General features: G+C 47.4%; 49 protein-coding genes (1 of these 49 running past the window's edge). 18 read left to right on the top strand and 31 right to left on the bottom strand.

Annotated elements, in window-relative coordinates; genetic code table 11:
- Nucleotides 1–373 precede the first annotated feature (373 nt).
- From ACEW9I_RS21940 to ACEW9I_RS21990, 11 genes are all read right to left on the bottom strand, one after another.
- Nucleotides 374–1,321 carry an aldo/keto reductase gene (locus ACEW9I_RS21940; RefSeq protein WP_373542450.1) on the bottom strand — a complete coding sequence of 316 codons (948 nt, stop codon included), beginning with the start codon at nucleotides 1,319–1,321 and terminating at the stop codon, nucleotides 374–376.
- A gap of 174 nt (nucleotides 1,322–1,495) precedes the next feature.
- The gene (locus ACEW9I_RS21945; protein ID WP_373542451.1) at nucleotides 1,496–2,215 is read right to left on the bottom strand and encodes a histidine phosphatase family protein; all 720 of its coding nucleotides are present in this window, start codon (nucleotides 2,213–2,215) and stop codon (nucleotides 1,496–1,498) included.
- Entirely contained in the window at nucleotides 2,199–4,046 is a 1,848-nt protein-coding gene (locus tag ACEW9I_RS21950) for an ABC transporter ATP-binding protein (RefSeq protein WP_373542452.1), read from the bottom strand. Before ACEW9I_RS21950 ends, ACEW9I_RS21945 begins: the two co-directional genes overlap by 17 nt.
- Before the next feature lie 267 nt (nucleotides 4,047–4,313).
- Complete coding sequence (locus ACEW9I_RS21955) at nucleotides 4,314–5,450, bottom strand: glycosyltransferase family 2 protein (RefSeq protein WP_373542453.1); 1,137 nt, start codon at nucleotides 5,448–5,450, stop codon at nucleotides 4,314–4,316.
- A 92-nt stretch (nucleotides 5,451–5,542) separates the two neighbouring features.
- Complete coding sequence (locus tag ACEW9I_RS21960) at nucleotides 5,543–6,778, bottom strand: glycosyltransferase family protein (protein ID WP_373542454.1); 1,236 nt, start codon at nucleotides 6,776–6,778, stop codon at nucleotides 5,543–5,545.
- A 144-nt stretch (nucleotides 6,779–6,922) separates the two neighbouring features.
- A complete protein-coding gene (locus tag ACEW9I_RS21965) occupies nucleotides 6,923–8,188 on the bottom strand; it encodes a glycosyltransferase family protein (protein WP_373542455.1) in 1,266 nt (421 codons plus the stop codon).
- A gap of 25 nt (nucleotides 8,189–8,213) precedes the next feature.
- A complete protein-coding gene (locus tag ACEW9I_RS21970; RefSeq protein WP_373542456.1) occupies nucleotides 8,214–9,455 on the bottom strand; it encodes a glycosyltransferase family protein in 1,242 nt (413 codons plus the stop codon).
- Nucleotides 9,456–9,662: 207 nt separating this feature from the next.
- Complete coding sequence (locus ACEW9I_RS21975) at nucleotides 9,663–11,099, bottom strand: UDP-glucose/GDP-mannose dehydrogenase family protein (RefSeq protein WP_373542457.1); 1,437 nt, start codon at nucleotides 11,097–11,099, stop codon at nucleotides 9,663–9,665.
- Between the two features lie 144 nt (nucleotides 11,100–11,243).
- Nucleotides 11,244–11,612 carry a response regulator transcription factor gene (locus ACEW9I_RS21980; protein WP_373542458.1) on the bottom strand — a complete coding sequence of 123 codons (369 nt, stop codon included), beginning with the start codon at nucleotides 11,610–11,612 and terminating at the stop codon, nucleotides 11,244–11,246.
- 217 nt (nucleotides 11,613–11,829) lie between these two features.
- Nucleotides 11,830–12,498 carry a response regulator transcription factor gene (locus tag ACEW9I_RS21985; protein ID WP_373542459.1) on the bottom strand — a complete coding sequence of 223 codons (669 nt, stop codon included), beginning with the start codon at nucleotides 12,496–12,498 and terminating at the stop codon, nucleotides 11,830–11,832.
- A 37-nt stretch (nucleotides 12,499–12,535) separates the two neighbouring features.
- The gene (locus ACEW9I_RS21990) at nucleotides 12,536–14,125 is read right to left on the bottom strand and encodes an ATP-binding protein (RefSeq protein WP_373542460.1); all 1,590 of its coding nucleotides are present in this window, start codon (nucleotides 14,123–14,125) and stop codon (nucleotides 12,536–12,538) included.
- 499 nt (nucleotides 14,126–14,624) lie between these two features.
- On the opposite strand from ACEW9I_RS21990, the gene ACEW9I_RS21995 reads away from it, so the two are divergent.
- From ACEW9I_RS21995 to ACEW9I_RS22005, 3 genes are read left to right on the top strand one after another with little or no spacing between them, the layout of a single operon-like run.
- The gene (locus ACEW9I_RS21995; RefSeq protein ID WP_373542461.1) at nucleotides 14,625–15,458 is read left to right on the top strand and encodes a DNA adenine methylase; all 834 of its coding nucleotides are present in this window, start codon (nucleotides 14,625–14,627) and stop codon (nucleotides 15,456–15,458) included.
- Complete coding sequence (locus ACEW9I_RS22000) at nucleotides 15,451–16,140, top strand: hypothetical protein (protein WP_373542462.1); 690 nt, start codon at nucleotides 15,451–15,453, stop codon at nucleotides 16,138–16,140. The genes ACEW9I_RS21995 and ACEW9I_RS22000 overlap by 8 nt, the downstream gene beginning before the upstream one ends.
- A 14-nt stretch (nucleotides 16,141–16,154) precedes the next feature.
- Nucleotides 16,155–16,544: a hypothetical protein gene (locus ACEW9I_RS22005; protein ID WP_373542463.1), complete on the top strand. Its 390-nt coding sequence runs from the start codon at nucleotides 16,155–16,157 to the stop codon at nucleotides 16,542–16,544.
- A gap of 301 nt (nucleotides 16,545–16,845) precedes the next feature.
- Here the strand turns inward: ACEW9I_RS22005 and ACEW9I_RS22010 are convergent, their stop codons facing one another.
- The 3 genes from ACEW9I_RS22010 to ACEW9I_RS22020 are packed head-to-tail and all read right to left on the bottom strand — an operon-like array spanning nucleotide 16,846 to nucleotide 19,544.
- Nucleotides 16,846–18,042: a saccharopine dehydrogenase family protein gene (locus tag ACEW9I_RS22010; protein ID WP_373542464.1), complete on the bottom strand. Its 1,197-nt coding sequence runs from the start codon at nucleotides 18,040–18,042 to the stop codon at nucleotides 16,846–16,848.
- Between the two features lie 43 nt (nucleotides 18,043–18,085).
- On the bottom strand, nucleotides 18,086–18,493 hold the full coding sequence (locus ACEW9I_RS22015) for a DUF1823 family protein (RefSeq protein ID WP_373542465.1): 408 nt from the start codon (nucleotides 18,491–18,493) through the stop codon (nucleotides 18,086–18,088).
- Between the two features lie 55 nt (nucleotides 18,494–18,548).
- Entirely contained in the window at nucleotides 18,549–19,544 is a 996-nt protein-coding gene (locus ACEW9I_RS22020; RefSeq protein WP_373542466.1) for a CHAD domain-containing protein, read from the bottom strand.
- 314 nt (nucleotides 19,545–19,858) lie between these two features.
- Between ACEW9I_RS22020 and ACEW9I_RS22025 the strand changes: the two genes are divergently transcribed.
- Together ACEW9I_RS22025 and ACEW9I_RS22030 are read left to right on the top strand one after the other, a co-directional pair.
- The gene (locus tag ACEW9I_RS22025; protein WP_373542467.1) at nucleotides 19,859–20,074 is read left to right on the top strand and encodes a hypothetical protein; all 216 of its coding nucleotides are present in this window, start codon (nucleotides 19,859–19,861) and stop codon (nucleotides 20,072–20,074) included.
- Nucleotides 20,075–20,164: 90 nt separating this feature from the next.
- Nucleotides 20,165–20,731: an HNH endonuclease gene (locus ACEW9I_RS22030; protein WP_373542468.1), complete on the top strand. Its 567-nt coding sequence runs from the start codon at nucleotides 20,165–20,167 to the stop codon at nucleotides 20,729–20,731.
- Between the two features lie 157 nt (nucleotides 20,732–20,888).
- Here ACEW9I_RS22030 and ACEW9I_RS22035 read toward each other — a convergent pair whose 3' ends face one another.
- Entirely contained in the window at nucleotides 20,889–21,743 is an 855-nt protein-coding gene (locus ACEW9I_RS22035) for an ADP-ribosylglycohydrolase family protein (protein ID WP_373542469.1), read from the bottom strand.
- Nucleotides 21,744–22,001: 258 nt separating this feature from the next.
- Here ACEW9I_RS22035 and priA point away from each other — a divergent pair, with 258 nt between their 5' ends.
- Nucleotides 22,002–24,494 carry a primosomal protein N' gene (priA, locus tag ACEW9I_RS22040; protein WP_373542470.1) on the top strand — a complete coding sequence of 831 codons (2,493 nt, stop codon included), beginning with the start codon at nucleotides 22,002–22,004 and terminating at the stop codon, nucleotides 24,492–24,494.
- Nucleotides 24,495–24,538: 44 nt separating this feature from the next.
- On the opposite strand, the gene ACEW9I_RS22045 is transcribed toward priA, so the two are convergent.
- The 4 genes from ACEW9I_RS22045 to ACEW9I_RS22060 are packed head-to-tail and all read right to left on the bottom strand — an operon-like array spanning nucleotide 24,539 to nucleotide 28,540.
- Complete coding sequence (locus ACEW9I_RS22045; RefSeq protein WP_373542471.1) at nucleotides 24,539–24,901, bottom strand: DUF565 domain-containing protein; 363 nt, start codon at nucleotides 24,899–24,901, stop codon at nucleotides 24,539–24,541.
- Nucleotides 24,902–24,903: 2 nt separating this feature from the next.
- Nucleotides 24,904–26,604 (bottom strand): DUF3685 domain-containing protein, encoded by a 1,701-nt coding sequence (locus ACEW9I_RS22050; RefSeq protein WP_373542472.1) that lies wholly within the window; start codon nucleotides 26,602–26,604, stop codon nucleotides 24,904–24,906.
- A 31-nt stretch (nucleotides 26,605–26,635) separates the two neighbouring features.
- Nucleotides 26,636–27,844: an FAD-dependent oxidoreductase gene (locus tag ACEW9I_RS22055; protein ID WP_373542473.1), complete on the bottom strand. Its 1,209-nt coding sequence runs from the start codon at nucleotides 27,842–27,844 to the stop codon at nucleotides 26,636–26,638.
- A 3-nt stretch (nucleotides 27,845–27,847) separates the two neighbouring features.
- A complete protein-coding gene (locus ACEW9I_RS22060; protein WP_373542474.1) occupies nucleotides 27,848–28,540 on the bottom strand; it encodes a riboflavin synthase in 693 nt (230 codons plus the stop codon).
- 178 nt (nucleotides 28,541–28,718) lie between these two features.
- On the opposite strand from ACEW9I_RS22060, the gene ACEW9I_RS22065 reads away from it, so the two are divergent.
- Nucleotides 28,719–29,213 (top strand): bifunctional nuclease family protein, encoded by a 495-nt coding sequence (locus ACEW9I_RS22065; protein ID WP_373542475.1) that lies wholly within the window; start codon nucleotides 28,719–28,721, stop codon nucleotides 29,211–29,213.
- 184 nt (nucleotides 29,214–29,397) lie between these two features.
- On the opposite strand, the gene glyA is transcribed toward ACEW9I_RS22065, so the two are convergent.
- Nucleotides 29,398–30,681: a serine hydroxymethyltransferase gene (glyA, locus tag ACEW9I_RS22070; RefSeq protein ID WP_373542476.1), complete on the bottom strand. Its 1,284-nt coding sequence runs from the start codon at nucleotides 30,679–30,681 to the stop codon at nucleotides 29,398–29,400.
- A gap of 408 nt (nucleotides 30,682–31,089) precedes the next feature.
- Between glyA and ACEW9I_RS22075 the strand changes: the two genes are divergently transcribed.
- Nucleotides 31,090–31,293, top strand: a complete 204-nt coding sequence (locus ACEW9I_RS22075; RefSeq protein WP_373542477.1) for a hypothetical protein — start codon at nucleotides 31,090–31,092, stop codon at nucleotides 31,291–31,293.
- Nucleotides 31,294–31,451: 158 nt separating this feature from the next.
- Here ACEW9I_RS22075 and ntcA read toward each other — a convergent pair whose 3' ends face one another.
- The gene (gene ntcA, locus ACEW9I_RS22080; protein WP_373542478.1) at nucleotides 31,452–32,129 is read right to left on the bottom strand and encodes a global nitrogen regulator NtcA; all 678 of its coding nucleotides are present in this window, start codon (nucleotides 32,127–32,129) and stop codon (nucleotides 31,452–31,454) included.
- Nucleotides 32,130–32,529: 400 nt separating this feature from the next.
- Here ntcA and fabI point away from each other — a divergent pair, with 400 nt between their 5' ends.
- Nucleotides 32,530–33,306, top strand: coding sequence for an enoyl-ACP reductase FabI (gene fabI / locus ACEW9I_RS22085; RefSeq protein WP_373542479.1), 777 nt, complete (start codon nucleotides 32,530–32,532; stop codon nucleotides 33,304–33,306).
- A 97-nt stretch (nucleotides 33,307–33,403) separates the two neighbouring features.
- On the opposite strand, the gene ACEW9I_RS22090 is transcribed toward fabI, so the two are convergent.
- The 3 genes from ACEW9I_RS22090 to ACEW9I_RS22100 all read right to left on the bottom strand — a co-directional run bounded on the left by ACEW9I_RS22090 (nucleotide 33,404) and on the right by ACEW9I_RS22100 (nucleotide 35,053).
- Nucleotides 33,404–33,799: a PPC domain-containing protein gene (locus tag ACEW9I_RS22090; protein WP_373542510.1), complete on the bottom strand. Its 396-nt coding sequence runs from the start codon at nucleotides 33,797–33,799 to the stop codon at nucleotides 33,404–33,406.
- 155 nt (nucleotides 33,800–33,954) lie between these two features.
- Nucleotides 33,955–34,428 (bottom strand): signal peptidase II, encoded by a 474-nt coding sequence (lspA, locus tag ACEW9I_RS22095; protein WP_373542480.1) that lies wholly within the window; start codon nucleotides 34,426–34,428, stop codon nucleotides 33,955–33,957.
- 10 nt (nucleotides 34,429–34,438) lie between these two features.
- The gene (locus tag ACEW9I_RS22100) at nucleotides 34,439–35,053 is read right to left on the bottom strand and encodes a biotin transporter BioY (RefSeq protein ID WP_373542481.1); all 615 of its coding nucleotides are present in this window, start codon (nucleotides 35,051–35,053) and stop codon (nucleotides 34,439–34,441) included.
- 236 nt (nucleotides 35,054–35,289) lie between these two features.
- On the opposite strand from ACEW9I_RS22100, the gene psb27 reads away from it, so the two are divergent.
- Together psb27 and ACEW9I_RS22110 are read left to right on the top strand one after the other, a co-directional pair.
- A complete protein-coding gene (gene psb27 / locus ACEW9I_RS22105) occupies nucleotides 35,290–35,688 on the top strand; it encodes a photosystem II protein Psb27 (protein ID WP_373542511.1) in 399 nt (132 codons plus the stop codon).
- A 279-nt stretch (nucleotides 35,689–35,967) separates the two neighbouring features.
- Nucleotides 35,968–37,518, top strand: a complete 1,551-nt coding sequence (locus tag ACEW9I_RS22110; RefSeq protein ID WP_373542482.1) for a hypothetical protein — start codon at nucleotides 35,968–35,970, stop codon at nucleotides 37,516–37,518.
- A 39-nt stretch (nucleotides 37,519–37,557) separates the two neighbouring features.
- On the opposite strand, the gene ACEW9I_RS22115 is transcribed toward ACEW9I_RS22110, so the two are convergent.
- Nucleotides 37,558–38,097: a hypothetical protein gene (locus ACEW9I_RS22115; protein ID WP_373542483.1), complete on the bottom strand. Its 540-nt coding sequence runs from the start codon at nucleotides 38,095–38,097 to the stop codon at nucleotides 37,558–37,560.
- Between the two features lie 272 nt (nucleotides 38,098–38,369).
- On the opposite strand from ACEW9I_RS22115, the gene ACEW9I_RS22120 reads away from it, so the two are divergent.
- The 3 genes from ACEW9I_RS22120 (at nucleotide 38,370) to ACEW9I_RS22130 (ending at nucleotide 41,552) form a co-directional block, all read left to right on the top strand.
- A complete protein-coding gene (locus ACEW9I_RS22120) occupies nucleotides 38,370–39,554 on the top strand; it encodes an aspartate aminotransferase (RefSeq protein ID WP_373542484.1) in 1,185 nt (394 codons plus the stop codon).
- A gap of 106 nt (nucleotides 39,555–39,660) precedes the next feature.
- Nucleotides 39,661–39,945 carry a hypothetical protein gene (locus ACEW9I_RS22125; protein WP_373542485.1) on the top strand — a complete coding sequence of 95 codons (285 nt, stop codon included), beginning with the start codon at nucleotides 39,661–39,663 and terminating at the stop codon, nucleotides 39,943–39,945.
- A gap of 62 nt (nucleotides 39,946–40,007) precedes the next feature.
- On the top strand, nucleotides 40,008–41,552 hold the full coding sequence (locus tag ACEW9I_RS22130) for an anthranilate synthase component I family protein (protein ID WP_373542486.1): 1,545 nt from the start codon (nucleotides 40,008–40,010) through the stop codon (nucleotides 41,550–41,552).
- A gap of 291 nt (nucleotides 41,553–41,843) precedes the next feature.
- Here the strand turns inward: ACEW9I_RS22130 and ACEW9I_RS22135 are convergent, their stop codons facing one another.
- The 5 genes from ACEW9I_RS22135 to rpsT form a co-directional block, all read right to left on the bottom strand.
- Nucleotides 41,844–45,872 (bottom strand): DNA-directed RNA polymerase subunit beta', encoded by a 4,029-nt coding sequence (locus ACEW9I_RS22135; protein ID WP_373542487.1) that lies wholly within the window; start codon nucleotides 45,870–45,872, stop codon nucleotides 41,844–41,846.
- Between the two features lie 141 nt (nucleotides 45,873–46,013).
- Nucleotides 46,014–47,888 carry a DNA-directed RNA polymerase subunit gamma gene (locus ACEW9I_RS22140; protein ID WP_373542488.1) on the bottom strand — a complete coding sequence of 625 codons (1,875 nt, stop codon included), beginning with the start codon at nucleotides 47,886–47,888 and terminating at the stop codon, nucleotides 46,014–46,016.
- 177 nt (nucleotides 47,889–48,065) lie between these two features.
- A complete protein-coding gene (gene rpoB, locus ACEW9I_RS22145; RefSeq protein WP_373542489.1) occupies nucleotides 48,066–51,368 on the bottom strand; it encodes a DNA-directed RNA polymerase subunit beta in 3,303 nt (1,100 codons plus the stop codon).
- A 350-nt stretch (nucleotides 51,369–51,718) separates the two neighbouring features.
- A complete protein-coding gene (locus tag ACEW9I_RS22150) occupies nucleotides 51,719–52,513 on the bottom strand; it encodes a TatD family hydrolase (RefSeq protein WP_373542490.1) in 795 nt (264 codons plus the stop codon).
- 61 nt (nucleotides 52,514–52,574) lie between these two features.
- Complete coding sequence (gene rpsT, locus ACEW9I_RS22155; RefSeq protein ID WP_373542491.1) at nucleotides 52,575–52,862, bottom strand: 30S ribosomal protein S20; 288 nt, start codon at nucleotides 52,860–52,862, stop codon at nucleotides 52,575–52,577.
- Between the two features lie 542 nt (nucleotides 52,863–53,404).
- On the opposite strand from rpsT, the gene ACEW9I_RS22160 reads away from it, so the two are divergent.
- The 4 genes from ACEW9I_RS22160 to ACEW9I_RS22175 all read left to right on the top strand — a co-directional run bounded on the left by ACEW9I_RS22160 (nucleotide 53,405) and on the right by ACEW9I_RS22175 (nucleotide 55,896).
- The gene (locus ACEW9I_RS22160) at nucleotides 53,405–54,337 is read left to right on the top strand and encodes a DUF5895 domain-containing protein (protein ID WP_373542492.1); all 933 of its coding nucleotides are present in this window, start codon (nucleotides 53,405–53,407) and stop codon (nucleotides 54,335–54,337) included.
- Nucleotides 54,338–54,605: 268 nt separating this feature from the next.
- A complete protein-coding gene (gene ruvX, locus ACEW9I_RS22165) occupies nucleotides 54,606–55,073 on the top strand; it encodes a Holliday junction resolvase RuvX (RefSeq protein ID WP_373542493.1) in 468 nt (155 codons plus the stop codon).
- 96 nt (nucleotides 55,074–55,169) lie between these two features.
- Nucleotides 55,170–55,475: a hypothetical protein gene (locus ACEW9I_RS22170; protein ID WP_373542494.1), complete on the top strand. Its 306-nt coding sequence runs from the start codon at nucleotides 55,170–55,172 to the stop codon at nucleotides 55,473–55,475.
- 25 nt (nucleotides 55,476–55,500) lie between these two features.
- Nucleotides 55,501–55,896: a hypothetical protein gene (locus ACEW9I_RS22175; RefSeq protein WP_373542495.1), complete on the top strand. Its 396-nt coding sequence runs from the start codon at nucleotides 55,501–55,503 to the stop codon at nucleotides 55,894–55,896.
- Between the two features lie 77 nt (nucleotides 55,897–55,973).
- Here ACEW9I_RS22175 and ACEW9I_RS22180 read toward each other — a convergent pair whose 3' ends face one another.
- Nucleotides 55,974–57,671: the 3' portion of a sugar phosphate nucleotidyltransferase gene (locus ACEW9I_RS22180; RefSeq protein WP_373542512.1), read on the bottom strand. 843 nt of this gene lie beyond the right edge of the window; only the last 1,698 of its 2,541 coding nucleotides appear in the window; its start codon lies off the right edge, out of view — the gene reads right to left on this strand; its stop codon occupies nucleotides 55,974–55,976.

The following is a 57,671-nucleotide window of genomic DNA, read 5'->3' on the forward strand; positions in this document are numbered from 1 at the left end:
CGATTAGAAATCTTGCTTGTATCTCCTTTGAGCTTAACTAAAAATTATCATTGGCGATCGTCGCTAGACGACGCGCTTCGAGTGAGCGTGCTTCGAGATTCGCTCACTCGATCGTATGACTTATTCAGCAAGCCCTAAATAGTGATATGGCTGGCGCGGTGAAATGGCTGGAAGTCATGTAGGATCATCTCTAAAGCAGGGCAAGATGCCGCACGATTGAACTCGTCGCTAATAGTGCGAAGTCCGCCTACGCGGACTAAGTTAGGAATCGAAACTAAATAAGTTGCCATTCCTGACTAACCCGCGTAGGCGGGTTTTGCAACATTAGCGGCGGTTTTAACCGCTGACTCACCACAAAGTGCCGAATGTGGATTTAGACAGCTTGGACGATCGATTCCTCTAGACGGTGGAGTAGTGCCGTACGATCGATAGCGGATAAAATGCGATCGCCTGCTTGGGCATTCATGGCTGCTTGTTGGGGTGACTTTGCGCCAGGAATGGCGACAGGTTGGGCGGGGTGGGAGATGACATATTGGAGGGCGGTAGTTGCCATCGTGGTGCCTGCTGGTAGGCTCGCGCTGAGTGCTTTGACTGCGGCAATATCCCGATCGAGTTTGGCTTGTTTGGCTGCATTCTTGTGCCATTTGCCGCGAATGGTGTCGGTGAAGACTGTATCGGCGGCGTACTTACCAGAGAGCAAGCCTTGGGCGAGTGGCCCCCGCACGAGGACGGCGATGTTATGCTCGATGCAGTAGGGCAATATTTTGGCTTCGGCTTTGGGATTGAGCAGGGAGTAGTCGAGTTCGACAATGCCGCAGGTGCCGTCGATATTAAATTGCTTTAATACTTCAAATTTGTTGGTGGAGATGCCATAGGCGCGGAGATAGCCCTGTTGCTTTAGTCCCTCGAAGGCTTCGAGATAGACGGTAGGATCTTCGATATCGCCTTCATGACAGAGTACTCCATCCGCCCAGTCAGTTTTCATCCGAAACAGTGAGGCTTGGAGACAGAGGCGGATGGTATCGATATTTTTGGGCAATCCTTCATCGGTGCGTCGTCCCCAACTGCCGATTTTGGTGACGATGTAGGCGCGATCGCGGATGCCCTGTAATGCTTTACCCAAGCGTTCTTCAGACAATCCTTGGGGGATGCCATAAGCCTCGGCGGTATCAAACAGATTTACGCCATGATCGAAGGCACTGCGAACAGTTTCGATCGCTACATCTTCGGTGATTTCGCCCCATTGATTGCCGATATTCCATGTGCCCATACCGATGGTAGAAACGTTCCAATCTGTCTTGCCAAATTCGCGATATAACATTGATTTTTTCCTGGTAAATATTTGAACAGTTGATAGTTGACAGTTGACAGTGCAGTCTTATCCAGTAAGGTTTAGATCTTTGGTAGGGGCAATTCATGAATTGCCCCTACCAAAGATTGAGGCGGTGGTAAATAAAATCGCATATTATTAAATTCTGATTACTGATTACTTGATTTAAACGGTTGATGTCTGTAATTGTGCTGTTAGATGTTCGGTATAGTTCAGTACTTCTAATTGAGGCTCGGTGATATTTTTCTGTGAAAATTTCAGTACGCTAATACCACAATTAGATTGCCGAAGCGAGTGATAATCACCAGGTGAGAGATTACAAGCAGTGCTAATTAAGGCTCGAATTGTTCCGGCGTGGCTGACTAACATAATTGTTTCACCGCCATGATGCGGTAATGTATGTTGCCAAAATTGGTTTGCTCGATCGTAGAGATCGCGGACAGGGTAAGATTGTTTTTTGGTGTTTGGATCGAGCATGATAAATCGATCGGGATGTTGCTTCCAACAGTGGTAATCTTCAGGAAAGCGTTTCTGTACATCTTGGTGATAAAGTCCATGCCAAGCAGGGAGATCGATCTCCCTAAGTTGTCGATCGACATGAATATTTGTTGGATCGATCGATGGATATATCTGCGCTAATATTTCGCTAGCAGTTGTTAGTGCCCGCCGCAACGAACTGACATACAGCGCATCAATACTTAATCCATTCAAAAATTCTCCCGTTTGCCTAGCCGTATTGCGACCAAATTCAGTCAATACCGACTCATCGCTACTCCCTTGATATCTACCCTCAGTATTAAAGGTACTTTGACCGTGACGGACTAAAATTACCCGCGTTTCGTGGGGTGCAAGTTTTCCCTGTTCGCATTCAAGCTTCCAAGACATGTTTTTCTCCTAGTTCATTTACATCGTTTTGTAAGTGGTATAACTGGGCATAGCGTCCAGATTGCGCCATTAATTCGGGATGGGTGCCGCTCTCCAAGATTTCACCTTTTTCGATGTAGAGGATGCGATCGCAGCCCTCGACAGCTCGGAGGTTGTGAGAAATCAAAAATGTCGTACTGCCCCGTGTAAGGCGATTGAGAGCCTCATTGACGGCATGTTCGCTGGCTCCATCTAGTCCGGTGGTGGGTTCGTCGAGAATGACGATCGGCGAGTGGCGGATGGCGGCTCTAGCGATCGCGATCCGTTGGCGTTGTCCCCCAGATAAAGTGCCGCCGCGTTCGCCGACGATCGTGTCGTAGCCTTGGGGTAAGTCCATGATAAAATCGTGGGCATTCGCCAGCCGCGCCGCATGTTCGACTTCCGCATCGGTGGCTCCCAATCGTCCGTAGGTAATGTTTTCCCTAATGCTGACGGCGAATAATACGCTATCTTGCATGACGACGCTAATTTGTTGGCGGAGTGAGTCTAATTTATACTCCCGAATATCTCTACCATCGATGAGAATGCCGCCGACAGTCGGATCGTAGAGTCGGAGTAGCAGGCTGGCGAGGGTAGATTTACCGCTCCCAGATGGCCCGACGAGAGCGATTTGTTGTCCTGGTTTGACATCAAAATCCACCTCGTGCAAAATCTGCCGACTCGGATCATAGCTGAAGGATACTTTTTGAAAGCAGACAGAACCGAAGAAAGCATGTGCCTGCCTTGCTCCTGGCAAATCTCGCACATTGGGTTCGTAGTCGAGAATATCGATCGCCCGTTCTCCAGAGGCGATCGCTTTGGCAATTTGACCGATTTGTTTGCTAATCTGACGCATGGGGTCGAAGGCGGTTTTGAGATAGTTGACAAAAATCAACACATCACCAGGTGTCAGAGCTTTTTGTAATACGAGTTGGGAACTGCGCCAAATTACCACCGCTAATACCAAAGCCATCAGCACCTTAACTAATCCTTCTAGAAAAGTCGCCAATTTGAGCGATCTCACGCCTTCTTGGAGACTTTTAGTATTCTGGAGCAAGAAATTTTGCTCTAACATATCGTGCAAGGAGAGAGCCTGCACGACTCTAATCGCGCCAATTGTTTCGCTGGTGGTATTGGCGATCGCACCTTCGGAGGTACGATGTTTGTTAGTTTCTTTGCGAATCTGACCGACGATATTGGTAGTAGTAATCGCAAATAGCGGGAAAATCGCGATCGAAATCAGCGCGAGTTCCCAATTGAGCCAAAACATCACCCCCATCATCCCCACGATTGTTACTACATTTGCCAAAAATGGCAGGGCAGTTTTAATCGTCACCAACCGCAATCGCTCGATATCATAAGTAACTCTCGCAATCAAATCGCCACTTTTGAACTTGTGATGAAACGATAGCGATAGCCGCTGAATGTGACTATAGAGATTGCTCCGTACCTCCGACAATACCTGAATCGCCGCCAGTGCCATCCCATAAGTACTCAGATAAGATGTGACACTGCGTAATGCCGCGATCGCGACGATCGATCCAGCTAGCAGCGTCAGCAACCACATCGGTGATAGACTCCGTGCAAACCCCAAGCTATCGGGATAGATGTCTGTGCGGGAGAGCAGTACGCCGTCAAAAATGAATTTGAGTGGCCAAGGTTCGAGCAATCCTAGCGCAGTTTCCAACAGCAGCGTGAATAATGAGCTACCGATTAATAGCTGCCGCTGGCGGATTTGCGGCCAGAATTTGACGAGGATGCGCCAACTGCCAGGGATGATGCCTTTAAGTTCTTTCTCTCCAGTCTGGATCATGGGGATTTTGGATTTTGGATTTTGCGAACGGGTTAGGGAGAGCAGAACAACCTGTAGGGGCAGGTTTATGCTAGGAAGCCTGGATATCTACAAATAAGTGTCAAACAAACCTGCCCAACCCCACCAGCAACATTCAGGTGGCTAGTGGGGAGGGCGGGTTTGTACGATAGTTATCGTTACAGCCGTAATTGATGGCATAAAGCGGCGTTTTTATTCTGGGGTTCCCCCAGAATAAAAAAACGACAAGACACCCGCCCCTACAGACACTTAGACAGACTCCAATTCCGACTCCGCCTTTTCCTTCGAGGGCTTCTCGAATTTCATTCCATTTTTCAATCGTTGCGATCGACGTAAACCCAAACTATGGCTAGCATACTCATGTAGACGGGCATATCGATCGCTGATAAAGTTATTAATTGGACGCTCCACAACTTGCAACCAATCGGCAAAATCACTCCGCTTATCTTTGAGCGGGAACCGACTGATAATTGGCCGCATTAAAGCGCGATAGCGACGACGACCGAGGCGATTGTAACGACGCTCGAAGTACCAATCTTCCTCTACATCCCACTTCGCCCGAAAATGGTCGAAACTCGCCAAATCCCACGCATCGCTCCAGCGCAAACTGAAGTAGGTATAGTCATACCAATCAAATTCCGCACCCGTCATATAAGTGACGATACTTTGGCGTTCGCAATAGACAGTACCGCCCACTTTTCCCACACATAAGCACAAATCGATATGCTCCCGCGTACTGAGCAAACCTTCATCGAGCAAACCATGTTCGTCAAAGAATGATTTGCGGACTAATGCGGTGTGGAACTCCACAAACTCACATTTAAAACGAGTCAGTTCGTTGGCAATTTTTGATACTCGCTTTCCTTCCAAATAGCTTTTTTGGACGGCATAGCGACCCGTTTTGCTGCCTTCGGTGCGAACTTCGATATAGGTTGTACCGCCGCCGTTATGGACGACTTCATGGATGGGGCTGTCGATACAGGTGAGGGTGCCAACTACAGTCGCGTTAGTTTCTTCAGCGCAATCTACCAACTTTTGCAACCAGCCCTTTTGCACCAAAACATCGTTATCGACAAACACGATGTACTTACCCCGTGCGGCTTGAATGCCAAGATTGCGGGCGCGATTGGGGGAAAGGAACTGCTCGGTGCGAATTAGTTTAAATTGCTTCTCGTGCGATTGTGCTTCTAAATAAGCCTTGAGTTCGGGGGAAGATCCACCATCTACATATACCAACTCGAAGGGGTAATCTGTCTCGGCATAAACGCTTTCTAATGATTGTTGGGAATAGCTAAACCGTTCGCGAGGTACGACAACGATCGTCACCATTGGTTGTTCGATCGAGTCGGCACTATTAACGTTGTCTAAATGTAAAGCTGTAGTCATGATTAAGCTCCAATTAATAATAGTTTGAGTGATTACCCAGAGACTAAAGTCTCCGCTAGTGTTGCAAAGTCCGCCTACGCGGACTAATAGATTCAGTCCGCGTAGGCGGACTTTGTACCACTAGCCCCGATTTCAATCGGCGGCGGTGTCAACGGCGCGAGCAGATTTCTGAGCATAACCTTCGTTTTCTCCGCACCATCGAGATCGAATGATTTAGAGAACGTAGAAATCCGCTCTGACTCAATCGCACCCACAATCCGATCGGCAAATCGTTCAGGCTGAAGATCTTCCGGCTGGAGCATAGTTAGTAACCCCATCTTTTCCAATTTTTCCGCCCGTACCGTCTGTTCCCAATCTTTATTCGATGGTAAAATCATCGAATTAACACCAGTCCGCAAAATATTCATCGTGGTGTTATATCCGCCCAAACTAACTGATAGTTTTGATTGTTTCATGTAACTTAGGAATTGAGTTGTAAACTTTCTCAGGGTGAGATTAGTCTGTCCCTTTGCCGCTGTTGCTAACGATTCAAATAAATCGATCGGGATAAACGGCCCTGTAAATACTTGCAGATGATACCGTGGCAATCGCTCGGCTAAAAGCAGACTAGCTGCCACCGCTGTATTGAGTAAATTGTGCCCCAGTTGTCCGCCACCGACACTAATTAAAATTGTCGGATTAGTTCGGGCTAAATCGATCGCATCTTCTTCAGTTCTAGTAGAGGATACTGTCAGAGATTGAGCGACAAATCCGGTATACTGAATCGGACACTTAATATCGTCAACGGCTGAAAAACTTTCTTCTAGGCGATGAAATTGTGGATCTGAATGAATTAATAACAGATCGAAATATCGATTCAATCGATCGCAAGTCGTAGCAATTACTTCATCTCGATCGAGATATGGTTGCGCCATCACTACATCACGCAGACTACAGACAACTTTAATATCTCTCTGAGCAGCCTTAACTCTTTCTAATAACGGAATTGATTCAAATTCAAACTGATATTTTTTGAATGGATAACCTTCGATTATCAAACAGTCTGGTTTGAATTCATCGAAAATGTTTAATAGAGCGATCGCTCGTTGTTGCTTGACTGTCTCTAAATCCTGACTCGGATCGGCAACTTTAAGCTGACGATGTTCGGATAGTAAAGTCGGTAATGTCACTACCTGAACATTTACAGCTAGATCCAAACCTTCAACTTCCGTACCACCTTTGACAAAACAAATCTCAAATTCTGTCGCCAGACTCCGCAATATTTCGACACTGCGAACGAGATGCCCCATCCCTAAATGATATTGACAATAAAATAGAATCTTTTTCATAAATTAGCTCCTAAGATTATGCAAAGATAAGAAGAGCCTAGAGACTAAAGTCTCTGCTCATGATGCAAAGTCCGCCTGTCTTGAAAAGGTGCTTCACTTGGGGAAACCCCAAGACCGCACTTTTCGCTACGCGGACTAAGAAATCTAGTCCGCGTAGGCGGACTTTGCACCACTAGCCACGATTTCAATCGTAGGCGTTACTGACTTTACATTAGATTCAAGTAACCCATGAAGAATCATCGAGGCTTTTTCTGCACCGTCGAGCTGAATCAGATGTTCAAAATCTAAGGTTGCATCATCAGCTAAATAATCGACGATCGATCTAGCTAATAGTTCTGGATCTAACTGAGATCGATCGATCATCTTGAGCAAACCCAATTTCTCTAGCTTCTCTGCCCTAATTGCCTGTTCTCGATCTTTATCAGAGGGATAAATCATCGATCGCACACCAGTCTTCAAGATATTCATGGTAGTGTTATAACCACCCAAACTAATCGATAGATCCGCTCGATCGAGATAAGCAATCAAACTAGGTGTGAACCGTCTCAAACTGATGTTGGTCTTCCCTTGAGCTAATTTTTCTAACTCTTGATATTTAGCTTCATCCATTAATGGCCCAGCAAAAATTATAATTCGATGAGAAATTTGTTGCTGAAGTAGCGGTGCAGCTTGAATGATACTATCTAATAAATCGTGTCCGAGTTTCCCACCACCAACACTAATAACTATCTTAGGAGTCGGATCGTTGAGAATTGCCAGATCTGCGGGATCGAATTCGACTCGATCGGGTTCTGATTGCACAACGTATCCAGTATAATAAACGGGACAAGTTAGGTACTCAGCAGTAGAAATATTATCTTCTAACCGATGAATTGTCGGATCGGAATGGAGTAAAATCGCATCATAATATTGATTGACAAATTCACACCGTCGTTGTTCTTCGGCATCGCGATCTGCAAATTCTTTAACCATGATAATATCGCGTAGGCTGCAAATTACCTTAGTCGTTCGAGCAGATTGTTTAATATGCTCTAATAATGGAACCATTTCAAAAGCTAATGCTTTATTTTTACTAAATGGGTAGCCCTCAGTAATCAGCACATCTGGCTGGAATCGATCGAATACCTCGATTAGTTTCTCCTTTCGATATTCCTTTACTTCCGCCAAACTCATAGTGCTACCCACGACCTGAAGCTGTTTGCCAACTTGCAGCGAATCAGACACCTCAACTTGAATGGTTGGTAATTGAACGACTTCAACTTCTGGAAGTATTTCAAAACCATCTACCTTTTGTCCGCCTTCAATCAGACAAACTTCAAATGTTTTGACGAGTTCTCTCATTAATTCCGTCGTGCGGACTAAATGCCCCATTCCTAATAAATTTTGGCAATAAAATAGAATCTTTTTCATGAGCTATTGAGAATAAATAAAATGACTAAGCCAGAAGACATTCGATCCGCTGTCCTGGAAATTGCCGTAATTCCCCTCTGACTGATTTACGTGAAATAGCGGTGAGAATACTATCTGCAATCCGAGGTAAAGCATTCAAATCTACCTGTTGAATATTACTGGTGTAATAACTCGGATTGGCTAATTGATGAAGTAATTTATCGATCAAAATTGTGGGAGTTAATTCATCGGGATGAATCATTTCTAATAATCCCAGTTCGGCCATTTTGCGAGCGCGAATCACCTGTTCTTCCGTTGGTCTCACACGCGGTACGATAATCGAGGGCTTTTGAGCGGTTAAAATTTCACAAAAGGTGTTGTAGCCACCCATCGCCACCACCGTATCGGCAACTTCGATATAGCTCATCAAATCGTCGGTAAATTCACTAATAATTACTTGCGGATACTGTTTTGCCATCTGAAAGAGTCTCTCTCGCTCGGCTTGAGACATTTCTGGCCCGCAAACTACCAAACTTTTGAGTAGATAATCGGCTGGCAGCCCCGTCAAGCCCTCTAAATAAGCGTGAATGAGGGGATACCCATCTTCCCCACCACCTGCGGTGACGAGTACGCACCGCTCGCCTGGAGCTAACTTTAATTCCTGCCGTAGCAGCTCGCTGTGCTTAATCGCCTGTTGACGGCGGATGTAACCGCAGAACAGCGACTTGGAGAGCATCTCTGCCGAAAATTGATACTCGGCACAGGTATCAAATACTTCCGGCGTACCCACCACCAAAACGCGATCGTAAAATTGCTCGATGGCGCGATAACTATCGAGCAGATGCCACTCCGCAATCGTCTGTTTGGGAGCATCTAAAATATCTCTCAACAGCAGGAACCACTTGGTTTCAGGTGCAACAACGCTGAGAGTTTCGATCGTTTTTTTAAGTTCATTTTGCAATCCGTAGGGCTTTTTATCGACTAGTACTACATCGGGGCGGAAATTTAGAGCAGCAATCCGAATCAGATTGCATCGCAGTTTTACTGTCTGCTTCATATCGAGTTTGAGATATTTTGCCGACATATCGCCATTTTCATCTCGATGCAAACAGGGGAGTTTGAGATAGTCGAGTCCTGCTGGCAACCGAAAGCTATGCAACATCGGCGAACCCGATACAACCAAGATTGATAAGTTGGGAATCGCATCGAGCAGGTGGTGACAAATAGCCAACATGCGACAGATATTACCCAAGCCATAGGCATCGTGAGAATAAACTAATAGTTTCATAATCTTCTCTTGATAAAGATAAATCGGTGGAATAAGTTCGGAGATTTACCTTATTGATATAATCGCAAACTCGAATGAATCCTCTATGAATATTTGATGAGATTTATCTCATGTTTACTCTTTTTCCTACCTCTGTGCTCTCTGCGCCTCTGCGGTTGAAATATTATGTATTTCAGTACTGGTAAGTTTAAAATTGATTTAGGATTGCTATATTAGCTCGATCGATCGAGTAGCACTTCTCAATACTAGATCCTCGATCTGGATTGAATTTTTTTTGGTTCGATTCACTCGATCGATCTTCGGACAACCGATACCGATGTAATCAAACCCCGCCTTCGCCAACGATTTAGCATCTAAAAAGTTGCGTCCATCCACAATCGTCGGCTGCTCCATCAGACTAGCTAAATGGGCATAATCTAGCTCCTGAAATTCCTGCCATTCAGTTACTAATACCAGCGCATCACAACCACTTGCCAGATCTTCAGCACTAGTAGTCACAGTAATTTTGGCGAGATCTGGATGCGATCGATCTGAATTAATTAACGGATCGTAAGCTTTAACTTTCGCACCTAAATGTGTCAATCGATCGATTAAATCTAGGGCAGGCGCATCGCGCAGATCGTCGGTATCTGGTTTGAAAGTCAATCCCAATAAACCGATCGTTTTACCTTTAAGGATTTTGAGTACCTGTTGCAGCTTTTCAACTGCAATTAAACGTTGCTGTCGATTGGTCTCGATCGTCGATTTGAGCAGTCGAGCATCATAACCATAGTCAGTTGCTGTATGTACGAGTGCCGAAACATCCTTCGGAAAACAAGAACCACCCCAACCAATTCCCGCTTGCAGAAACTTATGCCCGATGCGTGAATCTAATCCAATTCCCTGCGCCACCAGCGTGACATCTGCGCCCACCCGATCGCAAATATTTCCAACTTCATTAATAAAACTAATTTTGGTAGCTAAAAAAGCATTAGCCGCATATTTAATCATTTCCGCCGAAGTTAAATCTGTCACCAATACAGGTACGGGAGCTAAATCGGGATATTGGGCATATTGTCGCGTCACAATCGGCGCGTAGAGCTGCTGCATCAACTCGATCGCCTGTTGGCTACTACTACCAATTACAATCCGATCGGGATTGAAAGTATCATAAATTGCCGAGCCTTCCCGCAAAAACTCTGGATTACTAACAACATCAAAACCCGCAACCTCTGAGTTGCCTTCAGCAACCCCATTCAGGACGAGCCGCCGCACCCAATCCCCAGAACCGATCGGCACCGTAGACTTATTCACAATCACTTTGTAGCCGCCATTGAGATGCTCTCCGATGCCTCGCGCCACAGCTTCGACATAGCGAGTATCGCTGGCACCAGAAGGGAGAGCCGGAGTACCGACTGCGATAAATAAAATCTCCCCGTAATTCACCCCAACCTGAAGATCGGCAGTAAATTTCAGTCGCTCCGCCTGCATATTCGCTTGCATCATCTGCGCCAAGCCAGGTTCAAAAATCGGCGACTGCCCCGACTGCATCAACTTGACTTTCTCGATATCATTATCTACACAAATGACCTGATGCCCGATTTGGGCGAGACACACCCCTGTCACTAAACCAACATAGCCCGTTCCAATTACACAAACTTGCATGAGATTCACGCTCCTGAGTTCTGGTTAATACTCAGGTTCTCAAGTTCTGATGAAGCATGTATGAATCTTTGATGAGATAAATCTCATTAAGTTAACGTTAGTGGTAGAGACAATTCATGAATTGCCCTACCACTCGAACTCACGCTAAACATCCTCTAAATACAACTTAATTTTTGCCAGCAAATCACTAAACTTAAACGGTTTGGGTAAATAATCATTTGCCCCCGCTGCGAATACCTGTTGTCGATCGCGTTCGTCTGTCATCGCGGTGACGACAATAATCGGTAGATCGGGATTTTGTGCGCGTGTTTCTCGCAGCACCGCCCAACCATCTTTAATCGGCAATCCCAGATCTAACAGCAGCAAATCTACTGGCTGTTGCTCGATCGCCTTCAATGCTTGCACACCATCCCCAGCGACGATCGTCTCAAACCCATTTTTCTTCAATCCCTTCTCGACAAAAGCCGCCAGCCGATCTTCATCTTCGGCAATCAGAATCAATACTTTGCTCATAGGATTTCAACACGAGGCATAAATAGATACAGCCTCTGGACTCTCCACTAAAAAGAGGAAATGCAAGCACATTCACAGATTTCGATCGATAGAATACAGATTTATTCTCAATCTACTCTGATTTAGGGTATTTAGTTTAATTTAATTGCTGAGAATTTTCTCATGTTGAGATGAGAAAATTCTCATGTTAGGTCGATCGATCCTGCATGTGCTATAATCAGTTTTTTAATCGATAACCGACACCGCGCACCGTTTCAAATAACTCGCTGCCCAATTTTTTCCGCAAATAACCGACATAAACATCCACGATATTCGAGCCAGGATCGTAATCATAGCCCCAGACGCGATCGAGCAATTGCTGCCGAGTTAATACCTGCCCTGGATGTTGAAAAAATGCTTCGGCAAGAGTAAATTCTCGGCTGGGTAATTCAATTTCGCAGTTCTCGACGATCGCTTTGCGCGTTCGGAGATTTAGCACCACATTCCCCACCGTCAACAACAGATCGTCATTGCTCACCACAGTCGGCTTGGGCTTCATCCGCAACCGAATTCGCGCTAAGAGTTCCTCAAAGCGAAAGGGCTTTGTCATGTAGTCATCAGCCCCACCGCTCAAACCCGCTAACTTGTCATTGAGGTCGTTTCGTGCTGTCAGAATAATAATCGGCGTCTCCACTCCCTGCCCGCGCAATGTCTCCAAAATCTCTAATCCATCGCCTCCAGGCAATCCCAAATCTAGCAAAATCAGATCGAATTCGTTGCGTTGAGCTAGATCCAAGACTTCATCTGTATCATGAGCGATCGTCGCTGTAAAGCCCTGCGCCCGCAATCCCTTTTCGATAAAGGCTGATATTCTCGGTTCGTCTTCAGCGATTAAAATTTGGGACATGGGCTAGCATTTGAGTTCGGATTACTATCATCTATCGCTATCGATCGACCTTGAGCGAGGGATCTCGCGCGTCTGAAGAAGGGCATAAGGGAATTTTCAAGGTAAATGTCGAACCAAATTGGAGCTGGCTGTGGAGGGCAATTCGACCCCGATGGGCATCGACGATCGCTTTGACGATCGCTAGTCCCAAGCCAGAACCTTCGGATCTGCGCCGACTTTTGGCAGCACGGGCAAACCGTTCAAAAATTTGCGCTCGATCGGTTTCAGCGATCCCTTCGCCAGTGTCCTGTATCCACAGATATAGTAGCTCTTGCCGCACCACTGAGCCGAGGGCGATCTTGTCGCCGACTTGGGTATGCTGAACGGCATTATTTGCCAGATTGACGATCGCCTGCGTGATCCGATCGCGATCGATCCGTACTTCACCCTCGGCAACTTTTGCCAAAGCCCAATTGCGCTCTCCTAGACCGCGCACCTTGGCAAATAGTTCCTCGGTAAAAATTCGCACATCGACGACTGTATACTGCAAAAAATCGGGACGTTCCGACTTTGCCAGTAGCATCAAGTCATCCACCATCCGCGCCATCCGATCGAGTTCGTCGATCGCGATTGTTACAGTTTCCTCACGTTCTTGCGGCTCGTCGCCCATCAATTCCAAATGACCGCGAATAATCGTGATGGGAGTGCGTAATTCGTGCCCAGCATCATTAATAAAGTTGCGCTGGGTGACAAATGCCGATTCTAGCCGCTCCATCATCTCGTTAAACGTTGTCGCTAGTTCCGCCATTTCTCCCTGTCCCTGCACTGGCAATCGCTGACTCAGATCGGATTCACTCACCAATTTAGCAGTGCCGACTAGCGATCTTAGCGGTGCCAATACCTGCCCCGACGCAAACCAAACTAACACCAATGCTAGCACCAACAACCCGCCAAATACCTCCGCTACCACAATCACTGCTTCTACCACTTCATTTCGCTCACCAGCGGTAGTATGCGCGAGGACAAAGACACCGAGCGTTTGGTTATTGACTTTGACTGGTTCGACAAAATACAAGATATCGCCGACTTGAGGATCTTGAGTTGTCTGTGTCCCTTGTGTGGAGGATGTCGCTTTTGCCCATGCTTGCATTACCGTCGCACTTTGTTGGAGCATCTGTGGTCGCGCTCTCGGACTAGATTTGTAAAATTTGCCCTTGACAAATACAATCATATACACTTCATCTTCTGGCAACTGCTGAGCCAAAAAAGTATCGAAAAAATCTTCCAGTTCGTCCTCATTGCTGGGTTGCTGCCGCCGCTGTTTATTCTCGATCGAGGTTTCATTCAATCCTGAATTACTAACTTCCTCGTTGATTAATTCTCCAGCTAGCGAACTCCGAAAAATTTCGATCTTTTCGACCATATCATCTTGCACCCGTCGATCGACCCGCGCAAACAAAAATTGCCGAAATATCGGCACCCCCAGCGCGAAGATGACCGCTAAGATCCCAATATAACAAAGCAAAATCCGCGTCCGCGCCGCACCCAAAAAGCCAGTCCGCTTGGATGATGTCGGGATCGCAGTCGATGGCACCCTTGGGCTGTAGCGATCGCTCTCCACTGCATCTGGAGTCAACTTTGTGCTCATAGAATTCTTATCCACTGAAATTGCTACAAGCAATCATCCTCAGTAAATTTACTGGTACGATTTGACAGGTGAGTCATGACTTATTCTAGTCCATTTCGTAGCAGGAGCTGAGGGGGCGACTGGTTGAGCCGATTAATTCACCTTCAGGGCACTATTGTTGGTAAACTTAGTACCTATGCTCTCCAAAATAAGAAATAAAACTGAACCTGCTCTAACCTTCAATTTAGTAGGGGAAACCCTTGATGTTGAATAGTTATCTCCATATGGAGATAGCTATTTTTTACACTAAATTGTCGGAGGATGTTACCTCCATATGCCAATTTAGCATTGACGACAGCACCAAACCATAGTAAAGTACAATTGTACTTAAGAACCTGTTTGATCCTAAATATAGTTTGAAAAGCTCTCTGGAGTGGCTACTCAAACACTGAAAGTTAAACTTACTCGTATCCAATAGCGATCCCCCTTAAGACAATTTTTAGATTGAAATTCAACAATAATGGCAAAAAATAAATTGGTAGCACCATTTTTAAAATGGGTAGGAGGTAAAAGACAAATAATGCCTACGATTGAACAGCATTTACCTAAAGGAATTAAATCATATATCGAACCATTTATTGGTGGGGGTGCTGTACTCTTTCATCTTCAACCAAAAAATGCAATTATAAATGATTTCAACTCCGAACTTGTAAATGTTTATAATGTTATCAAAAATGACGTTGAAAATCTAATCTTAGATTTGCAAAAACATGAAAATCAACCTCAGTATTTCTATAAAATACGTGCTTTAGACAGAACGGAAGCATTCGCAAGTTTGAGTAATGTAGAAAGAGCATCTAGAATTATATATCTAAATAAAACTTGTTATAATGGGTTGTATCGTGTTAATAATTCTGGTGAATTCAATTCGCCCTTTGGTAAATATAAAAATCCAAACATAGTAAACGATCCTACTCTTAGGGCAGTGAGTTTTTATCTAAATTCTAATAACATTAGAATTGAAAATACTGATTATGAAACAATATTAAAGGAAGCAGATAAGTATTCTTTTGTGTATTTAGACCCCCCTTATTATCCTGTTTCTGAAAGTTCTAACTTCACTGGATATATACAAGGTGGATGGGATGAATCCGATCAAATCAGATTAAAAGAAGCTTGCGATCGACTAAATCAAAGAAAAATAAAGTTTCTTCAATCTAATTCATGTGCAAATTTTATTAAAGAGCTTTATGCAGATTATTATGTTTATACTGTAAAAGCTAATCGTGCCATCAACTCAGATGGCGAAAAAAGAGGTGAAATAGAAGAATTACTGATAAAGAATTATGATTGATTCTAAAAATGATGTAGCTTGGGAAAAGCTTTTTGAAAAACTTTTAATATTGGATAAAATTGAAAAAAAAGATTATTTTTTAATATCATCTAAAGAAATAAATGAGTTCAGAGAAGCTAGATTGATGACAAAGTTCGATCATAAGTCCCAACTTCCTAAAATATTCACAAATCATAAATTATCTATTCTTCCTATATCTAGAGGTGATTATATCATTGGTAGATTTAAAGTATTTCATGACTTTAGTAAAGATGAGAATACTGCCACAATTCAAAAAGTACCGTTTCCTCATTTTTTAGAAAGTCTGAATACTGAAGAAATTACTAGTGAGGCAACTGCAATAAATTGTGCATTTATAGCAGGTATTATTCAAAACTTTACAGACGAATCTGACCTTTATTCAACGGTAAGTGGTAGGATGAGTTCATCCTCTTTTGATTTTAATATTGATGTTGATATTGATGGGCAAGAAAAAATACTTCAGTTGAAAGTCAATAAATCTCAAATCGAAATTGATGGAGGCTACGAAAGCACTAATTGTTTAATTTTAATTGAAGCAAAAAATTATATTTCTAATGACTTCATTATTAGACAATTATTTTATCCGTACAAACTGTGGATACACAAGATAAATAAGAAGGTACGCTCTATATTTTTATCATTAATCTATGCGAACTTCTGAAACAAAAATTTACTTTGACAAAAGAGGAAATAACTCAAGAATATGATTTTAGCTGGAGGCAAGCAGGTTACTATTCTGATGCTGCTATTTATTTAGGTCTAGTCAATCGCGAACGAGAAAATAGAATATCAACTTATAAGCTTACGGAAAAAGGTATAAATTTATTCAAGCTTTCCATCTTCGATAGGAAGTTTCAACTGATTCAGTTGATTCTAACTCATGAAGTATTTAATAAAACTTTAAAGCTTTATTTTAAGCAGGGATATGTGTCAAATAAAAAAGATATTATTGAAATCATGAGTGATTCCAATCTGTATAATATCAAATCTGGCAAGACATATGAACGAAGATCTTCGACAGTGCTTGGCTGGATTAAATGGATAATAAGTCTTGTTGAAGAATAGCATTATTGATAAACTTTATAGTTTATTAGTAAGCTCAGATTTGAAAATTATAAGCAGAGGAGATTACTAAAATTGGTGTCAATGTAGCGATCGACTGTGACTAATGTTGTCGTAAAATTGTTCGGAATTGTCGATTATATTTGAGCGATCGTATGTGTATCTAGAAGTGGTAGGCGGAGATCTACCCACCCCACCCTACGGGCACCCCTCCGAGGAGGGGATTTCCACCCCAACCCACCCCTTTGTAAGGGGTGGGAGTAAAAGCCTCCCCTTGATAAGAGGGATTGGGGGGTAAATTCAATTAATTCTCGAATGGCGATACACCATTTATCACCTCATGCCACGGTAAACCCATCGTGCCGAGTAGTTCCATGAATGGATCTGGATCGCATTCTTCAACATTGAATACTCCAGGCTTCTGCCACTTATCATTGACAATCATCAACGCGCCCACAACAGCGGGAACGCCAGTTGTATAGGAAATTCCTTGCGATCCTACTTCTTCATAAGCGGCGGCATGTTGACAGTTGTTGTAGACATAATATCGCTGCTCTTTACCGTCTTTAATACCAGTAATATGACAGCCGATCGATGTTTGTCCGGTATAGTTGGTAGCCAGAGATGCTGGCTCGGGTAGGAGAGCTTTGAGGAATTGTAAGGGGACGATTTTTTGACCTTGATAATCGATCGGATCGATCCGCGTCATGCCGATATTTTCGAGTACTTTGAGATGGGTAATATAGTTTTCAGAGAATGTCATCCAAAATCGTGCCCGCTTGAGTGTAGGAATATTTTTGACGAGGGATTCGAGTTCTTCATGATAGAGCAAATATGACTCGCGATCGCCGATTTCGGGATAGGGGATCGGGCGATGAATTGATAAGGCGGGGATTTCTACCCATTCACCATTTTCAAAATATCGTCCTGGTTGAGTGATTTCGCGAATATTAATTTCAGGGTTGAAATTAGTAGCAAATGATTTGCCATGATTGCCGTCGTTGCAATCGATGATATCGAGATAGTGAATCTCGTCGAAGTAATGTTTGAGCGCGTAGGCTGTGAATACACCAGTAACACCTGGATCGAAGCCACAGCCGAGGATTGCGGTTAGTCCTGCGGCTTTGAACTTGTCTTGGTATGCCCACTGCCAACTATATTCAAATTTAGCAACATCGATCGGTTCATAGTTGGCGGTATCGAGGTAGTGAATACCAGTCTCTAGACAAGCATCCATCAGTGCCAAATCTTGATAGGGAAGTGCGACATTGATCAGTAGATCTGGTTTGAACTCTTGGATCAGTTTGACTGTATTTGCCACCGTATCGGCATCAAGTGCGGCAGTTGTGACTTTGGATGAGCCGATGCTAGCGGCAATTTTTTCGCATTTATCCACGCTGCGACTTGCCAGCAAAATATCTGTAAACTCAGCGCGTGCGGCGCATTTGTGTGCGACGACATTGCCCACGCCGCCTGCACCTACAATCATTACCCGTGCCATAGTATCTCCCTGAATAAAGTGATTTTGTAAGTAGCCTCAATTACTATACCCTGCTAGCTAGAGTGGCTAACAACCAACTCGCCGCCGTCGCCCGTCTGGTTTGACGGGGGCCAAATTCACCAACCTTGTAGCCCTTGAAACCTAGTTGTTCCTTGAGTAGTTGCTTGTACTGGGGCGGAATCGATCGCGTGAGTTTGACTGTAGCGGGACGACTCGCGATAAAATCTGGAGGTGTCGGATAAGCCGTCTGCCAATCTGGAGCCACTTGACTGAGATCCCAGGTATTTGTCACACGCTGGTAGCGATAGCCTAGATAGTGCCATAGGAGCTGATTTACTTGTAGATCGCTAATGGATTCATTAATAATCGTCCAGATCGTATCGGTATCGAGTGGTGGTAGTTCCCACCATTCCAGACTTGAGTAATCGATCGCCAAATCGCCATTATCCATGTCCATTATTAAACAACAATCGGAAATTTGATTCCCTCGCTGTTATCCTCCACGTTCAACTATCTACCGATTTAATTATATCTTGAATCACCAACAACTGGAGTTCTCGCTTGGCTTCTGGTTGCCGATATCGCGCCTGAATTGGCAGCCAATTCTGCCAATTGAGATAATTATGCCGATCGATCCGCTCGTACAGTGTCGGCAACTTAGTTGCGGCACGTTTGCCCAGAACTTTGCGAATAAACTCATCCATAACAACGTTATCTTGGATATTCCCAAATAGTTGATGAATTTGTTTGAAATCCTTGAGATAGTCACGATATCGCGGTGGATAGCGATCGGGAAACATTTCCATCAAGTAGCGGCTGGCTTTAACTTGTTTGCGAAGCTTGTGTAGGGTTTCGCCATGACTGGATAGCAGATGTGAAAATGCCACCTCTGGCGTGAAGCCTGAATCCAGATCGAACCACCAGCTAGGATTGAGGAATAGTTGCCCCAATCCTGGTAATAGTAAGTCAGGTAAAATTACCTCAAATCCTAGTTGTGCCGTCGGTAGATATTGGGGATGATTGAGCCAATTATTGAGTCCTAATTTGAGATACTGATAATCCTGTCCTTCGAGCATCAATTTAACTTTCAAAATATCCTTGCGTCGCCGTTTGGCGATCGTTGTAGCTACTTTATCTACATACATCTGCTCGGTATCTGGTAGATCCACCCGATAAGTTTTAAGATTGTCATGTAAGACATCCAAGTCGCGAACTTTACCAAGTATTCTGGCAATTCTGCCGATCGATTTATCGCCGATCGCTTTGGGAATATCCAAGAGTGCGCCAAATGCTTGAATCTGCGATCGCAACCGCCGCAACCCGACGCGCATCTGATGAATCGCTTCCAAATCGTCGTCAACTAGTACATCCGCTTCGAGCGTCAGGATCGTTACATATTGCTTTTGGATAGCCGGATAGATATAGTCAGCTAAGGTGACTGGTAGCTCCGTACCGCCTTGCTGAAACAGTGTCAAATCTCGATCCACGATCGTTGTTCCCATAGTGTGAAAAGAAAATCTCATTTACGTCGATCTTAGCCGAACAATTATCCCATCGCCATTTTGTCATCTTATGTGACAATATTTACACTTAACGCCATACATCTACGTATTTATTTACTACAACTAGCTATCCATAACTGAAAAAATCCCCAGACTGGACATCTTGACAAAATTTACGGTAATATTAGAAAATATCCGCTAACTTTAATGTTAATAAGGTAAGCAATCGACTATTTGTCAAGTCAAGTGGCTGGCTGTCGATCGCTAATATACAGACCGCGATATTATTTAGCTACCTTCACCAATTACCGTTCGTGTCCAGTCTCTCTACCAACTTAGTCAGCCAAAATTATTTTACTGCCCCAGCAAGCAGTGAGAGCAATTTGTGGCAGCTAGAGACCATCGCTCGCGGCAATCGGGCTGAGATATCCAACATTAAAGCGGCGAATACTCAATTACTGCATCTATTAGCATTGAACCAGTGCGGGAAGATGACTGTCACAACACCATTACAGGTGTTGGTCAGTTGAAGAAATAACAAGAACACAATTTACATCTTCTTGTCACCCCCGCTTGTCTACCGTAGACAACGGGGGTTGTTTGTAAGGAGGATCGATATTATGAAACCTAGCACAGTTGGGATCTCAGACACCAGGTCGCTTGACGCCAAAGCGACAACTCCATCCGTATTAAATAACTCGGTGGTCGTATTTTCGACCAATTATTTGCCGATGGCACGGATCAATATTCGGCGGGCGATCGCGTTGTTGATCGGGGGTAGAGCCGAGCCGCTAGACTTACAAGATACCCAGCTCGTCTGGGTGCTCAGATCGCCCTCGGTGACGATCGAAGTGCCTCACCATATCCGCCTCAAAACCACCACCGCCGAACGGTTGTGGAAGCTTCCGAGCGTCAGTCGCCGCGAACTACTCAGGCGAGACGGACACCGCTGTCAGTATTGTGGGAGTGCCAAGCAACTAACGATCGATCACGTCATTCCGCGCTCCAAAGGTGGTACCCATACCTGGGATAATGTGACGATCGCTTGTGAAACTTGCAATCATAAGAAAGGGGACAAGTATCTCAACGAGACAGCAATGGTGCTCAAAACCAAGCCCAAGGCTCCGATGCACCCGACTGTCGCCTTTGCCGAGCAGTTCTGGCAAAGCCGCGAACATAGCATGTGAACGAGGTCTTTTGCCTCAGCTTAGTAGCTATAGGGTGTAGGCGCAGCGTCTTGCGCTCCTCGGGTTCCTCGAGGGTTTAGCAAGACAAGACAGCCGTAACGCACCAGTATTCGAGCATAAAAATCTGATTTGAGATTGCTACAGATGACACCCCAACTCAATCCCGCCGCTGTATAACTCTAGGTGACGCCACCGCTAAAGGATAAGAACTAGCTGCTGAGAATGGTGGCGAACTAGCTTGCTGATAGACTCCAGCCCAGGCAGCCAGCAGGCTAGCGGCTGTCGATAGCCACTGTTCTCGTTGCTGAGTCGCAATATAGCCATTGAGTGGGATACCTGTCAGGCTATTGTGGGCACCCGCGAGGATGCCTGTCAACGCACAGGTAAATTGGGAACGCTCGATCTGATAAGCGCGACGAGTTGCTAAACTAAAGTCTTCAGGAGTAGAGAGAAAACAGTAGATTGCTAGGACTGTCGGTGTGATAATAGGGTGGGGATTGGTGTTAAATCGCTGAGCGACTTGATACAGACTGCTAGGTCGATCGCATACGCGATCGAGTGTGCTGAGTTCTTGAAATACCTGGGGATGGAGATTGATTGTCTCATCTAGCAGTTGGGCAATAATTGTGCTGGGGTTCAGAGATTCTGTCAGCGATCGAGATATAATATAACCGATCGCTACTGCGCTGGAGCAGGTTTCCCAGTCGAGTTGCCAGCTATGGCTGACATCAACTAAAATCTCTCGTAACTTGACTCGATCGTCATGAAAAAATAACATCAGTGGCAACATAGCAACGAGCGATCGCTCTGGATGTAAAATATCTGTAAAAATCGATTGCGACCAATCTGAATCATTAAATTTACCATGCCGAATCAAACTGTCAAAACCTGTTACTAATAATGAGTTAGTATCTACGATTAGCTGATTGGGAGCTATCTGTATCCGATCGGTATAAAGAATATTTCCCCCGATCGCTGCACCTTGGAATCTAGTTAATAATAAGTGGTTCATCGGTGATGGATTCGATCTAAAGTTTGTTAAAATTGTCAAAGATAGTAATCTGAAATGATAAACTCGACTAATTGTAGACGTAGAGTGTGTTACGGCTATCGCCTAACACACCAGTATCTATATAAGTAAGTTGAGTATAATTATTTGTAAAATAGGTGATGTCTGAAACCTAGATGTTGGATTGGTTGGGTTCCTAATCACTTCGCTCTCAACTGTCAACTCTCAACTCTCAACTGTTTACACCTCATCCCTAATTCAATGTGGAATCCCGATCTACCCGCTCCGACGATCGTATCCGAACCGATAACTGGATATGCTGTCGGTATCAAAGCACACGGATTGGTAGAGGTATTGGTTGATTGTCCTGGTACTCAAGCGTTGTATACTTACAATGTACCGGAACGCCTGAGTATCCGCGTTGGTGATATTCTAAGTGTGCCATTGGGCGCGCAAATAGTCGGCGGAATTGCCATTCGATTCGTCGATCGATTACCAGATAGTCTGTCAATTGCTCAAGTCAAAGATATCGATGATGTGGTGGCATCTGGATTATTTAAAGCTAATTATTGGCAGTGGTTGACACAGATTGCCGATTACTATTATACACCATTAATTCAAGTCATTAAAGTTGCACTACCGCCAGGATTGTTGACGCGATCGCATCGGCGGATTCGAGCGATTGTCACTGATTCAAATCTAGAGATTTTTTTGAGCGATATCGCTGGGCAAATTCTCAACCTGCTTAATTCTCAATCTGCCAAAAACTATAGTTGGCAGCATATTCAAAAACAAATACCTCAAGCGCGTAGAGGTTTGAGAGAGTTGCTCGATCGACAATTAGTTGAATCCTATCTGGAGTCAGGACAAACTCAACATCCTAAACTCCAAAAAGCGGTGATTTTAACTGCTGATATCTTAGCAACCGATTTGACCGATCGGCAACGTGCGATCGTCGAAATCCTCAAACAGCATGATGGTGAGTTATGGCAATCAGAATTGTTAAAACTCGGTGGCACGACTTCGGCAACTTTAATGAAGATTGCTGAAAAAGGATATATTGCGATCGTTAATAAAGAAAAACTGCGCTCCGAGCAAGAATTTGGGATCTTTCACCAAGAACCTGCCAAGATTTTAACTAGCGATCAAGCTGTAGCGTTAGCGACAATTAACCAGCTTGAAGGATTTGCCCAAGTGCTGTTACATGGCGTGACTGGCTCTGGTAAGACCGAAGTTTATCTGCAAGCGATCGCCCAAATACTAGCACGATCGCGATCGGTATTAGTCCTCGTTCCCGAAATTGGTTTGACACCGCAACTCACCGACAGATTTCGATCGAGATTTGGGGATAAAGTATGTGTTTATCATAGTGCCCTCAGCGACGGCGAACGCTATGATACTTGGAGACAAATGTTGACCGAAACCAGTCAAATTATCATCGGCACGCGATCGGCAATTTTTGCACCATTGCCCAATTTAGGATTGATAATCTTGGATGAAGAACATGATTCTAGCTTCAAACAAGACCAACCAGCACCCACTTATCAAACCAGAGATATTGCCAAATGGCGTGCCGAATTAGAATCCTGTCCCCTCATCCTCGGCTCCGCTACTCCAGCTTTGGAAACTTGGGTAAATCTCACCGCAAATGAGCCGTCTACCTACTACCTCTCCCTCCCCACCCGCGTCCAATCCCGTCCCCTCCCGCCTGTCGAGATCGTCGATATGCGCCAGGAGCTACTCCACGGCAACCGGAGCATCTTTAGTCGTCCACTCGCTCAAGCCTTGCGCCAGATGCAGGCAAACAAACAGCAAGGGATCTTATTTATCCATCGACGCGGACACAGCACCTTTGTCTCCTGTCGGAGTTGTGGCTATGTGTGCGAATGTCCCAACTGTGATGTTTCCCTCGCCTACCATCAGCCAGGAGTAGCCGAAGCTGCTCAGTTGCGCTGTCACTACTGCAATCATTGCCAACCCCAACCGCGCAAGTGCCCAGAGTGCGACTCCGCCTATTTCAAATTCTTTGGGAGTGGTACCCAAAAAATTGTGGAAGAATTGGAGCGCGAGTTTCCTCAACTCACCTCGCTCCGGTTTGATAGTGACACTACGCGGATCAAGGGCGCACATCGCCAGATCTTGACCGCATTCGTCCATGGCGAGGCGGATCTACTCGTCGGTACCCAAATGCTCACCAAAGGCTTGGACTTGCCACAAGTCACCCTCGTCGGGGTCATCGCTGCCGATGGTTTATTGCACTTATCCGACTATCGCGCTGCCGAGCGCACATTTCAAACCCTGACTCAAGTCGCTGGACGCTGCGGACGTGGTGATGATGCGGGCAAAGTCATCATTCAAACTTATAATCCCGAGCATCCCGTCCTCGCCGCCGTCACCAAGCATGATTATGCCGCATTTATTAGTGCTGAGTTGCCCGAACGGCGGATGTTGGACTATCCCCCCTATGGCAAACTGATCTTACTCAGATTTAGCAGCCTCGATCGCCTTGCTGTAGAACAAACCGTAGCAGAAATTGGCCTAGCTCTCAACCAGGCGGCAATCGCCGGACATTATGAAGTCCTCGGTCCCGCCCCAGCCACCGTGATGCGTGTCAATAATCGCTACCGTTGGCAAATCATGCTCAAGTATCTCCCCAACGGCACGGCAATTTTACCCAACTGGGAACTACTCAGAAGTCAGTGTTCTAATGTCGTCAAAATGACCATCGATGTCGATCCTCAGAATTTTTTGTAAAAAAGTCCCCACGATCGCATCTGCAACTGTCAACTGTCAACTGTTTAACTACCTAGCTTAAATGCTTCGACAAATAAGCCATAAACCAATCCTAACTTGAGACCATTTAAGAGTGCAATCCAAATCGGACGCTGACCGAAGAGGGCATTGGGTGCTACTTGGCGTCTGCCGAACACAGTGCCATAAGTCAGCCATGAGATCGACTCGACGATCGTTAGCAAGCTCACCGCAGCAATAGCATCCAGCTCTGTTCTCTGTCCGGTAGTGGTCGCGATCGCGGAAGCCAAAAAATTACCAAACAATAAACTAATAATAATTAACGAGAGTCGTCGCCAGGGATTTTCAGACCATTGTAAAAATTGGCGATTGGTACGATCGATTAGGGTATTCAGGCGCGTATTTTGCATATTTATTCTCTCCGATTGCGATTGTTTTCTTGCCAGATATTGCCAACACCTTTGATGATGCCGCGCCCGATCAGTCCGATCCCGCGTCCGATAATTTCGGTCAGTAAATATACAATACTACTGCCAATCCAGGTAGTAGCTGACTTGACGCGAGGCGAGAGCGCGTCGCGCACTTCGAGTGTCAGGGTGACTACCAGCCTAATTCCAGCTAGTCGCTCCAATTCTTGGGGGCGCGGCGCGTAAATAGAGATGCGCTCGATCCCATAAGGTGTAAATGTAAATAAGCGATATTTACTCTCAAAAATGGCTTGAGGTTCGCCAATATAGCGATCGATCCGATACCGCCAAGAGAGATCGTTACGGAAGCGTTCGATCTCGCGACTGGAGAGCAATCGGCGATCGTAAAGCCCAGATTTCATCGATTCCAAATTACCGAAGCGATTGAGCAAAGGCTGCATGACGGCATTGGCTAGCTGGATGGTGAGATTTTCGAGTAGGGCGCAAGCACGCTCTTCGGCGGCAGCACTACCCGCAGGAAAAATATTGTTGTCAATAGTGAGGGATGTTTTAAATAGTAAGTAACTTAATAACTCGATCGGCTGCGCGATTTTAGCAAGAATTTCGGCATGAACAATTTTTACATCTTGCAAGAGGATGGGGACAATTTCGATCTGACGATCCGCGATCGATACTGTCTGATATCGTCCAAAAAAATCGGTCGTTACCGATGACCAGAGGTCTTGTAAAATTGTCACCTCCTTGTCAGGTAGCTGCTCGATCGTCACTTGTGAGAAGCGTAGCTCAGCGAGCAACCCTTCAAATTGTCGCAGAATTAAGTAACATAATTCTCGCTTTTTTTCCTGACGGAGAATGTCGATTTCCAGTGGTGTCGGAGTGAGATTTTCGAGGCTAGATTGTAATTTGGCAGCGATCCGATCGTAGATATTTTGTAATAACGGATTGGGGTTGGTAGCTTCGCTCAGGGACGCTACTAGGGTGGGACTAGCAGGAATTATGGCGGGTACTGGTGGGGGATCTGTTGCTGGAAACAGCCGCTGCACTAGCCACCGAGCGGTATTTAGTTCGCGTTGGCGTCCGAGCAGTATCAGTCGATCGACTGTTGAAAGTCGATCGCGATTGAGATTAATATTTAGTGCCGATAAACTTGCTTCGATCTGTTGGAGGCTAAACAGTCGCAGCCGTCCGCTGGCGTTATTTACAGCTAGATTTGAATTGGGTTGGGTACCGAGCCTCACCTGTTGCAAAACTTCCGGTGTCCAACTGGTTTGCCCTGCGGCGACGCGGCGAATACCCGCAACTAAATCGAGAATGGAACTACCTCTGAGAAAGCATCCTTCAATGCCGAGTTGAAATGCGGTAGTGAGATCTGGATGCTGGGGTGCAATTAGAATGAGGATCGGCAAATCGGGAAATCTGGCTTTGACTTGCTGACAAAATGCTAGCGTCGATCGCGCATCGACGCTAACTATTGGCACTCCCACTAAGAGCAGCTCGATCGTGATTGGTTCATCCACTGGCTCAGTTAGGATCTGCCACGCACTAGCTCCATCCTCAGCAACAGCCGCGATGTCTAAATCTGCAAACCGATTGAGACAGGTAACTAGCCCCGACTGAATGACTGGATCGGCTTCGATCGATAAGATCTGAATAGATTGCTCTAGGGGAGTTGCTGCTATTGACACCTGAAATCATAAATACCTTTGTGACATCCTCTCATACCTTGAGGGTCACTTGCGTAAATCCGCGCCGGAGCTGGAGCTGGCGATCGATCCACGACTGGCGAATCCGCTGCTGGAGGAGCGGGATATGGGGGACTACGCGACTAAGTAGGTAGCGGAGCGGTGGATAATTCCGCAGTAGTTCGCCTTGGGCGATTTCGGCTCGCTGGAGCCTTTGGATCTCGATGATTTCTGGTTCGCGTTCGGCTTGAATCTGCGGGAGAATAGCATCAATTCCAGTGAGGGATTGTTGCAATACTGGCACCAGATAGTTGGCAGCCACAATCGCGTCGCGCAGTGCCATATTAATCCCCTGGGCGCGAATCGGTGACATCGGATGCGCCGCATCACCCAATAGTAACACTCCAGGTGCGTGCCAGCTCGGACACCGCCCGACTGTCACGGATAGTAAAAATGGGCGGTCGATCGCATCTGCCTGTTGCTGAAATACTGCGGCTAGCCACTCAGGTGACGCTGCTGCGAGTTTTGCGCCCCAATCTTCCTGTTGCCACTGTTTGGACTCTCGTCCCTCTTGATGCAGCGTCCAGCCCACCTGTAGCTGTCCCTCTGAACCGAGAAACAGCCCAAACCCCGCATCCCCCGCCAAGACAGAGTAAAAGATATTCTCAGCCTCAAATTGCGGACTACTCGCCAGCTTAAACCACAGGATATCGTAACTCTGGGCGGCGGTAGCTAGCGTCAAATTGGCTTTGTCCCGCACGATCGAATTTCGGCCATCTGTCCCAATGACAAGATCTGCGCCAATCTGCCGATCGTCGCTGAGTATTACACCGACTACGCGATCGTCCTGCCACACCAAATCCCGTACCGCAGTCCCCGCGACAAATTCAAAATTGGGATATTTACTTGCCTCAGCCAAGACACCCTCTAAAAACGGCGATTGGGAAATCAAGGTACAAGGCTGACCCCCTGGCTCCATCGGCTCGTCCACCCGAAAGATCGCCCGCTGCTCGACGATAAACTCCCAGGCATCGAGGGGGCAATGGGGAATCTGTGCCACCAAATCTGTCAGCCCCATCTGCTCGATCGCTTCCAAGCCGCTCGGCATCAGAGCTTCACCGCGAAATGTCCGCCGAAAATTTCGAGACGCTTCAACCAACGCGACCGGAATCCCACGCTGTGCCAGCAACATTGCCAGTGTCAACCCCGTCGGCCCCGCCCCAATAATTACCACTTGGTTCATCGGTTATTGATACCCATTTGCTGCTAAAAAGTCAGGCGTAATAACTTCGCGCTGACGTGTCCCCATTTGCTGGGGAAACAGAGTTAATTTTTCGACATATTTACCCAAAATATCTGCCTCCAAATTGACCCATTCATCCACCTGAAGTTGGGAGAGATTGGTATATGCGTAAGTATGTGGGATCACCGCCACCGTAAACCAATTGCCACCGCGATCGCAATCAGCGATCGTCAAACTCACCCCATTGACGGCGATACTCCCTTTCGATACTAGATAGCGGCTGAGATATCGCCCCCACTGCTCGGTCAGCGACTCTGGCGCGGCAAAGCGCATCTCCCAGGATGTCGCAGTCGCCTTACTCGAGACGAGCCGACCGATCCCGTCGATATGTCCCGTGACAAAATGTCCGCCAATTTTGCCGCCCACTCGCAGCGATGTTTCCAAATTTGCGGCGGTAGATGTGCGATCTCTTTGACCGATCGTTGTACGATCTATAGTCTCAGGAGAAACACTCACGATGAACCCTTGTGGTAAGATTTGTTCGACTGTCAAACATGCCCCATCAACAGCTACACTATCACCAATAGTTAAATCGGTTAAGATTAATTCGGCGTCTGAAGATTTGCATAAAACTTCTAACCTGTCCTCAGTCAAAAGGCGCAAACTTCCCAGCGATTGGACTAGTCCTGTAAACATCTATTTTCAGTCAAAGTGCTATTCGCGATCGAGTGTTTCGTAAGTCATCCTTGATACATATCCGTTCCGTACAGATCGCCAAGGTTTAAACTGGTAAGACTACTCACATCAGTCTCTATTCTAAGCTTTAACGTTCGCAGCCACCCTAATTCTTGTAGCCAACCCAGAGGAAACCACCATGATTGAAATGAAAGTAGCGGGTATTGCCCTAGACGCTGTGTCTCGGAGTCCGATCATCTTACTCAAAGATGCTTCAGATCGTCGCGCTTTACCGATATACATTAGTCAAGAACAGGCCAAAGCGATCGTTAATGCGTTAGAAAAACAGACACCACCCAGACCCTTTACTCACGACCTGATTGTCAACATCTTTGATAGTTGCGATATTAAGGTCGAACGGATTACAATTAATTCACTTCAAGACAATACTTTCTACGCCTCAATCGCGATTAATAGCAATGGTCAAATTCGCGAAATCGATGCTCGTCCCAGTGACGCAATTGCGATCGCCATCCGTACCAAAGCACCCATTTGGGTGATCGAAGAAGTCATCGCTGATGCTTCGATCCCCGTAGATCGCGATGCCGACGAGCAAGAACGTCAAGCTTTCAGCAATTTTGTCTCCAATCTGCGTCCCGACGATCTGATTCGCAAAGGTGGCTACGCTACTTAGGTTTTAGGTTTTAGGTTTTAGGCTTTAGAAAGTAGGGTGGGCACTGCCCACCAGCTAGGTTTCAGGCATTATCAATTTCATACATGAATGCAACAATCTAACCTATTAGAGAGTAGGTTGCGTTACGCAACCCAATCATGCTAGGAGTGCGATCGCTCGATCTAGCGCACTCCCAACTTTGAACCTATACCAAGGCTGGAACGGGGAGACTCAGGTGAGGATATAGCGGAAATCCTTTGCACAGAGTCGCGATCCGACTGCGGCAATCGCTAGCAACATTATCATCTTCAGGATTCAATAATCGATCGGCGATAATATTGGCAATCTCCACAAATTCCGTCGTGCCCATCCCCCGCGTCGTCATCGCTGGCGAACCGAGTCGCAAGCCACTAGTCACAAATGGAGACTCTGGATCGAAAGGTACGGTATTTTTGTTGGCAGTGATATTGACATCACTTACCAGTAGATCTGCCTGCTTCCCAGTCATCCCGATCGATCGAAGATCGACCAACATCAGGTGATTGTCAGTCCCATCAGAAACGATTTTAAAGCCGCGTTGTTGGAGCTGACCTGCTAGTGCTTGGGCATTAGCGATTACATGCCCGCAATAGGTCTTAAAGGCGGGCTGGAGAGCTTCACCGAAAGCTACAGCTTTACCTGCAATTACGTGTTCCAATGGCCCACCTTGGCTACCAGGGAACACCGACTTGTCAAGCTTCTTACCGAGTTCGGCATCGCGAGTCATAATCAACCCACCACGCGGCCCTCTGAGGGTTTTGTGAGTGGTAGTGGTGACGACATCGCAGTAGGGGAGGGGATTGGGATGATGTCCAGTGGCAACCAATCCGGCAATGTGTGCGACATCCGCCATCAGATAGGCACCCACTTCATCAGCAATCTCGCGAAATTTGGCAAAGTCGATGATCCGAGGATATGCTGAATAACCACAGATCAGTAATTTGGGACGATATTGTTTCGCCATGTCCCGAATCATGTCGTAATCTAGCTGCTCGGTGGCTTGACTCACACCATAGTGCTGCACATCAAACCATTTGCCTGAAAAGTTCACAGGAGAACCGTGGGTAAGATGTCCGCCATGAGACAAATCCATCCCCATGATTTTGTCCCCAGGATTGAGGAGCGTCAGGAAGACAGCAAAGTTGGCTTGTGCGCCAGAGTGGGGTTGGACGTTGGCGGCAGCGGCTCCAAATAGCTGCTTGACTCGATCGATCGCGATTTGTTCGATCTCATCGACAAATTCGCAGCCACCATAATAACGCTTGCTGGGTAAACCTTCAGCATATTTATTAGTAAGCACCGAACCCTGCGCTGCCATTACCGCCGCCGACGTGAAGTTTTCGCTGGCAATCAGTTCCAGGTGACTTTGTTGACGACCTAGCTCGGAACCGATTAAATTGGCGATCGCTGGATCTGTCTCTACTAAAAATTCTAAGTTAGTCTTTGCCATGGTCTGGTCTATCTACAAGTAAGTTGGGAGTTGCTAAATCGATGTGGTGTCCTAGACTATCTATCATACCCAATCGATAGGCTTTAGGCTTTAGGGGTAGAAGGTAGAGGGTAGCGATGCGCGATACGTAGGGTTCCCCGAGGGTTTAGCGACCCAAATCACGCGGAGGTGCCCTCCGCATGTGTTTGGGTCAAGACAGCGCATCAAGACAGAGGGTAGAGTTATTACTATTTCGATCTAATTAATACTGTTTTGGAATGATGGCTGCACGTATGATACTAATGAGATATGGATCGGTCGATCGAGATCGAGACCAGTCACCCCACATTGTCACAGCAACTGCCTAAACTTTGCTAGACAATTGACTCAAACTTCCATCTGTGCCTGACCCAAAGTAGAGGGTAGTGTATGTTAGTAGTCATCATCAACGATCGAATTATTGCGCCCCAACAAGTCTGTCAAGCCTGTCTGCTTGCCGATCGCGATGGTCAACCCCGCTGGCAACAAGGTAAACTCTGTTGTGGTCGAGTAGTTCGCACTCTGAGCTATTGCAGCGAACCCCAGTCTGATGCTTATGAGTGTCAGATGGGGTTTAGGTTGGTGGACATTTAGGTGTTAGGGATTAGGTTTGAGGTTTTAAGGTTTGAGGAGGATGCTTGCGTCCTTTGCGATCGGATGCAAAATTCAATAAGTAGCCTAGCTGGTGCGTTACGCTTGCGCTAACACACCCTACAATTAAAACCTAAAGCCTAATACCCAAAACCTAAAGCCTAATTAAACTGTTGACTCAAAGCCACCGGATTGTGAACGGTAATTTTTTTCTTCTGAATGGAGATAACTTGATTGTCTTCGTCGCGTAAGTCGCCGAGGAGACGAGTGACAGTGACGCGGGTAGAGCCGATCGCTTCGGCGATCGCTTGGTGTGATAGCTTGAGATCGATCGTGATGCCGTTGCCATTGGGGATGCCAAAGTCCCTACACAAGATTAATAAGAAGCTCGCCAGCCGCGATCCCATATCCCGATGTGCGAGGGTTTCGATCATCATCTCTGTCTGAAGAATCCGCGAGGATAAGCCTCTGAGCATGATCCAAGAGAGTTCGGGGTTGTCTTGGAGAGCCTTGGTAAATTGCTCGATCGATACCGATAACAATTCTACTGGGGTAAATGCCACCGCATGATAAAACCTGTCGGACTTGTTGCCCGTAATCAGAGAAAGTACCCCAAACACGCTATTTTCGCGCAGCAGTGCCACGGTAATCTCTTCGCCTGCTTCGTACACCCGTGACAGCTTTACAGCACCTTTGGTGAGGAAATAGACGCGTTCGGCAGGATCGCCAGGGAAAAAAATCGTCTTGTTGCGATCGAATGTCTCTAAAACAGGTGGGAATGCGCCTCCAGCCATTTGCTGAAAGACACTAGCGATTGGTTTATCTTGCATCATGACCATCTTAATCTGCACTCACTTGGAATATGTATACTCATCATTTCAGCACCAGCGCAGAATGCCAACCTTGCTTGTCTCGCTGCTTGGTGCGCCAAACCATAGGCTTTGCCTAGGAGCGCGATCTGCTGTGTGACTGGGGATTGGGGATCTCAGCTCCAGACAGCCTCAGCTCAACTTTTGTCACTATTCGAGTACAGGCGACTAGCTTTGTGTCACGATCGCATCTACTAGCTATTGGTATTACAGAATACTTAATCTAACTTGCACATAGTTTTTTGTATACTGGACTACCAAACATTCGGAGATTGGGGATCGGGGGGTCGATCGCCACAGCGAGAATTGGTCATGGCTGGCAGGTAACTGATATCATGAGCCGTGCGAGTTAAGATGGAACAAAATTATCGTGTTAAATTTAAGCGGCAAGAACGCATTGGTAACTGGAATAGCCAATAATCGATCGATCGCCTGGGGAATTGCCCAACAACTTCATGCGGCTGGAGCAAACATCGGGATCACTTATCTCCCCGACGAAAAGGGGAAGATGGAGCGCAAAGTTGAAGAATTAGTCGCACCGCTCAACCCCAGTATTTATCTGCCGTTGAATGTTGTTGACGATCCGCAGATCGATCGCACGTTTGCTGAAGTTGGTGAAAAATGGGGACGAATCGATATTCTGATCCACTGTCTCGCTTTTGCCAACCGAGAAGATCTATCTGGAGATTTTAGTAAGACTTCGCGGGCGGGTTTCGCGCAGGCGATGGATATCAGTACTTATTCACTCACGCGGCTGGCGGGTGCAGCCAAACCGTTGATGACTGAGGGTGGAAGTATCGTCACGCTGACTTATTTGGGCGGCGTCAAGGTGATACCCAACTATAACGTGATGGGGATTGCTAAAGCTGGATTGGAAATGAGTGTACGTTATCTAGCCTCAGAATTGGGTGCCCAAAATATCCGCGTCAATGGCATTTCCGCAGGGCCGATTCGGACATTGGCATCTTCGGCGGTTGGGGGGATTTTGGATATGATTCACCATGTTGAAGCAGTTGCACCACTGAAGCGGACTGTTACTCAAACTGAGGTAGGTAATGCTGCGGCTTTCTTGTGTAGCGATCTCGCCAGCGGGATTACCGGACAAATTCTCTATGTTGATGCTGGTTATGAAACTGTTGGAATGTAGATAACAGTTGATAGTTGATAGTTGATAGTTGACAGTTGACAGCGGTTTGAGATCTGGAGAAAACCTCCGCGTGATTGCATCCGCAACTGTCAACTATTTACTGAGACTTCAATTTACTAACTTTTAGTCTAAATCTACCACTGCTTGTTTCGCCAAAACCTTGAACGCGGACGACATAAGTACCTGGATCTTTGATTCTGATAAATAGCAAAGAATTACTAGTACCATCGGGGCCATCATCATTTTTACCGACATTTTTACCTTCAGCATTGAGGAGCATGACTACCGGATCGAATTCCTCAGAACTAAGATCGATCGCAATTTGATCTCCGGCTGTCAATTTGATTGCATAATCTCTCGCAAAGCCACCATCACCAGTAGGAATATCGCGATCGGAAAGAGTATCGATCGCTTCTCCACTTGGGGGTAATTGAATCGGTGTATATACAAACTTAGTTAATTTGATATTTTTAGGGTTAGAGTCACCATTCATCGTGCGAGGGCTGGCGAAGGCATCGTGACAAATAAGTACTTGTCCTAAAATCATTGACAACAATAATAAGTAGCGATCGAGGGAAGTTGGACTTGGCATGATTAAATATTGCTTGGACGATCGCTAGGTAATTAGAGATTGATTTTGGCTAGATCCTAACGAGAATTGGCTCGTGGCTGATATATAAAGCTATGGATCAGTAAGCAAACAACTCCTAAATTAATCGATACATCTGCCCAGTTAAAGATTGCAAAATTGATGATTCGCAAGTCGATAAAATCCACAACAGAACCACCAAAAAATAAGCGATCGATCCCATTTCCGGCGGCACCCGCTAAAATCAGACCAAAGCCCAACTGCTCCCAAATATTATTAAAAGTTTTAAAAATACCAATTCCCGTCAGAACAATACTAACAATCAATGATAGCCATCCCAACCAAGGACTACCTTCTAACATACTAAACGCTGCCCCATAGTTACGGATATAAGTAAAATGAAAGACATTCGGAACGATCGGGATTGATGTCCGCTCGATTTGTAAGTTTTCGACAATCGCGCGTTTGCTAAGGATATCGATCGTGAGATTGACGATCGCCGCCATCCAAAAGTAATAATTTCTGATTTTCACGTATAAAATATTAATAGAACATAATTTTTCGCATCACAAAAGCGATCGATGCAGCAGTGCATCCCAGTACCAATTGACTGATAATTGGATAGATCGAATAACGGGTGATTGACTCTAATAATTTAAATTCATTTAAACCCGACAAATCAATAAATTTAAATAAAACTAAATAGATAATTCCGAACGAATGGATAGCGATCAAACCGCACAAGCAGCTCAACCCGAGATATTCTAGAGGCGGAGTTGATGTACCTCGTCCACTCGAAAATCGCCTAAAAGCCAGTTGTCCACATACCCAAGATCCCGGCACAAATCCCAATAAGTAACCAAAAGTAGGTCGCTGAAGATATTCGATGCCACCACCATCATTGAAAACTTTCAACCATAGTAATCCCAATAATAAATAAGTCACTTGAGTTAGGACCCCAGCAGTTCTTCCACCCAAACAACTGGCTAATAAAACGGCACCAACTTGACACTTAAATCCTAATGGATAAGCAGTAACTCCAGCACTGAGCCATTGCCAAGGAGAATTGGTAACATAGGCGGGGAGGAAGTTTGCGCCGATCGTTAGAAATAAACCAACAATCGTCCACATTAAAATATAAGGACGAGAAATAGTCATACACGGAAGATCGGGGTTGGGGAGATGAGCTAGCCTAGTCGATCGATCGGAGCGCGCCGATCGACTAGGTTAATCGTTGTCGATCGCTTGAAAATAGTCAAGTAGAAGACCTCTTTTTACTACTCGAACACTCCTGCACCCGACACCCAAAACCCCACACCGCTACCAACTGCGATCGCATTCGCGCTAGGATAGACAGTAGTTTTGGAGTTTTAAATTCTACATTAAAAATTATGTTGAAGCGTCTGTGGTCGCAGTTATTTGCGTTAGTACTGGTGGTTGTCGTTGGCTTAGCTGGCTGTTCGGCTAGCCCTGGCGGACTGGTTGGAAATTATCGACAGGATACGATGACTGTCTTGAATAGTATGAAAGCTGTACTAGAGTTACCTGATGACTCCCCAGACAAAGCCGCCGCACAGTCTTTGGCACGTCTAAACATCAATGATTTTGCTTCCCGCTATCGCCAAGATCCAGCTCTTACCAAGCTGAGTTCGTTTACTAGTATGCGGACTGCACTCAACTCGCTGGCTGCTCACTACGCGGCTTATCCCAATCGCCCCTTGCCAGCCAAGCTCAAAACCAGTCTAGAGCAAAAATTCAAGCAGATCGAGTCAGCATTGCAACGCGGGACGTAAAGTAAGCAGTTGACAGTTGAGTTACGGTTGCTACATCAGCGATGGCTTACCCTCCAACCCCGCTTTCCAAGGGGGAAGCTCTAACTCCCTCCCCTTGGAAAGGGGATGGCTGGGGCGGGGTAAAGATCTACGTAACAAATCAACCCATTCGCGATCTGACGTGGAACTTTCTGTCTAAATCATCTGTCCAAACGAAAAAGAGTTGAAGGGGAAGTCGATCGACAGATTGGCTTCTCCTTTGTACTGACAAACTTATCTACCCCGATCGCGAACGTTACTATGGATTGTACGCTCCAAGAATATTTGCCCGTATCGCTAGCGAACGGCTGGCACAAGTGGCATCAGCACTTATTACTAGGGGTATTGGTGACAAGTAGCGGGATTTTGCAAGGCTACCAGGCGCAATCCACCCTAGCACAGAATTTAAGTACGGATTATTGCCACATTTCGCCAGCAGAAGTGAGTGCCAAAAATGTCCTGCGACTAGCTGCTCAAAAAGGCGATCGCAATAGTCAAGCCAAGTACGGAGATCTTGTCAAAAAGCACGTCAATTACGTCCAGCAATGTCGGCAAAAAAGTTGGTTGAAAAATCAAGCAATTTGGGTGCGACTGTACCCTTGTGACACCCGTCCTGGTGCCTTAGAAGAGATATTCGATCGGATGGTCGATCGCGGTTATAACCAAGTTTATGTTGCCACATTTTATGGCAAAGCATTGTTACCGCGATCGACCAATCGTACCGCCTGGAATTCCGTCCTCACAACGCGTGATACAGACAAAACCGATCTCCTCGCCGATGCCATCCAAAAAGGGCGCGATCGAGGCATGAAGGTCTATGCGTGGCTGTATAGTCTCAATTTTGGCCCTGAGTATGGGGTAACTCCCGAGGGGCAGTCAGCAGTCGCGCTCAATGGTCGCGGTGAGACGACTTTGTTTGCAGGTGAAGAGGGTTTTCAAAAAGCAACAGATGGCAATACTAGTTCGGTTTTATTTGTCGATCCTTACAGTAATAAAGCCCGAACTGATTATGAAAAAATGGTTGCAGAAGTAGCCCGCCGTCGTCCCGATGGGATTTTGTTTGATTATATTCGATTCCCAAGGGGTCAGGGCGGTCAATCGATCGCCAGTCATGTCAGAGATTTATGGATTTATGGTGATGAATCGCGGCAAACCCTAGCGGCGTTGGCTCAAAATAGCAAAGGGACAGACTTGATCGATCGCTATCTGACCAAAGGTACCATCACAGTCAACGATCTCAAAGAGGTAGACCAACTCTATCCCAATGAAGTTGCACCCCTGTGGCAGGGACGTACCCCCCTTGCCGATGAAGGGAACATGTCCTATGAGGAGAAATTTCCGTGGATCGAGTGGGACTTATGGCAACTCGCCCTCGCTCACGCCAGTCAAGGTGTGGTGAGTTTTCTGCAACGAGCGACGTTACCTGTCTCACAACAACAGCTCAAATCTGGAGCGGTGTTCTTTCCAGAAGCTAATCAACCCATCGGTGGCAGAGGCTTTGATTCGCGGTTGCAAGCTTGGGATCGATTTGCGACTACTGAATGGCACCCGATGGCTTATGCGACTTGCAACCGGAGTGATTGCATCACCGAGCAGGTGCGCCGCGTCCTGCGCTTTGCTCCAGCCAAAACCGAAGTTGTGCCCGCACTAGCTGGGAACTGGAGCAAGCCGACGGAAGGTCGTCCATCGTTAGAAGATCAAATGAATGGGATTCGCCGCAGTCTCCCCCAGATTCAGTCGATCAGTCACTTTGCATTTTCGTGGCAAGAACCAGAGTTGGACTACTATCGCAGTTCCTGTCAGTTGAAGTAGGGCGCAGATAGGAGCGGCGGCAAGCAGCAGATTTTTGGCTTACTTACGATCTACATTAGATTTAACTTGCAGCTCATAAGTAGTTTTGACTTGAGAGTTGGGTTTCATCCTCCCAGCAAACTTCCACCGGAGATAATTGTAAGCAGTCGCAGGTGCATCTTCCTTACCTAGTGTCGGTTTGGCGGCAAATGTCCTCCCACCATCAATACTAAATAATAATTGGGCACCGTCGCTTGCCGTTGCGGAATCTTTGACATAATTGGTTCCCCTCGGAATGGGTTGTTTGAGGACCAGATTCCTAAGTGGACAGCGACTATTATTTTTAGCAATCACTGTGTATCTGATGATATCTCCTGGTTTGACTGATGCTTTGCCAGCAATCAGTTGATAGGTAACTTGATTATTGACGATCTTTTTTTTGTCAGCAGTAAGTGTGAGGGCAACTCGCTGGGCAATTGGCTTGGAATCGATGCAGGGCTTGGCTCTGTGCTGACGAGCACTGGCAGCAAGCTGCGGGATCGTGAATCCAGCTCCAACCATGCCAATGCACCAGAGAATGCGGAAGGGTAACTTGGACATAGCAAGGTTTAGTGAGATTGGATAAAGATACTAAGATTGAGACGCGCGAATAGAGCTGAAGTTGCCTGCTGAAAATGTTAAGCCGCGAACTAGGTCTACCAGCTCCGATCGGGTTATAGTAAGTCTGACTAGGATCGAATTACATCATTTGCGATCGGGCACAGCCCACACTTCGCGAACGAACCCGATCTTCTAGATCCACGCACGCCCATCCGATTTGCGCCTCCACCAGCGGTTGGGCTGTCGATCGCACTGCATTACCTATATAGACAATGACCTTAGACTGGATTAGCCCCGCCGAACGCCTCCAATCGCTTCCCCAATACGTATTTGCGCGGTTGGAAGAACTCAAAGCCAATGCCCGCTCTCAGGGAGTAGATCTGATTGACTTGGGTATGGGCAATCCCGATGGTGCTGCGCCAGCACCCGTCATTGCTGCTGCCAAAGCGGCTCTAGATGAAGCCACCAATCACGGGTATCCGCCATTTGAAGGTACTGCCAATTTTCGGGGCGCGATCGCCAAATGGTACGCTCGTCGTTATGGTGTCACCCTCGATCCCAATAGCGAGGCATTGCCCCTGCTCGGCTCCAAAGAAGGACTGGGACATCTAGCCTTAGCTTACATCAATCCTGGGGATACAGTGCTCGTCCCTAGTCCAGCCTATCCAGTCCACTTTCGTGGTCCCGCGATCGCTGGTGCCAAGATCCACAATATCATCCTCAAACCCGAAAATGATTGGGAGATCGATCTCCATGATATTCCCCCAGATGTCGCCCGCAAAGCTAAAATTTTATTCTTTAACTACCCCAGTAACCCCACTGGAGCCACTGCTTCGAGATCCTTCTTTGAGGATGTCGTCGCCTTTGCTCATGAGTACCAGATCTTATTGGTTCACGATCTCTGCTACGCCGAGCTTGCCTTTGACGGCTACAAGCCCACCAGCCTGCTAGAAATCCCTGGAGCCAAGGAGATCGGTGTCGAGTTCCATACCCTCTCCAAAACCTATAATATGGCGGGCTGGCGCGTCGGCTTTGTCGTCGGCAATAGTCAGATCATCCAAGGACTCCGTACGCTCAAAACCAATCTCGATTATGGGATTTTTGCCGCCATCCAAACCGCCGCTCAGACTGCCCTCGAATTGCCAGACGAATATGTCACTCAGGTGCAAAACCGTTACCGCGAACGGCGCGACTTTATGATTCAAGGGTTAGCCAAATTGGGCTGGAACATCAAACCTACTAAAGCCACGATGTATCTCTGGATTCCGTGCCCTGTGGGCTGGAATTCTACCGATTTTGCGCTAACGGTATTGCAAAAAACAGGTGTGGTATTTACACCAGGCAATGCTTTTGGAGTCGGCGGTGAAGGCTATGTGCGGATCAGTCTGATTGCCGATCTCGACAGGCTGGGTGAAGCTATTCAACGACTTACGGATGCGGGAATTCGGTATGAGTAGGAGCGTGAATGGTGGATGGCGATTCGCGCACGCCTTTGTTCCCCGACGGTTTAGCGAATCAAGACAGTGAATAGTGAATGGTGAATGGATTCGGAGGGAAGGGAGTATGGTATCTGGGGCAATTTGGGAAAAAGAACTTAGTGATGTATTTACATTGGTTGAGTATCCACAGACAACAACTGAGCCGCGCTGCTTGATTATTGGTGGCGATCGATCTGGAGCAAATACAGCGAAAACCTTATCAATTTTTTTCCATTCTTGGGGAATCGATCGCGAAACTATTACCAATCTGCACTGCTCGATCGTGTTTCAAGCCGTGCTAGAAGTCGGAATTGTCGATGAGATGTCTGGGTTTACGTTTGAGGATGCCCTCGCCTGGGCTAGTGATTAATTATTTCCCTAAACTCACCCGAACAGGGACAATGGGATAAATACCCAGCCGCAATCTTCGCAATGATCTTCCCCAGCTTCGATCGATTCAGTCAGCTAGCAACTCAAGGTAACTTTATCCCTGTCTACCAGGAATGGGTTGCCGATCTCGATACGCCAGTCTCCGCGTGGTATAAGGTGTGTGCGGGTCAACCCTATAGCTTTTTGATGGAATCTGTCGAGGGTGGCGAAACCGTCGGACGGTATAGTTTCTTGGGCTGCAATCCGCTGTGGATATTGGAAAATCGAGGCGATCGCACGACCAAAACTCACCGCGATGGGACTGTCTCGGTTTTTACAGGCGACCCGTTTCAGACGCTGACTGAATGTCTAGCACCTTATACGCCGATTAAGCTGCCGCAACTTCCTGGTGGGATCGGGGGGCTGTTTGGCTTTTGGGGCTATGAATTGATGAAGTGGATCGAATCACGAGTCCCCGTTCATCCAGCTACCGCTGATGACCTTCCCGACGGCTTGTGGATGCAGGTAGACCATCTGCTGGTATTCGATCGCGTCAAGCGCAAAATTTGGGCGATCGCTTATGCGGATCTGCAAGGGTGCGATGGCGATCTCGAACTTGCCTATCGTCAAGCAGGCGATCGGGTCAAAACGCTGGTCGCTAAACTCCAACAACCCCTCGCACCGAGACTCCTCGAATGGACACCGCCACAACCTAGCCCCGCACTGACCGAACTTCCGGCGGCATATACGAGCAATACCTCCAAAGCCGAATTCTGTGCGAATGTAGCTAAAGCTAAAGCACACATTACCGCTGGAGATGTTTTTCAAGTGGTGGTGTCGCAACGCTTGTCTACTGCGTATACTGGCGATCCATTCGATCTGTATCGATCGTTGAGCTTGGTCAATCCCTCTCCCTATATGGCTTACTTCAACTTTGGGGATTGGCAGCTCATCGGCTCTAGTCCCGAAGTGATGGTCAGAGCCGATCGCAATTATGATGGTTCGCTCAAAGCCACGCTCAGACCGCTAGCTGGTACCCGTCGGCGCGGACAAACACCGCAAGAAGATGACGCACTAGCATTGGAACTACTCGCAGATACCAAGGAAGTCGCCGAACATGTCATGTTGGTAGATCTGGGACGCAACGATCTGGGTCGAGTATGTCAGAATGGCACGGTGATTGTCGATAAGCTGATGACGATCGAGCGTTATTCACACGTGATGCACATTGTCAGCAATGCGATCGGTCAACTCGCACCGGACAAAACCGCCTGGGATTTGCTCAAAGCTTGCTTTCCAGCAGGTACAGTCAGCGGCGCACCCAAAATCCGCGCGCTGGAAATCATCCACGATCTCGAAGGCTGTCGGCGGGGAGCTTATTCGGGAGTGTATGGTTATTATGATTTTGAAGGGCAATTGAATACGGCGATTACGCTACGAACGATGGTCGTTCGTCCTGATGGTGCTGGCGACCATACCGTATCTGTTCAAGCAGGTGCGGGATTGGTGGCGGATTCCGATCCAATCACTGAGTACGAAGAAACTTTGAATAAAGCCAGAGGGTTGCTAGAAGCAATCCGGTGTCTAGCGATCGACGATCCCCAGTAGCAGCTCTGCCCGAGCTAGATGCTAGCGGCTGGCAAGCTCGTAGAAATACTGCTGTAGCGGACGGGGTTCGCGCCCCGTCTGTGCCTACGGCAGGCTTACGCCAATGACACGCCGAGCTTCGGATCTCCTCCGGAGACGCTACGCGAACGTCTACGGGGAACCCGAGGGTTTAGCAAATCAAGACACAATCGCTGTGCTGTCCTAACCACCTTGGCGGTTGCTATAAAAAAGGCTTACGTAAAAACGTAAGCCTTTTGTTAATAAGTTGAGAGCAACTACTCGCGATCGCAATTATTCAAAATCATCATCGTCATCACTGTCTCCTGGCGGTGCCCAGTCGAACTCGTCTTCCTCCTCAGTGCTAGCCGCTTTGACGGTATCGCCATAGAGTCCAGCAAATTCGTCTTCCTCTTCTGGGCTAGAAGGCTTGATAATGGACAAACCACCAAGAGTCGGATCGTCGAGATCGTAGCTGCGGGCAGTGCGATCGTCCAGAATCATATCCTCGTCAGTACCGATCGTGCCGCCTTCATAGCTACCATACAGCCCTGGTGAGCCGTAGTCACTATCCATCATCGGGCTGGAGAAGTTGGAGTCTTCATAGGCATTGAAGCCTGTACCAGCAGGGATGAGACGACCGATGATCACGTTTTCTTTCAAGCCGCGTAGCCAGTCAGATTTACCTTCGATCGCGGCTTCAGTCAGGACGCGGGTAGTTTCTTGGAAACTTGCAGCCGAGATGAAGCTATCGGTATTCAAGGATGCCTTGGTGATCCCGAGTAGCATCGGCGTATATTCCGCCGGAGCCGCACCAGTGATTGACATGGCTTCATTGACTTGTTCGACTTGGCGGAGTTCTTGAAGTTCTCCAGGCAGCATCGTGGTGTCACCACCATCATCGATCCGGACTTTGGATGTCATCTGACGGACGATCACCTCGATGTGTTTGTCGGCGATCTCGACCCCTTGGGATTGATACACTGACTGCACCTGATTTACCAGGAACGCTTGGGCCTTTTGGAGGGCAAGCAGAGCCGCTTCAAAGACGCCGTTTTCTTCACGGAAATGGTTGAAGTAGACTTCCAGAATCTCGTGCGGATTGAGCTGTCCGTCGGTAAGTAAGTGCCCAGCTTTGACAACATTGCCATCCGATACGAGTAAGTTTTGACCGGGACCGAGGAAATATTCTTCCACGGCACCACTGGCATCGATCACTTTAATTTCGGTGGGTTCGTTATCATCGTTGTAGATGACAGATGCAGTACCATCACGACGGTTGAGGATACAAGGTTCTTTAGGTTTGCGGGCTTCGAGGAGTTCTTCGATCCGTGGCAAACCTTGAATGATATCTCCAGTTTTCGATCGCTCGTAGACTAGTAGCACCAAGTTATCACCCCGCTGCACCAGATCTTCAGTATCGATGTGGAGGATGGCTCCTGGCGATACCCGATAGGGACGCGCGATCCGCAGCACGACTGATGAGTCGGTGACCGCTACTACCTGACCGGATTCAGGGCTATTTAGACCTGGGGCAAGTTCAGTACCTGATACTACCAATTTACCAACTTTGACAGTCGGTGCGGTACCGTTGGTATCGATGCTAAGGCGATCGACATCGCGAACGACAAGTACGCGCCGCACGGATTCGGCACCTTGACGGATGCCGCGCACTTCCCCATGATTCTTACACCGAATTTCTGTCCGCGCTACTACTGCCCCAGGGGCGATTTTTTCACCATCAGCGACGAGAGCTTCGGTATAAGTGCTACCACCGAGGTTATCTCCAGCGGTATCGCGCCGGATAGTGAGCGATTCGAGGATGACTAGTTGCAAGCGGAGGTCGCCAGTTTCTTCATCTTTGACCAATTCGATATCGGCAGCAAGTTGAGGAGTACTGGTAGAATCCATTTCTAGCACCAGTTGGGTGCGGAGGAGTTCGACCCCATCGATGGATTTGACGCGTTCGCCATCTTTGTATGGCACGCGCTGAACGGCACGGAGTTCGATGGTGACAGATTTGCCTTCGGTAATTGCCCCACGACTGCCAGCTTGATTGACGGAAGCTTGGGAAGGGAGATTTGGCTCGTCTGGAACTTGGTATTCGATCGTCGGACGGATCAGTAAGGCTGAACCTTCGGGAGTTTCGACGTATTCCAGATACCGGAGTTCGGTAACTGCTTCGAGTTCGGGGACGGGTTTTTGACCTGGATAGCAAAGGGTACCAGTTACGGACTGTCCAGCTTCAGGATCGTCTAAAAGATGTAGCTCTCCAGGTTTGATCGTAATCTCACGGAGAATGTCATTTTTCTGAACGACTTCAATAATCCCCCCAATCCCACAGAAGATATCGCGAATGACTTCGGTACCTGCTTCGACGTATTGACCGTCTTCGACATTGAGCAGGGAGATGTCTTTGTTGACCTCATGAGATTCTTCGGGAATCCAGATGATTGTGCCACCTTGAACGACCTCATAGCCCTGTTTAGCTTTACCTTTTTTCTGGACATCCAGACCAGCAAATTTGATGATGCCACCCGTTCGCGTCCGATACCGATCGTCCACTAGTTCGGCGACAGCGGTACTGTTTTGCACCTTGGTCCCTGGAGGCGTCAGGAGTTGGAAGCGTTGATTGTCATCGGTGACGATCGCGTATTGTTCGCGGCCAGATTCGGCGTCTACTTCGACTTTGGCGCGATCGAGTGAGACAGAAGCAGTGATGATATCGATTTCCCGTTCGCCGCGCAGTCTGACCACCCCACCGCTGACAGAAATCAACCGAGTTTCAGCCAGGACGCCATGTTCGGCGATCTGGTCGCCGTTCTTGACCATCGGCTCGGCTCCAGGGGGGAGGTTGTAGACTTCCCCAGAAAGTACCCAGATCAGTCCTCCCCGTTGAGCGATCCGCGTCATGTTGCCTTGACGATCGGTTTTTTCTTCCGGTACGATATCAGCAAATAAGACTTCCCCCGCCAGATCTGAGGCGACGTCTTTAGTAGCTTTTTCGGTCGAGCGACCACCGCGACTCAAGGCAATTTCTGCCAACAGATCGCCAGTTTTGACATCTGAACCATCAGCGACGAGCAGCAGTGAACCTGGGGTTAAATTAAAGACTTTTTTCTTGCCTTTACCCTTGGGTTCGAGAATTAGGTCGCCATTGACTTCAACTTGTTCGCGATCTTCACCGTGCTTGGTGCGGACAGCGCGGACGCGGAGGTTGGAAAATTTGACGGTACCATCATGAGGGGCACGAATTTGTTGTTCGACTTCCCCTGTGAACACCCCACCCGTGTGGAATGTCCGCATAGTAAGCTGGGTACCAGGTTCGCCGATCGATTGCGCGGCGATAATCCCGACGGCTTCACCAAGATCGACGAGATGTCCATGTGCCAGACTCCAACCATAGCACAGTTGGCAGACCGATCGGGCAGCTTCACAAGTCAGTGCCGATCGGGCGAAGACAGATTTGACATCCGCTTTGGTGATTTCCTTAATCAAATCTTCGTCTAGTTGCTGATTGCGGCTACCGATTAAGGCTTTGGTTTCGGGATGGAACACATCAGCGGCGAGTACCCGTCCGTGCAACCGACTGGCGAGGGAGATCAGGACGCGATCTCCATCTTTCATCGCTTCGACGGTGAGTCCGCGCGTCGTCCCACAGTCATGTTCGCGCACGATCACATCTTGGGAAACGTCCACCAACCGCCGCGTCAGGTAGCCCGAGTCCGCCGTCCGTAGTGCGGTATCGACGAGTCCTTTCCGCGCTCCATAGGAGGAGATGATATATTCGGTAACAGTTAAGCCTTCTTTAAAGTTGGTCTTAATTGGTAAGTCGATGATTTCCCCTTGGGGGTTTGCCATCAATCCTCGCATCCCGACGAGCTGACGTACCTGAGACAAGTTACCCCGCGCCCCAGAGAATGCCATCATGTAGACGGAGTTGAGCGGATAATTGGTGCGGAAGTTGTTGACTACTTCGTCTTTGAGACTTTCGGAAGTGATGTTCCAAGTATCGATGACTTTTTGGAACCGCTCGACTTCAGTGATCTCCCCACGGGTGTACTTAGCTTCGGTTTCGTCGATCGTATTTTCGGCAGCTTCGAGCATTTCGCGCTTCATCGGCGGAATCTTGAGGTCGTCGATACTGATCGATACCCCAGCTCTAGTCGCGAACCGGAAACCCAATTCCTTGAGTTTGTCTGCCATCTGGGCTGTCCGAGCGGTACCATAGTGCCGGAATGACCAGGTGATCAATTTTTTTAACTGACCTTTATCAACCATGCGGTTGTTAAAAACGATCGGCTTTCTCTCTTTTTCGCTCATGATCTAGGCTTTAGGTGTTAGGTATTAGGCTTTAGGTGTTAGATGTTAGGGCTTGGGTATTAGGTTTAGGTGTCGGTTTTAGCCTTGCGACTTGGGTCGCAGGTGTCTAAAACCTAAAGCCTAAAGCCTAAAGCCTAATCCCTATACCGAGAGGACTTCCTGAATGGTCTTGTTGTAGATAATCCGCCCGGGGGTGGTATAGATATATTGAGAAAGCATTTCCCCTGTGCTGGTTTCGCGCACGCGGCGGTATTTATAGAGCTTGGTAATCGTCCCATCGCCACCTGAAATCGTTTCTAGTGGTTCTTTCTCATCATCGTCGGACTCCATTAAGCCGTCATACCGCACCCAGATAAAACTATGGATATTGAGTTCGGCGCGATCGTATGCGCGGACGGCATCTTCGAGGTTGGCAAAATAGCGATCGGTTTCAGCTAAAGCTGGATTCCGAGCGGTCAGATAGTAACAACCCAAGACCATATCCTGCGATGGAGCCACGATCGGCGAACCCGTTGCTGGTGAGAGAATATTGTTACTCGCCAACATCAGCAGTCTGGCTTCGGCTTGCGACTCTAGGGAGAGTGGGACATGCACCGCCATCTGGTCGCCATCAAAGTCGGCGTTAAATGCCGGACAGACGAGGGGATGGAGCTGGATGGCGCGACCTTCGACGATAATCGGTTCAAAGGCTTGAATCCCCAGACGGTGCAGAGTTGGTGCCCGATTGAGCATCACTGGGTGTCCAGAGATCACTTCTTCGAGGACATCCCACACGGTCGGATCGCCCCGTTGGATGAGTTTTTTGGCAGCTTTGATATTATTGACGAGGTTATTCTTGATCAACCGATGAATCACAAATGGTTGGAACAATTCGATCGCCATTTCTCTGGGCAATCCACACTGATGGATTTTCAGTTTTGGCCCCACAACGATCACGGAACGACCAGAATAATCCACCCGTTTACCGAGCAAGTTCTGGCGGAACCGTCCCTGTTTCCCTTCGATAATGTCCGAGAGAGATTTGAGGGCGCGGTTATTGGCACCAACTACCGTCCGTCCCCGCCGTCCGTTATCAATTAGCGCATCGACAGCTTCTTGCAACATCCGTTTTTCGTTACGGACGATGATTTCTGGTGCCAAGATTTCTTGCAATCTGGCGAGACGGTTGTTCCGGTTGATCACCCGTCGATACAGATCGTTCAAGTCCGAAGTTGCAAAGCGTCCGCCATCGAGTTGCACCATTGGGCGCAAGTCGGGGGGAATCACGGGCACATAGCTCAGGATCATCCACTCGGGACGGCTACCTGTCGCGATAAAGTTATCGATCACCCGCAGGCGTTTGATCAACTTGGCGCGTTTTTGCCCCTTGGACTCACTAATCTGCTCGCGGAGCTTTTCAGCCTCATCTTCCAGTTGGAGGTCTTCTAGGAGCCGCTGGACGGCTTCGGCACCGATGCCGACTTCGACTCCTTCTAGGAGTGAATCTTCACTATAAATCCGCTCTTCGATCTCCAACCACTGTTCTTCAGTCAGGAGTTGTTTATAACCGAGGGTGTCATCGTTACCTGCGGCGAGGACGACGTAAGAGTTGAAATAGACGATCTGTTCGACATCCCGCAATGGCATATCGAGCAAGATACTCAAGTAGCTCGGAATCCCCTTCAGGTACCAAACGTGTGCCACTGGTGCCGCTAGTTTGATAAAGCCCATCCGGTGACGGCGGACGCGGGATTCGGTGACTTCGACGCCACAGCGTTCGCAGACGATGCCGCGATGCCGTACCCGCTTGTATTTACCACAATGGCACTCCCAATCCTTGGCGGGGCCAAAAATCCGTTCGCAGAACAAGCCGTCCATCTCCGGCTTCAATGTCCGATAGTTGATGGTTTCTGGCTTGGTGACTTCCCCAACTAATTGCCCATTGGGTAAGTTCCGCGAACCCCACTCTCGAATCCGATCGGGTGAAGCAATCCCAATCTTAACGTAATCAAACTTGGTTTCTAGCTTTTGACGCATGTTTTCTGGGGCTTAGTGATTAGGGATTGGGGGGATGGTGAATGGTGGATAGTGGATAGTGGATAGTGGATGGTGGATTGAGTTTTAAATATTAGGGGATAAGAATCGAGACGTGCTTGCATGTCTAATTCTATTCACTACTCACCATCCACCATTCACCATTCACCTAGCACCTTCCTACCCTTCTTCGCCATCGTCTCCACGAGCAAAGGACTCATACGTGGGACGGGAGGGGGCGCGGCGGGTATTGACATCGGCCATCAGATCGACTTCGACGTCGCGGCTATCGCCATCGGGTGTCTGTTCGACTTTGTGAACGGCGATATCTAGTCCGAGCGATTGCAATTCGCGCATCAGTACCTTGAAGGATTCGGGGGTACCAGGACTGGGGATGGATTTACCTTTAACGATCGCGTTGAGCGCATCATTTCGTCCCTGCATGTCGTCGGATTTGACGGTCAGCAACTCTTGGAGAGTATACGCTGCACCGAAGGCTTCGAGTGCCCAGACTTCCATTTCTCCGAACCGTTGACCACCTTGCTGGGCTTTACCACCGAGGGGTTGTTGGGTGACGAGGGAGTAAGGACCTGTCGAACGGGCGTGGATCTTATCATCGACGAGGTGGACGAGTTTAAGCATATACGCCTTTCCGACCGTTACAGGTCGATCGAATGCTTCACCAGTCCGACCATCGTAAACTGTAGTTTTACCTGGCTCGTTTTTATCGAAGATCCATGGCTTGTTCTGGGCTTTAGCCGCTGCTTTGAGCTTGCCATGAACCGTCGTTCGCGACGCTTCGGGGGCATACATTTCATCAAAAGGTGTGACCTTAAAACGCATGCCGAGGTTGTGTCCCGCCCAACCGAGCAGACATTCAAATACCTGACCAACGTTCATCCGTGAGGGCACGCCTAGAGGATTGAGAACGATATCGACAGCGGTACCATCTGGTAGATAGGGCATATCTTCAACGGGCATAATCCGCGAGACGATCCCTTTATTCCCGTGTCGTCCCGCCATCTTGTCTCCGACTTGGATCTTCCGTTTTTGGGCAACGTAGATCCGGACGACCATATTGGCTCCAGGTGGCAACTCGTCGCCTTGTTCGCGGGTAAATACCCGCACGTCTACGACGCGACCTTTTTCACCATTAGGTACCCGCAGGGAGTTATCGCGGACATCCCGCGCTTTTTCACCAAAGATGGCGCGGAGGAGTTTTTCTTCTGGGGGCTGATCTGATTCACCTTTGGGGGTGACTTTGCCGACGAGGATATCGCCTGATGTCACCCAGGCACCTTTACGGATGATTCCGGTTTCGTCAAGATTCCGTAAGGATTCCTCACTGACGTTGGGAATTTCACGAGTGATCTCCTCGGGACCAAGTTTAGTTTGACGCGCTTCGATTTCAAATTTCTCAATGTGGATACTCGTATAGAAATCCTGAGAAACCAATCGTTCGCTAATTAGAATCGCATCCTCATAGTTGTATCCTTCCCACGGCATATAAGCCACGAGGATATTTTGACCTAGAGCCAGCTCTCCGCCCTCAGTTGCCGAACCATCTGCCAGTACTTGACCCGCCACCACGCGATCGCCAATTTGGACGAGCGGACGTTGGTTGAGGCAAGTATCCTGGTTGGAACGGTGATATTTTTGAAGCAGATAAGTCTGCATCCGATTATTATCGCCCTTGACTTTGATCGATTCGGCTTCGATGAAGCTGACAACACCATCAAATTTGGCAACAACGACCATCCCTGAATCTCGCGCCGCTTGGACTTCCAGCCCCGTACCGACTAATGGACGTTCGGGTCGAAGTAATGGTACCGCTTGCCGCTGCATATTAGAACCCATCAGGGCACGGTTGGCGTCATCATGTTCGAGGAACGGAATCAATGATGTGGCGACCGAAATAATCTGTACGGGCGAAATTGCCACATAATCCACCTGGTCGGGTGTCGTCGTAGTAAACTCATGCCGATATCGCACAGGAATCGTCGAACCCAAGATATAACCATTTTCATCGGTGGTGATATCTCCAGGTGCTACCCGCAGATCGTCTTCCATATCCGCAGTCATATATTCGGCTTCTAGCTCCCGCTTCACCCGACCATTTTCGACAGGTAAGAACGGTGTTTCGATGAATCCATATTGATTGACTCGCGCGTGAGTCGCCAATGAACCGATCAAGCCTGCATTTGGCCCTTCAGGTGTTTCGATCGGACAAATTCGCCCGTAGTGGGAGGTGTGGATATCGCGGACGGCAAAACCCGCGCGTTCTCTGGTCAAACCACCAGGACCTAGAGCTGAGAGGCGGCGTTTGTGGGTCAACTCTGCTAGCGGATTGGTCTGATCCATAAACTGCGACAGTTGGGAGGAGCCGAAAAATTCCTTGACTGCGGCGACTAATGGCTTGGGATTGACCAAACTGGCAGGAGTCAAGCTACTAGTCTCAGATACGGTCATCCGTTCGCGGATAATCCGTTCCAAACGGTTGAGACCGACCCGAATTTGGTTCTGGAGCAACTCACCTACCGATCGCACGCGCCGATTGCCGAGGTGATCGATGTCATCGGTGCTACCGATATCAAATTCGAGATTGATCAGATAATCGATCGCACACAAGATATCTTGCGGTGTCAAGACGCGGACGGTATCGGGGGTAGTCAGTCTCAGCTTGCGATTTAATTTATACCGACCAACTTTACCCAGATCGTAGCGTTTGGGGTCAAAGAAGCGTGAATCCAGCAGTTGCTGACCACCACTGACAGTAGGCGGCTCACCTGGACGCAGCTTTTTATACAGCTCCATCAAGGCTTCTTCCTCAGTGAGGTTGCCTTCTTTATCGATTGTCTTTTGGTAAAACTCAGGGTGACGCAATGAGTCGAAAATCTCGTTGTCAGTCAAGCCCAAGGCTTTTAATAATACCTGCGCTGACAGTTTGCGAGTCTTATCGATCCGTACCCAGACGATATCATTCTTATCCGTCTCAAACTTCAGCCACGCTCCTCGGTTGGGAATGAGCGAGGCACTGTAGGTACGGCGACCATTTTTGTCGAGTTCGGACTTATAATACACTCCAGGCGATCGCACGATCTGATTGACGATGACACGTTCGGCACCGTTGATAATAAACGTCCCGCGATCGGTCATCAACGGTAAGTCACCAATAAAGACATCTTGCTCGATGATTTTGCCTTTATCTTCTTTATTGATCAGTTGAGTTGGCACATACATTTGTACCGCATAGCTAGCATCGCGTCGCTTGGCTTCGTCTACATCGTACTTGGGACGTTTGAGCTTATAATTTTTCGCGAGGAACCGCAGTTCCAGTTTTCCCGTGTAGTCAGTAATCGGTGAGAAGCTATCTAATTCTTCGATCAAGCCTTCTTCCAAAAACCACCGAAAACTAGAACGCTGAATCTCTACTAAATCGGGCAGCATGTATGTGGATGCTGTCGTAGTAATCTGACTAGTCATGATATTCCTCTCCAGGCAGGTTCTAAACGGTTATTCAGTTATTTCAGTCTCATGGCGTTCGAGTTTGACACTTAGTCAGCTGTCAGTTCGCTGCTCCTGAACACCAACGGCGGGATTACTTTGCTTTATAAAGGCTGTGTCAACGAACGGATAAATATACATACTTTCCCCATGCGAGTAGTGACTTTTTGGCACCGAGCTGATGTCTGGTGTGTTTGAAAGAAGATCGACCTGCGAGTGTGGGGTGGAGAGCATCTTCGGGATGATGGTATATTGAGTTAAGATGATGTAGTGGGATCGCCTTCGGTATGCCGTGCGAACGAGTGCAGATATTAAATATAATTGAATGATTAGCCAACTGGAGCCAACACTGGTAACCTAAATAAGTGGCGGGCGTTGATAGTAGTGCGCTCGGCTAGTGTGTCGAGACTTTCGCCGCGCAATTGAGCTAGGTAGCTAGCGACGTAACTTACAAACGCTGGTTCGTTGCGTTTACCGCGTTTGGGTACAGGTGCCAAAAATGGACAATCAGTCTCAATTAACAGCCGATCGATCGGCACAAGCTGTGCCGCAGCTTGAATTTGAGTAGCATTTTTAAAAGTAACTACACCACTAAAACTAATATAAAACCCCAAATCCAAAAACCATTGTGTTTCGGCTGGAGTCCCCGACCAACAATGCATTACACCCCGAATCTGTCCAAATTCTGACCAGAATTCTTGACAAATTTGGCGCATCATGCTAGCAGCATCACGACAGTGGATAATGACTGGTAAGTCTAACGATCTGGCAATTTGGAGTTGCGATCGAAAGACATCGATCTGCTGTTGGTGGTTATCAGCTTTAAAAAAGTCTAAACCCATCTCACCGATGGCGACTACCCGCCGATCGCTACTGGCTAGCTCACGAATCTGGTCATCCAAATCCGCTTGCCATGAGCCTGCATCTAGAGGATGTAAGCCAACAGAGAAGAATAGTTCGGGTAGCTTGTCGGCTAATGCCTGTGTTTTGGCAAATTCTGCTGGCGTAACGCAAGAGTGTACCAGTTGGATCACTCCATTTGCCCGCCATCGATCGCGTACCGCCTCTAGATCTGCCTCGAAGGCATCAAAGTTGATGTGAACGTGAGTATCAATTAGCTGCATTTAGCACAGATTAACTGTTGTCGTTGACAAAGCCGCTAGATCGTGAGCATCGAGCAGTGGTTTAGGCAGATTTAACAGCGATGGCTTGAGCTAACCGCGATTTTTTGTTGGCACCATTATTGCGATGCAACACACCTTTTTGGACGGCTTTATCAATCTTTTGATAGGCTTCAGACATACATTTTTGGACTTCGGCTGAGGTTTCAGCCGAAGGTGTTGCTGTATGCTTCTCGACCGCTGTGAAGTACTTCTTCATCAGCGTCCGTACGGCAGATTTATGAGACTTGTTGCGAAGCCGATTCCGTTCGGCGATATCGACACGTTTGATTGCAGACTTAATATTTGCCACAGTTAGCCCTGGGAAAACTTACGTTTAAGAAAAATTGACATGATGCCAGACATATAAGCATAACACAACTATCGAAAAATTAGCAAGCTGCTGATGACCCCATCTGGTGATGACGCTTTGAGAGTTAGCTTGTAATAATGCTTGCCAACTAAAAGTAACACTATGCGTTCCAATCACTTTTAGTTTATTAGAGATATGTGATGTGTGCAATTGGCTAAAAAATCTCAACTCTCGCTGCTGAAGATATTGACTATGATAGCGCAGGCTCCAAATAATTGCCGAGTGGATAGCTGAATGCTTGTGGATTCGATGCGGTGCTGATACAGCGCACGCTCGAATTTATCTTAGAGTCTATGTACTATTATTGAAAATTATGGTATGCTTGTATTAACAGCGGTCGAACGCCAAGACTAAATCGATCGCCCTAGTTTATCGGACTCAAACCCTCTTCATCACCCACTTTGGTTACTAATTGGTAGCTGGTTTTGAAGTAGGCTAGCCCAGACATCACAGCAACTCCAGATCACTCACAGCACATACCGATGACTTACTCCAAAACCAGAGCGACTAAAGACAATACCGCTGAATACTTACCAACTGCCGATCGCCACCAGCCAGTTATTGTGACAGAGGCACAAGCTGAATTGACGCCTGAACTACCAGTCACCCGCCCGCCACAACGCGATCGATTTGCCGCGCCCGAATATGTCAACCCCAATGCGCGGCTACCCCGCATCCAAGCCCTACGTGGTGAAAATGGTGCCAGTGAGTGTGGCTATTTCATCACCGAAGCAGAGATGGGAAAAGCTGGCTGGAAAGAGATAGATGAGAGCGAAACGATCGTCTATGAATATAATAGTGGCGGTAAAGAGCGAGGAATACTCATCCAATCACCTCGGATGCTGGTGGTACCGCGATCGCCTTTATTTGCATTTGACAGACAAGCTTCTCGGATCGAGGGGAAATTGGTTGTTGCCGGACAATATAGTAAGCAACTTTATAGCGATCGCGAGAAATATGGTACCGCTCAATGCTATGAAGTATTGCTACTAGACGTTGACAATCAACCATTACATGAAATCAGCTTGGCTTATGTTGCCAAAGGTGCCAATCAGGCGAGTTTTAGCTTTCATTGGCAACAACTAGTTACCCAAGTAACTAAATGTCATGCGATCGCCAATGCCATACCTGCCCGCGCCAAGGATGTGCGCTTCAATAGTCTGTGTGTCTTTCAATTTACTGTGAAACGAGAATTGGCTGGGAATGGTGCAAAATCACCTGCCTGCAAAGTTCACAGTCATGTCGAACCAATACAAACCAATTGGGAACAGTTTTTCTTGGGGCGTCAAGATGAGATTGCAGATCGATTTCTCAATCTCTTAGCTCCTACTACCGAACTCACTTTACCGCAGGCGAATGCTTTGAGTTTGGTCGAACATGCGGATGATACCCTGCATTCAGAACTAGCAGCATAAAGTAGGGAGATCGATCGAGATCGATCGAAATTACTAAATAAGAGTTAAAAATAGAGATATCCTCAATGATATCTCTATTTTTTTGCGTTCTAATAGCGTAGAGATTTACATTGGAGATCGAAGACAACTAAAATCCAAATAAATCACCGAGTTTTTTTTAAGAACCAGTATCGGTGCGTTACGGCAGCAGCCCAACACACCCTACATCAACCTAGCTTTTCATTTAGGATTGATATATTAAGTCAAGGCTATTGCCTGTAACCCAAACATGAGAATTGCAGCCTTGGGACTAGATATCGGCACGAAACGGATTGGGGTAGCTGGTTGCGATGGATTGGGGATGATGGCGACGGGAATTACCACGATTTGGCGCAGTTCATTTGTGGAAGATATGGCTCAATTAAGCGAGATTATTGTCGAGCGTCAAGTCGAGATCCTCGTACTAGGGTTGCCTTACACCATGGATGGTAAGATCGGCTCTCAGGCGAAACAAGTCCAAAAATTTGCGCGGCGGGTAGCAGCAGCCATTGAATTGCCAATCGAGTATGTAGACGAACGCTTGACATCTTATGCTGCCGAGCAAATGATGATCGAGGCGAAGATCTCAGTGTCTGGGAATAAAGCCACAATCGATCGGATTGCGGCGGCAGTCATCTTACAGCAATGGCTTGATGAAAGAGGTGATTACCTCTCGGCGCGGCTTCGCCAACACCCGATCGAGCCAGCAGATAAGTAGATTGATGTGCGGAGGTATTAAATTCATTGCCAATAGTAGTTTTCTAAGTATTATTGGGCAACCTAGCTACAGGAGATGTTACCGTAGCTAGAAAAAATGTCTAAGTATCGATCGAAACCGTTTTTTATCCGTGGGTTAGGGCTATCTACTTCAACATTGCTCATCGCTGACGTAGCTCGATCGCAATCCAAGCGCGATTCTGAAGATCTACCAACTGAATCAACTGCGGCTGACGCCCATCGACAAATCCAAAAAGCTAGTCCACTTCAGTCATCAGGTACAAATTCGACAGCAATCGGTACTGGCAATAACGGTCCGGCAAGTTATACATTTATCATGTCAACGCCAGCATTGCTCGACATTACGCAGTGTCTCGAATACGATTACTTTACTCGAATCTGAAGATTTATTAAATATTGACTCATTAATGCTATTGGTAATGGTCAAATATGATGTGTTTGAAAAACTCGGTCCGATCGTGGGCATTCCAGAGCAGTATAACAGACCGGAAACCTACAGCAAAATGTTGCAGTATATCGGATTGAAGTCTCGGCACGAAAGCTCGTATCAAAAATTTCAGGAATTTTTATTACTACTTCAACAGTGGGAAATTCATTATCAGACAATCCTAAATGTGCGAGCTAAATATGCAGCAAAAGAATACCGACTTCCCAAAGAATTCACGGATCGAGCACCTGGATTTGCACTATATCAAAAATATAAAGAGAGCTTCCACTTGATAACTCAAGTTGTACCTGCGATCGCGACTCCTCAGGTAAAAGAAACCATCCCCGCAGCTCCAGTATTGACAGGAGTTAACTAAAAATTAGTGGTGAAGTTCGGGAAGTCGATGTCTACTTTATCCCCGATCCAAGAATTAGGAATATCGGATCGCGCTCATCATTCGCTAGTTTGGCGATATTGTTCGATAAAATCTTGGACGATTTGGCGGTATTCGCGCATCGTTTCATCTACCCAATTGCGATCGTTACCATTGACATAGATATGTACCAAAGGTTCGCCAGCATCGGGGAGAATTAACACCCAGCGATCGTCTTGATAATTAATGATTTTGACACCATCTTCGGTATCGAGATACTCGGGCTGATGATTTTCGAGAATGTGCCGCATCAAGCCGCCTTTAGCCGTCCAGGGGCAGCGGAGAGCGTGACTGCGATAAAAGACGCGTGGTAGCTCGGCGCGGAGGCTACTGAGCGATCGATCTTGACGGGTGAGCATCTCGATCAGTTTGGCGATACAGAACATCGCGTCGAAGCCCGGATGAAATTCGGGGAAAATAAAGCCCATTTCACCGCTCCCACCGAGGACGACATTGGGTAGCTGCTGACAGGCTTCCATCAGGGCGGTGGGGCTAGCTTTGGTGCGCTTGACTTTGCCACCATGACGGCGGACGATTTGTTCGATCGCGCTAGAAACTTGGACGGGGACGACGACGGTGCCACCAGGATAGGCGGTGAGGACGATTTGCACCATCAGGGCGGTGAGCATATCGCCGCGAATGGGGACACCTTCTTCATCGACGATGATCAGTTGTTCGCCGTGGGCGGAGACTTGGACGCCAAAGGAGGCTTTAAGGGCAACAACTACGTGTCCGAGTTGGTTGAGTAGTATTTCCCGCTCGTTGCTACCCAGGGACATCTGATTGAGGCTGGCGTTGAGGACTACTGCATCGCAGCCAAATTTGGATAATAGTACGGGGAGGATCGCCCCCGAGACGGCGTACACATAATCGACGACGACTTTGGTACCTGCATGACGGATGACGTCGATATTTAGTTGTTTTTGGAAGGCGGATTTGTAGATCTCCATTCCTTGGGAAAAGCGGTTGACATCGCCGATTTCTTGGATGCGTGCGCGGCGGAGATCTTCTTTGAAATACGCTGATTCGATCTTTTTCTCTTGGATTGTAGAGATATTGATACCGCGATCGTCAAAGAATTCGATGAGAATTGAGTCCATCCGATCGGGATGCAGTCGGACGTGAATCCCGCCGATGACGGTGACTTCATCGTGGCGTTGGCGGAGGGCATAGATAATTTTGCGGGCGACGGGGATGGCGGTAGATTCGAGATCTTGGATATTAATTCCTACTGACATCAAGCCCGCAATTAGCGATCGCGATACCATCCGCGACACATTGCGCTGATCGCGGGAGACAGTCACCTGCGCTCCTGGCTTGAGGGTAGATCCGTACGCCGCTCCGAGTTTGACGGCAAATTCGGGCGTGATATCGATATTTGCCAACCCTTGAACGCCCCGTTGGGCGAACAGATTGCGGTGGGCGATTTGTCCCCAGATCAGATTGATATTTAGCACGGCTAAAGGTTCGATTTCCTTATTCGGCCATACTCGCACATTCGGGTTGATCTGTGCCTCATCGCCGACATTCGCCAGTGCGCCCAAAACTGCCCCTTCTAGCACTTGTGCGCCTCGACCGACTCTCACCCCGCGCGCCAGGACGCAAGCCCGCAGCTGGGCATCCTCACCGATAATCGAGCCATTCCCGATAATCGGTCGCTTGAGATTGGCACCCCGACCGATCGCCACATTATCACCGACGATCGTTTCGGCGGAGAT

The organism is Chamaesiphon sp. (assembly GCF_041738855.1).
In the GTDB taxonomy this organism is placed as follows: Bacteria; Cyanobacteriota; Cyanobacteriia; order Cyanobacteriales; family Chamaesiphonaceae; genus Chamaesiphon.

Excerpts from the sequence above, each read along its gene's own strand:
- ACEW9I_RS21940 (WP_373542450.1), bottom strand. The coding sequence starts at position 1,321 with ATGTTATATCGCGAATTTGGCAAGACAGATTGGAACGTTTCTACCATC.
- ACEW9I_RS21945 (WP_373542451.1), bottom strand. The coding sequence starts at position 2,215 with ATGTCTTGGAAGCTTGAATGCGAACAGGGAAAACTTGCACCCCACGAA.
- ACEW9I_RS21950 (WP_373542452.1), bottom strand. The coding sequence starts at position 4,046 with ATGATCCAGACTGGAGAGAAAGAACTTAAAGGCATCATCCCTGGCAGT.
- ACEW9I_RS21955 (WP_373542453.1), bottom strand. The coding sequence starts at position 5,450 with ATGACTACAGCTTTACATTTAGACAACGTTAATAGTGCCGACTCGATC.
- ACEW9I_RS21960 (WP_373542454.1), bottom strand. The coding sequence starts at position 6,778 with ATGAAAAAGATTCTATTTTATTGTCAATATCATTTAGGGATGGGGCAT.
- ACEW9I_RS21965 (WP_373542455.1), bottom strand. The coding sequence starts at position 8,188 with ATGAAAAAGATTCTATTTTATTGCCAAAATTTATTAGGAATGGGGCAT.
- ACEW9I_RS21970 (WP_373542456.1), bottom strand. The coding sequence starts at position 9,455 with ATGAAACTATTAGTTTATTCTCACGATGCCTATGGCTTGGGTAATATC.
- ACEW9I_RS21975 (WP_373542457.1), bottom strand. The coding sequence starts at position 11,099 with ATGCAAGTTTGTGTAATTGGAACGGGCTATGTTGGTTTAGTGACAGGG.
- ACEW9I_RS21980 (WP_373542458.1), bottom strand. The coding sequence starts at position 11,612 with ATGAGCAAAGTATTGATTCTGATTGCCGAAGATGAAGATCGGCTGGCG.
- ACEW9I_RS21985 (WP_373542459.1), bottom strand. The coding sequence starts at position 12,498 with ATGTCCCAAATTTTAATCGCTGAAGACGAACCGAGAATATCAGCCTTT.
- ACEW9I_RS21990 (WP_373542460.1), bottom strand. The coding sequence starts at position 14,125 with ATGAGCACAAAGTTGACTCCAGATGCAGTGGAGAGCGATCGCTACAGC.
- ACEW9I_RS21995 (WP_373542461.1), top strand. The coding sequence starts at position 14,625 with ATGGCAAAAAATAAATTGGTAGCACCATTTTTAAAATGGGTAGGAGGT.
- ACEW9I_RS22000 (WP_373542462.1), top strand. The coding sequence starts at position 15,451 with ATGATTGATTCTAAAAATGATGTAGCTTGGGAAAAGCTTTTTGAAAAA.
- ACEW9I_RS22010 (WP_373542464.1), bottom strand. The coding sequence starts at position 18,042 with ATGGCACGGGTAATGATTGTAGGTGCAGGCGGCGTGGGCAATGTCGTC.
- ACEW9I_RS22015 (WP_373542465.1), bottom strand. The coding sequence starts at position 18,493 with ATGGATAATGGCGATTTGGCGATCGATTACTCAAGTCTGGAATGGTGG.
- ACEW9I_RS22020 (WP_373542466.1), bottom strand. The coding sequence starts at position 19,544 with ATGGGAACAACGATCGTGGATCGAGATTTGACACTGTTTCAGCAAGGC.
- ACEW9I_RS22030 (WP_373542468.1), top strand. The coding sequence starts at position 20,165 with ATGAAACCTAGCACAGTTGGGATCTCAGACACCAGGTCGCTTGACGCC.
- ACEW9I_RS22035 (WP_373542469.1), bottom strand. The coding sequence starts at position 21,743 with ATGAACCACTTATTATTAACTAGATTCCAAGGTGCAGCGATCGGGGGA.
- priA (WP_373542470.1), top strand. The coding sequence starts at position 22,002 with ATGTGGAATCCCGATCTACCCGCTCCGACGATCGTATCCGAACCGATA.
- ACEW9I_RS22045 (WP_373542471.1), bottom strand. The coding sequence starts at position 24,901 with ATGCAAAATACGCGCCTGAATACCCTAATCGATCGTACCAATCGCCAA.
- ACEW9I_RS22055 (WP_373542473.1), bottom strand. The coding sequence starts at position 27,844 with ATGAACCAAGTGGTAATTATTGGGGCGGGGCCGACGGGGTTGACACTG.
- ACEW9I_RS22060 (WP_373542474.1), bottom strand. The coding sequence starts at position 28,540 with ATGTTTACAGGACTAGTCCAATCGCTGGGAAGTTTGCGCCTTTTGACT.
- ACEW9I_RS22065 (WP_373542475.1), top strand. The coding sequence starts at position 28,719 with ATGATTGAAATGAAAGTAGCGGGTATTGCCCTAGACGCTGTGTCTCGG.
- glyA (WP_373542476.1), bottom strand. The coding sequence starts at position 30,681 with ATGGCAAAGACTAACTTAGAATTTTTAGTAGAGACAGATCCAGCGATC.
- ACEW9I_RS22075 (WP_373542477.1), top strand. The coding sequence starts at position 31,090 with ATGTTAGTAGTCATCATCAACGATCGAATTATTGCGCCCCAACAAGTC.
- ntcA (WP_373542478.1), bottom strand. The coding sequence starts at position 32,129 with ATGGTCATGATGCAAGATAAACCAATCGCTAGTGTCTTTCAGCAAATG.
- ACEW9I_RS22090 (WP_373542510.1), bottom strand. The coding sequence starts at position 33,799 with ATGAATGGTGACTCTAACCCTAAAAATATCAAATTAACTAAGTTTGTA.
- ACEW9I_RS22100 (WP_373542481.1), bottom strand. The coding sequence starts at position 35,053 with ATGACTATTTCTCGTCCTTATATTTTAATGTGGACGATTGTTGGTTTA.
- ACEW9I_RS22110 (WP_373542482.1), top strand. The coding sequence starts at position 35,968 with ATGGATTGTACGCTCCAAGAATATTTGCCCGTATCGCTAGCGAACGGC.
- ACEW9I_RS22115 (WP_373542483.1), bottom strand. The coding sequence starts at position 38,097 with ATGTCCAAGTTACCCTTCCGCATTCTCTGGTGCATTGGCATGGTTGGA.
- ACEW9I_RS22120 (WP_373542484.1), top strand. The coding sequence starts at position 38,370 with ATGACCTTAGACTGGATTAGCCCCGCCGAACGCCTCCAATCGCTTCCC.
- ACEW9I_RS22125 (WP_373542485.1), top strand. The coding sequence starts at position 39,661 with ATGGTATCTGGGGCAATTTGGGAAAAAGAACTTAGTGATGTATTTACA.
- ACEW9I_RS22130 (WP_373542486.1), top strand. The coding sequence starts at position 40,008 with ATGATCTTCCCCAGCTTCGATCGATTCAGTCAGCTAGCAACTCAAGGT.
- ACEW9I_RS22135 (WP_373542487.1), bottom strand. The coding sequence starts at position 45,872 with ATGAGCGAAAAAGAGAGAAAGCCGATCGTTTTTAACAACCGCATGGTT.
- ACEW9I_RS22140 (WP_373542488.1), bottom strand. The coding sequence starts at position 47,888 with ATGCGTCAAAAGCTAGAAACCAAGTTTGATTACGTTAAGATTGGGATT.
- rpoB (WP_373542489.1), bottom strand. The coding sequence starts at position 51,368 with ATGACTAGTCAGATTACTACGACAGCATCCACATACATGCTGCCCGAT.
- ACEW9I_RS22150 (WP_373542490.1), bottom strand. The coding sequence starts at position 52,513 with ATGCAGCTAATTGATACTCACGTTCACATCAACTTTGATGCCTTCGAG.
- ACEW9I_RS22160 (WP_373542492.1), top strand. The coding sequence starts at position 53,405 with ATGACTTACTCCAAAACCAGAGCGACTAAAGACAATACCGCTGAATAC.
- ruvX (WP_373542493.1), top strand. The coding sequence starts at position 54,606 with ATGAGAATTGCAGCCTTGGGACTAGATATCGGCACGAAACGGATTGGG.
- ACEW9I_RS22170 (WP_373542494.1), top strand. The coding sequence starts at position 55,170 with ATGTCTAAGTATCGATCGAAACCGTTTTTTATCCGTGGGTTAGGGCTA.
- ACEW9I_RS22175 (WP_373542495.1), top strand. The coding sequence starts at position 55,501 with ATGCTATTGGTAATGGTCAAATATGATGTGTTTGAAAAACTCGGTCCG.